The organism is Stenotrophomonas sp. NPDC077421 (assembly GCF_049545505.1).
GTDB lineage: Bacteria > Pseudomonadota > Gammaproteobacteria > Xanthomonadales > Xanthomonadaceae > Stenotrophomonas > Stenotrophomonas nematodicola.
Genome location: NZ_JBMWDP010000006.1, coordinates 57,672 through 115,342, shown reverse-complemented (window position 1 = coordinate 115,342; position 57,671 = coordinate 57,672). Strand labels below are relative to the sequence as shown.

The window sequence follows — 57,671 nt, the reverse complement described above, 5'->3', positions numbered from 1 at the left end:
GGACCAAGGGATCATCGCCAGTCTGCTGCAGCACCCGTTGGCCTCGGCACTGGTCATCCTCGACCGTGCCGGTCGCCCACTGGCGGCCAATCCGGCCGCGCGCGAGCACGGCCTGCCGGCAACCCTGGCCGCGTACGGCGAGGTACTGGAAGACCTGCGGCTGCTCGCTGCCGACGGTGGCCTGGTGCCGTGCCAGCTTCCCGGCGGGCCACGCGGCCGGTTCGACGGCTGGATGCGCGCGGTCCACGATGCCGACGGGCAGCTGCTGGCCTTCACCCTGAGCGTGCCCGAGCCGGTGGCCGCCTATGCGGGCAGTCGCTGGGAGCTGGCCCTGGAGCATGCCGGACATGGGCTGTGGGACTGGGACCTGCCCAGCGACACGGTGACCCGCTCGCGGCGGTGGGACGGCGGGCCGATGGATGACGAGCAGGGCCGCGGCGACGCCGCCGGCGCGCTGCTCGACCACGTGCACCCGGATGACCAGGCGCATGTCCGCACCGCGCTGGACGCGCATCTGCGTGGCGAGGGCGCCGTCTACAGCGCGCAGTTCCGCGTCCGCCACCTGGATGGCGACTGGCGCTGGATGCTCGACCGTGGCCGTGTGGTCAGCCGTACGGCCGACGGCCAGCCGCTGCGGATGGTGGGCACCCACACCGACATCCAGGCCCAGAAGCAGATGGAAACCCAGCTGCGCGAACAGCAGGTGCACCTGCGCGAAGCGCAGCGCATCGCCAGCATGGGCAGCTGGTCCTGGGACCCCGAGGCGCGCCAGTTCTGGTGGTCGCCGGAGTTCCGCGCGCTGGTGGGCGAGGGCGACGATCCCATGCCGGTTGGCCGCCACTGGCTGCGCCGGCTCGAGCCACGCTCGCGCGGCCAGCTGCGCAGCGCCTGGCGGCGCATGTGGCGTGACGGACGTGCCACCACGCTGGAACTGGAACTGCCCCGGCCGCGGGAGGGCGCGCTGCACCTGCGGGTCTGGATGCAGCCCCTGGTCGGGCCGGACGGGCGCATGCAGCGCCTGCTGGGCCAGGTCCAGAACATCACCGAGCAGCATCAGACCGACGCGCTGATCCGCTGGCGCACCGAACTGCTCAACCGCGTCTCGGCCCTGGGACGCATCGGTGGCTGCGAGATCGAGGTGGCCACGCGCAGCATGCAGTGGACCGAGGAGTGCTATCGCATCCACGGCCTGCGCAAGGAGCCGATCAGCCTCGACCAGGCCCTGGCGCTGTACACCCAGGATTCGCGCGACGCCTTCGAGGCGGCGCTGGAGCGCATCGCCGGTGGCGGCCTGCCCGAGCAGCTGGACCTGTGTTTCTACCGCCAGTCCGGACTGCGCATCTGGGTACAGGTGCTGATCGAGCTTGACCACCGCGACGGCCTGCCGACGCGCTTTGTCGTGTTGTTCCGTGACATCACCCGCGAGCGCGAGGCCAACGAGCGCATCGAGCTGCTGGCCCACTACGACCTGCTGACCGGCCTGCCCAACCGCATGCTGCTGCGCGAGCAGACAGCCGATGCGATCGAAGAGGCCCGCGATCGCGACGCGCCGCTGGCGATGCTGTTCATTGACCTGGACGGTTTCAAGACCATCAACGACACCTTCGGCCATGCCACCGGGGATGCGCTGCTCAAGGCGGCCGCCGCGCGCCTGCACCAGAACCTGCGCAACAGCGATCTGTTCGGGCGCTTCAGTGGCGACGAGTTCATCGTGGTGCTGCGCGACCTTGCCGACCCGGAAGATGCCGGCCATGTCGCACGCAAGCTGATCGCTTCGCTGGCCGAACCGCTGCACCGCGGCGAGACCACGTTGAAGGTGGGCGCCAGCGTGGGCATCGCGATGCTCGACGACGGACGCTGCGATTTCGATTCGCTGCTGCGCGCAGCCGACGCGGCGATGTATGCGGCCAAGGAGGCGGGGCGCAATACGTATCAGTACTACAGCCAGGACGCGCTGCTGCGGATCCAGCGCAAGCTGGAGATCGAACATGCCCTGCTGGGGGCGATCGAGCGGGAGGAGTTCAGCCTGGCCTATCAGCCGCTGCTGCACGCCGACCACGGCGCACCGCCGGCGATCGAAGCGCTGCTGCGCTGGCATCGGCCCGGTATTGGTTACTGCAGTCCGGCCGAGTTCATCCCCATCGCCGAGAAGTGCGGGGAAATCGTACGGATCGGCGATTGGGTCCTTGCCGAAGCCTGTCGTCAGGCAGCGGCGTGGGACCAGGCCGGGCTGCAATTTGATCGCGTGGCGGTGAACGTTTCGGCGGTGCAGCTGCGTGATCGCGGGTTTGCCGAGCGCGTGATCGACATCTGCCATGCCCACGGCTGGCCACCGCAGCGGCTGGAGCTGGAACTGACCGAATCGGCGCTGATCCGTGACACCGACCTGCTGCGCCATTGCTTCGACGTGCTGGAGCGCCACGGCGTACCGTTGGCCGTGGATGACTTCGGTACCGGCTTCTCCAACCTGCACTACCTAAACCGGTTCCCGGTCGGCCGCCTGAAGATCGACCGCAGCTTTGTGCAGGGCATGCTGCACGACGCCGGCACCGCCGAGGTCACCCAGGCCATCGTGCACCTGGGCCACGCGCTGGGCATGAAGGTCGTGGCCGAAGGCGTGGAAACCGAGCAGGAAGAAGCCATGCTGCGCCGCCAAGGGTGCGACGAAATCCAGGGGTACCTGTATTCCCGTCCGCTCACACCGCGCGACCTGGCCCAATGGCTCAAGCAGGGCGGAGCGCAGATCGCCCCGCGCGAGCGCCTGCAGCCAGCGGCGCACGCAGTAACCTGATCGCCGGCAACACGGCGCGCCGCAGGCGTCTGCCGTCCGTTTCGACGCCGCAGGCGCTGCGCTCTTCGCGGCGTTGCGCGTTGCAGTCGATGCGCGCCACCCGACCCTCGCCATACAGAACCGGCAGGCAGAAGCAGCCCAACCTGCGTCTGTTCGCCGGGGTATGCGCTCGATCCGGTAGTCGAAGCCGAACAGCGCGCTCAGACGTTCGCGATGGATGATCCGGTTGTCCAACCGCGGGAGGATCGTGACGCGCCCGGGGAGGGCCGGCGTGCGCTTTGCGGCAGCCGCGTCCACCTGGACGTCCAGATCGCCGGTCCCCTGCAGCCGCTGGACGATGCAGGCGTCCAGCCGCTCACGGACAACATCGCGCATGGCGCGCCGTGGCAGCGCGCAACGGTCGTCGCGCATGGGCGCAGCGTGGAACCGTACTCGACGATCATCCTGTCGCCGACCAGGCGGCTCGGACCGGACGGATCGTCCTCGGGCACCCGGTTCCTCAGCACATGGGGGTGTGCCCGCTGGACCACGGACAGCGTGTCGATCTGGACCTGGCCGAGATGGGCAATGGCCTGGTGGGTGCCGTCGACACCGGTGCCGAACCCCGCCTCCGCGCCCAGTCCCCGATATGCAGCGCCCGCCGCTTCAGGCGGGTAGTTGATGGCGTGAGCGGTCCTGGTACGGCACCAGGAGCATCCGCGCGTCGTGCACGAAACAGCCCCGCGCCCGGCGGTACGGTTCAGCGGGTGGCGTCGAGTGCGTCGCCGGTCAGGCCGAGGTCCCAGGCCAGGCTGGCATGTGCCGGGTCGAGGGCATGTGGCAGTGCGGCCGGTCCGGGCATGGAGCGGGTGGCCAGTTGGGCCAGCTCCCGCTGCGCCAGCTGTTCCAGACAGGCGATCAGGGCGCGGCCCTGCGGCGGCGAGGGCGCTGCCGGGGCAGGGCGCGGGTCGCCGCCCATGAGGGGCTGCGCCACCGGGCCGGGATCGGTGGTGGGGAGGGACGCGACGGCAGCTACGGAGGCGTTCAACAGCATCGGACGATCATCTGCAACGTGGGCGGGTGATGCAAGCGCAACGGCCCCGGGGATGCCGGGGCCGTTGCAGGTGCCGGTATGGGGGCCGGCACGCGACATGTCGATCAGAACAGTTCGACCGCGCCGGCGGCCATGCTCTGCTGGGCCACCGCCTTGTGCGGCGGGCGCTCCCACTCGCTGCGCATTTCGCGCAGGCGGCTGCCGGTGCGCTGCAGGGCAGTGACGACTTCCTCGTCGAACACGCCGCCGTTACGGTGCAGCAGTTCCTGCAGGGCCACCGCCTCCCGGTTGATCGCGGTCAGGCGGTCCAGGTGGGTGTGCACGCCGCCCAGCGCCTGGGTCGCGATGTCCTCGAACTGCAGGGCGCGGACAGCCTCGGCCACGCTGCTGTCGATGGCACGGCCGCACTCGGAGATCTCGCGCATGCCGTCGCCGAGCGAGGCATTGATCTGGGCCACGTTGTCCAGCATCTGCGCCGCTTCATGGCGGGCTTCGCGGGACCGGTCCATGTCGCGCGAGGCCATGTGCGAGACCGTCTCGCGCACCTTGGCGATGGCGTCCTTGGAGCTGTGCGCCAGCTTGCGGATCTGCTCGTTGAAGGTGGTGGACCGTTCGGAGAGGTTGCGCACCTCGTCGGCGACCACCGCGAAGCCGCGACCGGCTTCACCGGCACGGGCGGCTTCGATGGCGGCATTGAGTGCCAGCAGATTGGTCTGGTCGGCAATCGACTTGACGTCTTCCAGCAGGGCAAAGATGCCGTCCAGGTGCTGCGCCATCTGGTCGATGTGCTGCACGGTGTTGCTGCTCTGGCCGCTGACCTGCTCCAGCGCTTCCACCAGTTGTTCCATGCGGTGGCTGGCGTGCTGGGCGAAACGGGCCACGTCGACGCCGGCGCCACCGTCTTCACCGGCGCGGTCGACGATGCGGGCCAGTGCCTGGCTCTGCTGGCGGGACTTGCGGTTCATCGCATCGAAGCTGCCACCCAGGCCGCTGACCGCGTGGCGGATCAGATCGCGGGCGCGCTCGACTTCGCCGCGCGAGCCTTCGACCTCGTTGGCCACGAACGAGCGCAGCTCGGTCAGCAGTTGATCCTGCTCGCGCAGGATGCGGGCGTGTTCCGGCGACCGTTGGGTCTGCGCCCGCGCGGTCCACCAGGCAAAGCCAAGCCAGCTGAGCGTCATCGTGGTCAGGATCGCCCAACGCAGGGCGGCCGGCCACTCGAAGCCGATGGCGAAAGGAAGCAGAAGGGTCAGGACCAGGGGGGCGGCCAGACGAATGAAGATGCGTGAGTACATGGACGTTCTCGGGAAGTGCACGGAGAATGTATCGGCCGTACCCCCGTTTGCTTTAGCCGTCACACGCACATTCATCGATGTGACTGCGCTGTCCTCAGCGCAGCTGCCGGTCCACCGCCTCGATCATCGCCTTGCGCGAGAACAGGAAGTCCCAGTACTGGCCGCCGGTCTGGCGCCACAGGACCGCCGATCGCACGGCCGCCAGCAGCAGTGCGCGGATCTCCGCCACCACGCCGGCCTGGCCGAGGTAGTGCGGATTGCCCTGGACCATCACCCGTGGTTTCAGGTTGCTGATCGTGTCGGCATACACCCCGCCCAGCGTGGCCAGCACATCCGGGTGGGCGCTGTCGCCCAGCGACACGGCCTGGGCCTGGGCGCGTTCGATGCCGGCGCTGACCTTCTCGACCACCTCGTGCTCACGCACGAACCGGCGTTCCAGCTGCAGCACCGCCAGCGCCAGTCGGGGCAGCATCTCGTCCTGGCCCTGGCTGCGCAGGTAGTTGTGCAGCAGGCGCAGGCCGGGAGCGACGTTGGCCGCGCTCCCGTAGATCTCCTGGGGACTGTCGGCATCAATGCGGAACACGCTGTCCACCGCCGTGCGGACCACAGCCGCTTCGGAGTGGCCGGTTTCGGCGATGCGGCGCACCTGCTGCAGGGCCTGGGCAATGCCGGCCAGTGCGAGAACGCGGTCGTCGATGGAAAAACTCATGCAGCAGATACCTCGAAAGGAGAAGGGGTGGTGCGCAGGCGCTGCTCCAGCGGCGCGTCGGTGGCCGCAATCACCGCGCCACCCAGGCAGACCTCATCGTCATACAACACCAGTGATTGACCGGGGGTGACGGCGCGCTGCGGGCGCACGAAACGCACCTCCACGGTGCCGTCGTCGCGCACCTGCACCGTGCACGGCTCGTCCGGCTGGCGGTAGCGGGTCTGCGCGGTGCAGTCGAACCGGCGGGCGGGCGGGGCGCCGGCAATCCAGTGCGCCACCTCCGAGTGCAGGCGGGTGGACTGCTGCCACGGGCTGTCGCGGTCCTGGTCCACATACAGCACATTGCTGGCCACATCCTTGCCGACCACATACCACGGCGCGGCCGGGCGGCCGCGCACGCCGCCGATGTTCAGGCCTTCGCGCTGGCCCAGGGTGAAATAGAAGACGCCGGGATGCTCGGCGATGACCACGCCGTCCGGGTCGCGGATCTCGCCCGTGCGGGCGGGCAGATAGCGGCCCAGGAACTCGCGGAAGTCGCGCTCGCCGATGAAGCAGATCCCGGTGGAGTCCTTCTTGGCGTGCGTGGGCAGGCGCGCGTCGCGGGCGATCCGGCGCAGGTCGTTCTTCTGCAGGTCGCCGATCGGGAACAGCGTGGCGGCCAGCTGTTCCTGTCCCAGCTGGTGCAGGAAGTAGCTCTGGTCCTTGCTGCGGTCGGCGCCGCGCAGCAGCGCCCAGCGTCCGCCCTGCCGGGCAATCCGCGCGTAGTGCCCGGTGGCGATGCGCTCGGCGCCCAGTTCGCGTGCCGCGTCCAGGAAGTGCTTGAACTTCACCTCGCGGTTGCACAGCACGTCCGGGTTGGGGGTACGTCCGGCCGCGTACTCGGCGAGGAAGTGCTCGAACACGCCCTGCCAGTACTCGCTGGAGAAGTCGCGGAAGTGGAACGGGATGCCGAGCAGGCCGCAGACGGCCACCGCATCGCGGCGGTCGTCCTCGGCGCGGCAGTCGCCGCTGCCGTCGTCGGCCCAGTTCTGCATGAACAGGCCGGCCACCGGCTCGCCCTGCTGCACCAGCCGCCACGCGGCCACGGACGAATCCACGCCGCCGGAGACCCCGACCATGATCCGCGGTGCGCTCATGCGGTCACCTTCACGAGCGACAGCGGATGGCGCTGTCCGCCGAGGTAGTCGGCCACGACCTCCCACACCAGTGGGCTGCGCAGCCGCGCCGGGTCGGCGCGCAGCGCGTCCGGGGACAGCCACAGGGCACGCTCGATGCCGGTGTCCAGCGCACGGGCCGGGTCATGGGCGAGGGGCTCGGCGGCGAAGGCGAACCGCACGAACGGCGTGCCATCCGGCGCGGTCCACTGGTAGGCCCCGACGAAGTGGGTCAGGTGTACCTGCCAGCCGGTCTCCTCCAGGGTCTCGCGGACCGCCGCCTCGGCCAGCGACTCGCCGGGCTCCAGGTGGCCGGCGGGCTGGTTGAGCACGGCCCGCTCGTCGATCCGCTCTTCCACCAGCAGCAGGTGCCCGTCGCGGACCACGATCGTGGCCACGGTGACGTGGGGCGCCCAGCGGGGGACCGGCACGGCAGTCACCTCAGTAGTCGTCCTTCTTGGTGAGCTCTTTCTCCATCGCATCGGCGGTGCGGATCGCCGCGTCGATGGCGTCGCTCAAGGCATCGGACGAGGCGTTGGCGTCGACCTTGACCACGAACATGGCGAGCTCGCCCTGCTTGACCCAGCCGCCCAGCTTGGCGTCCTGGGAATCCTCGAGCAGGCGGTTGGCCACGGCGGCCGGGAACTGCTTGCCCGGAGAGGTGTAGCCCGGCGACCAGATCTCGCGGATCTTGTGGCTGCCGAACTCCTCGACCGCCGAGCGCACGTAGACCAGCTGGCTGCGGCCGTCCTCGACATCGAAGACCAGCTTGTAGTCGCCGTCCTCGTCAACCTCGTAGGTGTACTCCAGCGTATCCAGGGTGGCGCCGACAACCTTGTCGGGGTCGGCTGCGTGGGCACCGAAGGTGGCGGCGGTCAGCAACAGCGCGGCTGCAATCCTTTTCATGAAAGTCCTGTGAAAGCGGGTGTGGGAAGGTGCAGATTGTGAAGGGCCACGGGGGGCAACGTCCAATCCTGCAGGCAGGGCCCTATAATGGTCCGATGCCACGAGAGCCTTCCCACGACCCCCACCACGACCACGGCGTACTGCTGGAGCCTGCGCGCCCGGAAGTCGCACCGCCGCCGTTCTACCAGGTCATGCTGTTGAACGACGACTACACACCGATGGATTTCGTGGTGACGGTACTGCAGCATTTCTTCGCGATGGACCTGGACAAGGCCACCCAGGTGATGCTGCACGTCCATACCCGGGGTCGCGGGGTATGCGGGGTGTTCACCCGCGAGGTGGCCGAGTCCAAGGTCGCCCAGGTCAATGAATTCTCGCGCATGAACCAGCATCCGCTGCTGTGCACGATGGAAAAGACCGGCGCCTGAGCCACCGGCCCGTGCTCAGGCCTGCGCCAGCCGCTGCAGCGCCAGGTCCGCGACCGCCAGATCCACCGCCGCGTCGTCGCCATCGGCCAGGAACCATACCGCCGACAGGCCAGCGCTGGCAGCGATCCAGGCCAGCAGGCGGCGCCGCTCGATCCCGGCGAGGACGCAGACCTGGCTGACCCGGGCGTCGAATATCTCCGGCCGGGTGGCCACGTGGATGTCCGGCCCGCACAGGTCCGGGTTGCAGAACAGCACGGTGTAGTCGAAGGCGCGATCGCCCAGCAGCCGTTTGGGGTCGATCGCCAGCCAGCCGCGCGCACCGCCATCCAGCACATTGTCATGGTGCAGATCGCCATGCAGGGGCCGTTGCTCGATCTGGCTGGCCAGCAGATGGGCCGCGAGTGATCTGCACTGTTCCAGCAATGGCGACAGTGGCAGGGTCGGCGCCAGCAGATCGGCGAACCAGTCCTGCAGTGTCACCAGCCCGGGTGGCGGTGCGCCGCGCGGGCGATGCAGCCGGGCCAGCACGTCGCACAGGCGCGCCGTTGCCGCCGCGTCCTGCCCGTGCCGGGCCATCTCCCTCAGCGAGGTGCCGGGCACGGCGCGCTCCATCAGCAGCGCCTCGTCCTGCCATGCCAGTACCCGTACCGCACCGTCGCCGTCCCACCAGCGCAGCAGCCGGTGGCCGTTCTGTTCCTCTGGACACGTGCTCATTTTCAACATTGCCGGCATTCCGTCGGGGAGGCGGACCGGCCACACGCGGGCATGCGGGGTGGTGATGACGTCGCCATCACGTGCAAGCTGCCATTTCGTGAGCTGAAGTTCGGGCATCATGGGTCTCGCAGGCAGAGAAGGGCGATCGGTGGAGTGCTAACGCCGTCTGAACGCACCGATCCGCTAGGGTGATGGAAATCGTGAAGGTTGGCCGCATATTGTTCCCAACTGCCGCCGGAGTTGATCATGTTCAGTAAAGACCTCGAACACACCATCGGACAGTGCTACAAGCGCGCCCGTGAGGCCCGGCATGAGTTCATGACGGTGGAACACCTGCTTTTGGCACTGCTCGACAATCCTTCCGCCCAGGCCGTGCTCAAGGCCTGCGGCGCCGATGCCGAGCGCCTGCGCCAGGAGCTTGAGCAGGCCATCGAGGCCTCTGTCTCGCGCCTGGCCGAAGACGATGGGCGCGATACCCAGCCTACCCTTGGCTTCCAGCGCGTGCTGCAACGCGCGGTGTACCACGTGCAGTCCTCGGGCAAGAAGGAGGTCACCGGCGCCAACGTGCTGGTCGCCATCTTCGGCGAGAAGGACTCCCACGCGGTCTACTACCTCAACCAGCAGGACGTCACCCGGCTGGATATCGTCAACTACCTCTCCCACGGCATCGCCAAGCTGGGCGAGGAGGGCGAGGTGCCGCCGTCGGCCGATGGCGAGGGCCGGGCTGAAGGGGGCGAGGGCGAAAGCAAGGGCGATGCCCTGGCCGAGTTCGCCAGCAACCTCAACGAGCAGGCCCGCAGTGGCAAGATCGACCCGCTGGTCGGCCGTGCCGACGAGATCGAGCGCACCATCCAGGTCCTGTGCCGCCGCCGCAAGAACAACCCGCTCTACGTGGGCGAGGCCGGCGTGGGCAAGACCGCGATCGCTGAAGGCCTGGCCAAGCGCATCGTGGAAGGCTCGGTGCCCGACGTGCTGGCCGATGCCGTCATCTACTCGCTCGACCTGGGCGCGCTGGTGGCCGGCACCAAGTACCGCGGCGATTTCGAGAAGCGCCTGAAGGGCGTGCTGACCGCGATGAAGAAGCTGCCCAACGCGGTGCTGTTCATCGACGAGATCCACACCATCATCGGTGCCGGTTCGGCGTCGGGCGGCACGATGGATGCCTCCAACCTGATCAAGCCGGCGCTGGCGTCGGGCGAGCTGCGCTGCATCGGCTCGACCACCTTCCAGGAGTACCGCGGCATCTTCGAGAAGGATCGCGCCCTGGCGCGCCGCTTCCAGAAGATCGATATCGTCGAGCCCACCGTCGGTGAAACCTACGAGATCCTGCAGGGCCTCAAGCCCAAGTACGAGGCGCACCACGGCGTGACCTACGCCGACGATGCACTTCAGGCGGCGGTGGACCTGTCGGTCAAGCACATCGGCGACCGGCTGCTGCCGGACAAGGCCATCGACGTGATCGACGAAGCCGGCGCCCGCCAGCGCCTGATGCCCGAGGGGCAGCGCAAGGAGCTGATCGACATCGAGGAGATCGAGACGATCATCGCCAAGATGGCGCGCATCCCGGCCAAGCAGGTCAGTGCTACCGACAAGGATGTGCTGCAGCACCTGGAGCGCAACCTGAAGATGGTGATTTTCGGGCAGGACCCGGCCATCGAGTCGCTGGCCTCGGCCATCAAGCTGGCCCGTTCGGGCCTGGGCAATCCGGAAAAGCCGATCGGCAACTTCCTGTTTGCCGGCCCGACCGGCGTCGGCAAGACCGAGGTGACCAAGCAGCTGGCGCTGCAGCTGGGCATCGAGCTGGTGCGCTTTGACATGAGCGAGTACATGGAGCCGCATTCGATCAGCCGCCTGATCGGCGCTCCTCCGGGCTATGTCGGCTTCGACCAGGGCGGCCTGCTCACCGAAAAAATCGTCAAGACTCCCCACTGCGTGCTGCTGCTGGACGAGGTGGAGAAGGCTCACCCGGACATCTTCAACATCCTGCTGCAGGTCATGGATCGCGGCGTGCTCACCGATACCAACGGACGCGAAGCCAACTTCAAGAACGTGGTGCTGGTGATGACCACCAACGCGGGCGCGGCCCAGGCCGCCCGGCGCTCGATCGGCTTCACCCGCCAGGATCACGCCACCGACGCGATGGAGGTCATCCGCAAGAGCTTCACGCCGGAGTTCCGCAACCGCCTGGATGCGGTCGTGCAGTTCCAGCCGCTGGGCTTCGAGCACATCCTGCGTGTGGTGGACAAGTTCCTGATCGAGCTGGAGATGCTGCTGCAGGAGAAGCACGTCAGCCTGTCGGCCACGCCGACCGCGCGCGACTGGCTGGCCCACCACGGCTTCGATCCGCTGATGGGTGCCCGCCCGATGGCACGCGTGATCCAGGACAAGATCAAGCGTCCGCTCGCCGACGAGCTGCTGTTTGGCAAGCTGATCAACGGCGGCAAGGTGAGCATCGACGTGCGCGACGACGAGCTGTTCATCGAAACCCAGGCCGAACCGGAGCGGCGCCTGCCGGCCACGGTGGAGTAAGAGTGGCATGACGACGGCCGTTGGCTGTCGGTGAGGACAGCGAAGCCCCCGCTCTGCGGGGGCTTCTGCTTTTTCGCCAGCCCGCGTCAGCGGCGGTTGCGGGCCTTGCGGGCGTAGCTCTCGGCCGAGATCGGCTCAAGCGAGGCGATCTCGCAGCTCTGGGTGCGGGTCTTGAGCACGCTGCCCGCAGCGCTGCACAGTTGGCCTTCCTGGCCGGGCGTCTCGAAGACAAGCGTGGGGGAGATGGCGGCACTGTCGCAGCTGTTGCGGAAGTGCACCACGAAATGCTGGTCAGCATTGCGCAGCAGGATGCTGCGGCTGGCGCCGGCGCGCACCAGTTGCTGGTCGGCCGACAGGGTGATGCAGTCCGCGGGCGCGGCGGCGGGTTCGGCGGCCTGCGCCGGGGCGATGGCGGCAAGGGCGAGCAGGCAGGTGGCGATCAGGGTCTTCATGGCAGGGGCAGGGGTGGCGGTCCGGACTGGACCGGCTGCCAGCTTCGGCCGTTTCCTGCCAGGGCGAATCTGCAGCAAGGCAGGCTGACCGATGTCAGGGTGCGTACGGTCAGGGTGCCGCATGGCAGGGGTGACGGCCTGAATTGCGCCCACGCAAAAAGGCCAGCTCCTGGCTGGCCTTCTGGCGGGGCTTCTTTAGTGAAGCCGCCCCGAACCGCTTACTTCATGCGGTACGTGATGCGACCCTTGGTCAGGTCGTAGGGCGTCATTTCGACCTTGACACGGTCGCCCGTCAGGATGCGGATGTAGTTCTTGCGCATGCGGCCGGAGATGTGGGCGATGATTTCATGCCCATTTTCCAGGCGGACGCGGAAAGTGGTGTTCGGCAGCGTCTCGCTGACGGTGCCTTCGAACTCGATGGAGTCGTCTTTCGACATGTAGTCCTGTGCAGTTCTGTAAACGGCCGAGCTGGCCTTAAGAGCGGGCATTTTACGCGCTCTTCCCCCTGGATGCAAAGTTTGTGTTAATCGCGCCGCCCCGGCAGTGCCGGCGCCTCGCCGGCTCCTGGCAAATGCCAAGCACCCTGGCGACAGCGTTACACCAGTGAAGACGCTGCCAGCGCCCCAAAGCGTTCGGTCCAGCACCCGGGGGGCTCTGGAACAGCCACCTGTCTGCGCACCACCTCCAGGAACCGCGCGCGCGGCCAATGCTCGGCGCCCATGCGCAGCAGGTGATCGTTCTCCACCTGCGCGTCGATCAGTGGCCAGCCCCACAGGGCCAGTTGCCGGGCGAGTGCGGCCAAGGCCACCTTGGAGCCGCCGCTGGCTGCACTGAACATGCTTTCGCCAAAGAACATCCGGCCGATCGCAACCCCGTAGATGCCACCGACCAGGCGGTCGCCGGCGAACACCTCGACCGAATGCGCATGGCCCAGCCGGTGCAGGGCCACGTAGGCCTCCTGCATGGATGGCGTGATCCAGGTGCCGTCCTGCCCCGGGCGTGGGCTGGCTGCGCAGGCCGCGATCACGTCGGCAAAGCAGGTGTCGGCGCGCACCACCCAGCCGCTGCCGCGCGCGCTGCGGCGGAACCGGCTGGACAGGTGCACGCCATCGGTGCGGAACACCATGCGCGGGTCCGGCGACCACCACAACAGGGGCTGCCCGTCGGAGAACCACGGAAACACACCGCTGGCATAGGCATTGAGCAGGCGCACCGGGTGCAGGTCGCCGCCGATGGCCAGCAGGCCATCCGGCTCATGCAGCGCGGTCTCGGCCGGCGGGAAAGGGGCATCAGGGCGCGGGTCCAGCTGCCAGGGCAGGCGTCGGCTCATGCGTCCGGCGCCTTGAATGGGCTGTGTGCGGCCAGCGTGCGTGCATAACGATCGACCTCGGCGCGCTCGTGCGCGCACCAGTCGGCCAACGCAGCGGCGAAGGCCGGCTCGGCGATCCAGTGGTGGCTGTAGACGCGCCGGGGCAGAAAGCCGCGCGCGAGCTTGTGCTCGCCCTGCGCGCCGGGCTCGAACCGGGCCACGCCTTCGCGCAGGCAGTACTCGATGCCCTGGTAGTAGCAGGTTTCAAAATGCAGGCCGGGCAGGGTGGCACCGCCCCAGTAGCGGCCATACAGCGTGTCCGCGCCGCGCAGGCACAGGGCGCCGGCAATGGGCGTCCCGTCGTGCAGGGCCAGGAAGATGACCAGGTGGCGTGGCATCGTCCGGGCCAGGTGACGCAGGAACGGCAGCGTCAGCGCCGGGGAGTTGCCGTACTCGGCGAAGGTCTGCAGATAGAAGCCATGCATGGCCTGCAGGTCGTCTTCGCTCGCCTCGTCGCCGTGCACGATCCGATACGTGACGCCACGGCGGGCCAGCCTGGCGCGCTCCTGGCGGATGTTCTTGCGGTGTTTGTGGTCCATTGCCGCGAGGAACTCCTCGAAGCAGTGCCAGTGGCCAGGGTTGTGCCACTGGAACTGGATGTCCTCACGGCGCATCCAGTCAGCGTCGAACACGGCGTTTTCCGCATCGGGATGGAAATTGAGATGCGCCGAGGACCAGCCCCTGCGCCCCACCTCGACGGTCAGCGCCGCCAGCAGGGCGGCGCGATGTGCATCGTCATGCGCCAGCAGGCGCGGCCCGGTCACCGGCGAGTACGGCACCGCACCAAGCCACTTGGGGAAGTAATCGCGGCCGTACTGCGCGTAGGCATGCGCCCAGGCATGGTCGAACACGAACTCGCCGTGCGAATTGTCCTTGAGGTAGCCGGGGATGGCCGCCACCAGGGAGTCGCCCTCCCACAAGGTGAAATGGCGTGGACGCCAGCCCCATTCCGGGCGCAGGCAGCCGTGCGCCTCCAGGCCGTGCAGGAACGCGTGGGACACGAACGGGTTCCGCCCATCGTGCAGTGCGTCCCAGGCGGCCGGGGAGACATCGGACAGGCGGTGCAGGAAGCGGGGGGCGGGCATGGTCAGAGGATAGGGTACAAAAAAGGCCGACGGAGGTTCCGTCGGCCTCGTGGGGTGGCCCGGGATGCGGCGTTGCCGATCAGGCCAGGTCGCCCTTCGCATCCAGGTAGCGCTCTGCGTCCAGCGCGGCCATGCAGCCGAACCCGGCCGAGGTGATCGCCTGGCGGTAGTGCTGGTCGGCAACGTCGCCTGCGGCGAACACGCCTTCCACCGAGGTCTGCGTGGCGTTGCCACCCAGGCCCGACCGGATGTCGAGGTAGCCGTTGTTCATGCTCAGCTGGCCCTCGAACAGGCTCGTGTTGGGATGGTGGCCGATCGCCACGAAGAAGCCGTGCGCCTCGATGTCGCGGGTGCTGCCGTCCAGCGTGGACTTCACGCGCACGCCGGTGACGCCGGCATCATTGCCCAGCACTTCGTCGACCTGGTGGTGCCACACGGTCTCGATCTTGCCGGCGGCAACCTTGGCAAACAGCTTGTCCTGCATGATCTTCTCCGCCTTGAGGGTGTCGCGGCGGTGGACCAGGTAGACCTTGCGGGCGATGTTGGACAGGTACAGCGCCTCTTCGACGGCTGTGTTGCCGCCGCCGACCACGACCACATCCTGGTCACGGTAGAAGAAGCCGTCGCAGGTGGCGCAGGCCGACACGCCGCGGCCCTTGAACGCCTCTTCGCTGGGAATGCCCAGGTACTTGGCGGTGGCGCCGGTGGCGATGATCAGCGCATCGCAGGTGTACTCGGCGCTGTCGCCGATCAGCCTGAACGGACGCTGGGACAGGTCGGCGGTATGGATGTGGTCGAAGATCACCTCGGTTTCGAAGCGCTCGGCATGTGCCTGCATGCGCGCCATCAGGTCCGGACCCATCAGGCCATGCGCGTCGCCCGGCCAGTTGTCCACTTCCGTGGTGGTCATCAGCTGGCCACCCTGCTGCAGGCCGGTGATGACCACCGGCTTGAGGTTGGCGCGGGCAGCGTAGACGGCGGCCGTCCAGCCGGCGGGGCCGGAGCCGAGGATGACGAGCTTCTGGTGGCGGGAGGGCGTGGAATTGCTCATGTAGACTCGCGTTGAGGTGATGGGACGGTACGCGGGCGATGATTGCCTGGCGTCCGTGGCACGCCATAGAGTGGCGGCAGGGGCGGGGCGATTCAAGGCGGCCGATGGAACGGCGCGGGCCAGGGGAGGTGTCCTCCTTGCCCTGCGCCGGGGATTTGACGGTCTGGAGGCCGCTCTACGGTGCCGACCCTGGATCTGCACCTATCGACAGGGCGGTGAGTCGTTTATTATCAAGCACTAACAGTGCATTCCCAAGGTCTGGTCTAAGGTGGCGAAACAGGTCCCGGAACGATCCAAGTCTCCCGACAACAAGGCGCCGTCGCGCAAGGCCGCGAGCGCGGACAATCCGCGCCGGCAGCGGTTGTGGCGGGATCTTGGCGTGATCGCCGTGGCGCCGGCGCTGCTGTATCTGGTGGCCAGTCTGTTCACCTATTCGGCCACCGATCCCGGCTGGTCGCATACCGGCAGCGTGGTCGCGCCGGTGCACAACATGGGCGGCCGGGTGGGCGCCTGGGTGGCCGATGTGCTGCTGCAGCTGTTCGGTTACATCGCGTTCGTGCTGCCGGTGGTGCTGGGCGCGCTGGCGTGGATCGCCATGTTCGGGCTCAAGCGCGAAGGCAAGGGCGAGCACGACCTGGACCCGGCGCTGCGCCTGATCGGTCTGGTCGGTTTCCTGATCGCCGGCACCGGTTTCATGCACCTCCGGCTGTACAACCAGGTGGATGTGGCCAGCGCCGGCGGCATTCTCGGCAAGCTGGTCGGCACCTCGCTGACCGTTGGGTTCGGCGAACTGGGCGCGAACCTGTTCGTGCTGGTGCTGCTGCTGGCCTCGATCACCCTGGCCACCGGCCTGTCGTGGTTCACGGTGATGGAGAAGATCGGCCGGGCCGTGCTGGCGCTGCCGCCGCTGCTCAACCGCAAAAAAGAGCAGGCCAGCGAATGGCAGCAGACCCGTGCGCTGCGCGAGGAGCGCCAGGAAGTGCGCAAGGTCGATGCCGAGGTGCGCGCCAAGCGTGAGCCGGTCAAGATCGAGCCGCGTCCCGAGCCGGTGCTGGAGAAGAGCGACCGCGCCAAACGCGAAACCCAGATCCCGATGTTCCGCGGCGTCAACGGCGATGGGTCGGACGTGCCCCCGCTGGCGCTGCTGGACGATCCCAAGCCGCAGCCCAAGGGCTATGACGAGGAAACGCTGGAAACCCTGTCGCGCCAGATCGAGTTCAAGCTCAAGGACTTCCGCATCGAGGCCCAGGTGGTCGGCGCCTATCCGGGCCCGGTGATCACGCGCTTCGAGATCGAGCCCGCGCCGGGCATCAAGGTCAGCCAGATCAGCTCGCTGGACAAGGACATCGCGCGCGGCCTGTCGGTGAAGTCGGTGCGTGTGGTCGATGTGATTCCGGGCAAGTCGGTGGTGGGGCTGGAAATCCCCAATGTCACCCGCGAAATGATCTATCTGTCCGAGTTGCTGCGCTCCAAGGAGTACGACAAGTCGGCCAGCGTGCTGACCCTGGCGCTCGGCAAGGATATCGCCGGCCGCCCGACCGTGGCCGATCTGGCGCGCATGCCCCACCTGCTGGTCGCCGGTACCACCGGCTCGGGCAAGTCGGTGGCGGTGAACGCGATGGTACTGAGCCTGCTGTACAAGGCGTCGCCGAAAGACCTGCGGATGCTGATGATCGACCCGAAGATGCTCGAACTGAGCGTCTACCAGGGCATTCCGCACCTGCTGGCGCCGGTGGTGACCGACATGAAGGAGGCCGCCAACGGCCTGCGCTGGTGCGTGGCCGAGATGGAGCGCCGCTACAAGCTGATGAGCGCGGTGGGCGTGCGCAACCTGGCCGGCTTCAACAAGAAGGTCAAGGATGCGCAGGACGCCGGGCAGCCGCTGATGGACCCGCTGTTCAAGCCCAACCCGGAGCTGGGCGAAGCGCCGCGCCCGCTGGAGACGCTGCCGTTCATCGTGATCTTCATCGACGAATTCGCCGACATGATGATGATTGTCGGCAAGAAGGTCGAAGAGCTGATCGCGCGCCTGGCGCAGAAGGCCCGTGCGGCCGGCATCCACCTGATCCTGGCGACCCAGCGCCCGTCGGTGGACGTCATCACCGGCCTGATCAAGGCCAACATCCCGACCCGCATCGGTTTCCAGGTCAGCTCGAAGATCGATTCGCGCACCATCCTGGACCAGTCCGGCGCCGAAACCCTGCTCGGCCACGGCGACATGCTGTACCTGCCGCCGGGCACGGCATTGCCGGACCGTGTCCACGGCGCCTTCGTCTCCGACGAGGAAGTGCATCGCGTGGTGGAGCACCTCAAGGCCAGCGGTCCGGCCGACTACATCAGCGGCGTGCTCGACGAAGTGCAGATGATGGGCGATGGCGTGGTGGTGGGCCCCGGCGGCCTGCCCGAGGCCAGTGGCGGTGCCGGCGACGAGTCCGACCCGCTGTACGACGAGGCCCTGCGGATCGTGACCGAAACGCGCCGCGCCTCGATCTCCGGCGTGCAGCGGCGACTGAAGATCGGCTACAACCGGGCCGCACGCCTGATCGAGGCGATGGAAGCGGCTGGTGTGGTCAGCCCGCCCGAACACAATGGCGATCGCAGCGTGCTGGCGCCGCCCCCTCCGAAGTAACCGCAGCACGGCGGCGGCCCGGTGGCCGCGAAAGGATGTCGTCATGACGAGCATGTCGTGGGCAGCGCTGGGCCTGCTGGTGACGCTGTCGTTCCCGGCAGCGGCCGACGCGACGCCGGCCGCCGGGGCGCCCGTTGCCGGCCAGGATGCCGAGGCAACCACCAGCTTCAGCTTCGTGCGGTACCGCGCCGATTACGAGGTGCGTGCCGACGCCGGCAGCACCCAGACCGAGGCGTACGAGATCCTGCTCAAGACCAAGGCCGCGGTCGAGCAGTTCAGCCAGGTGCGCCTGAGCTACAGCGAAAAGATGGAAACGCTGGACGTGCTGGAGGCCTATACGCTCACCGCTGACGGCCAGCGCCGCGATGTGCCCGCCGACCGCATCTACACCCAGGAAAGCTATTCCAGCGCCGCCGCGGCGATGTACGCCGACCGCAAAGTGCGGGTGGTGGTGTTCCCCAACCTGGCGCCCGGCACGCGCGTGGTCTACCGCACCCGGCGCGTGCAGAATACGCCGTACTTCCCGGGTTATTTCGGCCTGTGGGAGACGTTCAGCGTGTTTGCCCAGTACGACGATGCCCGGGTCACGCTCACGGCACCGGCCGCCCTGCCGATGCAGGTGCGCCAGCGGGGCGTGCAGGGCAGCCAGGCGCCGGTCGTCCGCGATGGCGTCGCGCGCTGGGAGTGGCGTTACCAGCGTGCCGAGGCGCTGCAGGCGCAGAACTGGTCGGCGGCCGCGTGGGAGTTCAGTCCCACCATCATGGCCAGCACCTACCAGGAGTGGGCGCAGGTGGGGCGGGCCTACCAGATGAAAAGTGGTGAGGCGGCGGCGGTCACCCCGGGCATCCAAGCGCTGGCCGACCAGCTCACCGCCGGCATCGACGACCGGCGTGAGCAGGCGGCCACCCTCTACCGCTGGGTGGCGCAGAACATCCGCTACGTCGCCGTGTACCTGGGCAACGGCGGGCTGGAGCCGAACCCGGCGCAGAGCATCCTCGACAACCATTACGGCGACTGCAAGGACCACGTGGTGATCCTGGAGGCGCTGCTGGCCGCGCGCGGCATCGACAGCACGCCGGTGCTGATCGGCGCCGGCGGAGGGCCCAGCCTGCCGGAGATTCCGTTGCTCGGCCGCTTCAACCACGCCATCACTTACGTGCCCGAATTCGACCTGTACCTCGACTCGACCACGCCCTACGCGCGTTTCGGCCAGTTGCCGGAGGGGGACCTGGGGGCGCCGGTGCTGCACACCCGCCAAGCGGTACTGGCGCGCACGCCGGACAACGACGCGCGCCGCAATGGCCTGGCGATGTCGGTGGCGTTCCAGTTCGACCGCCACGGAAACCTGGTCGGGCAGACGCAGCAGGTGCCCGGCGAGGTGGCCGAAATTGCCATGCGCGGCTCGTTCGCGCGGCTCAACGCGCAGAACCGCACGCGGGTGGAGGAATCGATCATGGCGGCATCCGGCTTCGACGGCAGCGGGTCGCTGACCCTGCTGGGCGATCCGCAGGACCTGGCCCGGCCGTTCAACTACCGCTACGACTTCAAGGCCGAGGACTACGTGGACTTCAGTGTGGTCGGCGGCATGAAACTCCCCGATGCCCCGGGTGGCGAATCGTTCCGCGACCTGTATGCCAATACCTCTGCGGCGCAGAATGCAACGCCGTTCTACTGCAACGACAGCCTGCGCGAGGAGACCTACCGGCTGGTGTTCCCGGACGGCGTGCCGATCGTGGCGATCCCGCGCAGCCAGCAGTTCGGCAATGCGGCGGGGGAGTACCAGGTGGACTGGTCGCGCGAGGGCCAGGTCATCCGTGTGCACCACCGCCTGCACCAGCGCGCGGTGCGCGGTGCCGACGCGCTCTGCCAGCCGGCGGACTATCCGGCGTTCCGCGCGCTGTACCAGCAGGTGCGGCGCGGCTTCCGCGGCCAGGTGGTGTATGGCGACCTGGGGACGGTGCAGGCCTCGCCCTGAGAGCCGGCTCAGGCGTCGGTGCCGGTCATGCGCTGCAGCGTGGCGACATTGAGCTGATCGGCGATGCGGGCCATGCACTGGTCCAGCGCATGGCGGTAGAGCGCGGGTTCGGCGGGATCGGCGCGCGCCAGCATCTCGATCGCGATCTCCTCCCACGCCGCGCGGATGATGTGAATGTCGGGGCAGCCGGCCAGCAGCAGGCGCAACGCGTGGTCCAGGCCGGCGATGTGTCCCCGGAGGGCGTGGAGCATCTGCTCCTGGGCGTCAAGTCGATCGAGGATGCTCTGCACTGCGTGGGGGGCTGGCGTCTGTGGGCGTGCGGCTGCGCGGGGTAAAGCGCGGCGGGGAGAGCAGGGTGCCGCGACATCACGCGGTGGGCCATGCAATATGTTGCGTTGCAGCAACGCGCGTCAGGGCGGTGGCGCGCGGAGACGAGACGTCACTGCCGGCGCAGCGCATAATGACCGCCTGATCGCCCATTCAGGATGGAATGGGCACACTGGCCCCAACCCATTCACACGTCCGGATACCCGCATGCATACCACGCTCCGTCGCTACCTCGTCGCCGCCACCCTGGTCTGCGCCAGCGTAGGCTCGGCCACTGCATGGGCAGGTGCCCGCGACGACCTCAACCGGTTCACCCAGGGCCTGAAGGGGCTGGATGGCCAGTTCAGCCAGCAGGTGTTCGACAGCAGGGGCAAGGTCAAGGAAACCACCAGTGGCCGCGTGGCGCTGTCGGCTCCGCGCCTGTTCCGCTGGGAGTACATCAAGCCGCACGAGCAGCTGATCGTGGCCGATGGCAAGAAGGTGTGGGTCTACGAGCCGGACCTGGAACAGGCGACGGTGCGTGCGCAGGGCCAGGAAGAGCAGAACAGCCCGCTGACCGCGCTGATCAATCCGGCGCTGCTGGACCGCCAGTACGACGTCAGCGAGGAAGCGGTCGCACGCGATGGCCTTCAGTGGCTGTCGCTGACCCCCAAGCGTGAAACCGACACCGCCTTCCAGTACGCCGCGCTCGGCTTCAACACCCAGGGCCTGGCACGGATGGAAGTGGTCGACGCGGTGGGCCAGCGGACGGTGATCACCTTCAGCGGCTGGAAGCGCAACCCGGGCTTTGCCGCCGGCACCTTCAGCTTCACGCCAGCCAAGGGTACCGACGTCATCGGCGAGTGAGGGTCTCTGGCCTGCCACGGTAGAATGGGGCGTGGCCAGAAACCGAACGACATTCAATGGACCCGATCTGCTGACCGTGGATCGGGACACGCTGCGTCCGCTCGCCGAGCGGATGCGCCCCCAGACACTGGACGAAATGGTCGGGCAGAAGCGGCTGCTCGCGCCTGGCAGTGCGCTGCGCCGGGCTGTCGAGTCCGGTCACGTGCACTCGATGATTCTGTGGGGGCCGCCGGGATGCGGCAAAACCACGCTGGCGCTGCTGCTGGCGCACTATGCCGACGCCGAGTTCCGGGCGATCTCAGCGGTGCTGTCCGGGCTGCCGGAGGTACGTCAGGTGCTGGCGGAGGCCGCGCAGCGGTTCGCCGACGGCCGTCGCACCGTGCTCTTCGTCGACGAGGTGCACCGCTTCAACAAGGCCCAGCAGGACGCGTTCCTGCCGCACATCGAACGCGGCACCATCGTGTTCGTGGGCGCCACCACTGAAAACCCCTCGTTCGAACTGAACTCGGCGCTGCTCTCGCGGTGCCGCGTGCATGTGCTTGAGGCGGTGTCGCCGGGCGACATCGTCGACGCGCTCGAGCGCGCCCTGCGCGACGATCGGCGCGGCCTCGGTAGCGAGGCCGTGGACGTATCGCTCGACGCCCTGCTGGAGATTGCCAGGGCCGCCGACGGCGATGTCCGCCGCGCACTCACTCTGCTGGAAATCGCGGCCGAACTGGCGGTTGGCGACGACGGGCGGATCACGCCGGAGATGCTGCTGCAGGTGCTGGCCGACCGCACGCGGCGCTTTGACAAAGGCGGTGAGCAGTTCTACGACCAGATCTCGGCACTCCACAAGTCCGTGCGCAGCTCCAACCCGGATGCGGCCCTGTACTGGCTGACGCGCATGCTTGACGGTGGCTGCGATCCGTCCTACCTGGCGCGCCGCCTGACCCGCATGGCGATCGAGGACATCGGCCTGGCCGATCCACGTGCGCAGTCGATGGCGCTGGAGGCCTGGGATATCTACGAGCGCCTGGGCAGTCCGGAAGGGGAGCTGGCCTTCGCGCAGCTGGTGCTGTACCTGGCCAGCACCGCCAAGTCGAACGCCGGCTACGCCGCCTTCAACCGTGCCCGGCAGGACGTCCGGGAATCCGGCACCCAGGAAGTACCCCTGCACCTGCGCAACGCGCCGACCAAGCTGATGAAGGAACTGGGCTACGGCAAGACCTACCAGTACGACCACGACGCCGAGGGCGGTATCGCGCTGGACCAGACCGGGTTCCCCGACGCGATGGGCGAACGGGTGTACTACGAGCCGGTACCGCGCGGGCTGGAGATCAAACTCAAGGATAAGCTCGACCGCCTGCGCGCCGCGCGTGCCGAGGCGCGCGCCGCCAGGGAGGCGGGGCAATGAGTGGCATGTCCGTGTGGTGGCAGCAGCTTGGGCTGGTGATGGCGGGCGGCGCTCTCGGCGCCGCACTGCGCTTCATGCTCGGCGATGCGCTGCTGAGGCAGTTTGGTGCCGGCTTTCCGTGGGGCACGCTGACGGTCAACCTGGTGGGTGCATTCGTGGCCGGCTACGTCATGATCTGGCTGCAGAGCCGCGGCAGTGCGGCGCTGTACTGGCGCGCGTTCCTGATCGTGGGCATGGTCGGCGGGCTGACCACGTTTTCCTCGATGATGCTGGAAAGTCTGGTTTTCGTCCGCGCCGACCGCAGTCCGATGGTGCCGCTGTACCTCGGCATCAGCTTGGCCGGCGGCATGCTGCTGGTGTGGGCGGGCGCGCGCGTGGCCGAGACATGGCGTTGACGGCGGCGGGATGAAAAAAAGCGCGCGAAACGCTGGATTAAAGTGATGTCTCACGATATCGTGCGCGCCCCCGTTCGCATCCTCGTCCGTCATGCGCGATGAACAAGACCCCGGCACCCTGGAGCTGATGCTGCCGCGCAAGCGCGGCCGTCCGCCCACGTTCGGCTACGCCATGACCGATGCCCAGCGTGCGGCACGCTACCGCGCGCGCCGCGCCGGCCAGGCCGATCACGCGGATGTGCGCAGCTGCAGCGACATGGTTCTGCTCGACAAGATCCGCGCAGCGATCAGCAGCAAGGACCCGGAACTCACGGGGTTTCTGGTACATGTGCTGTGGCAGCGGTACCCGCTGCAGCTGAAGTGATCGCGCCGTCCGCGAGCGCGGCGATGCGCGGCTGCAGATAGCTGCACAGGCGCGCCGACTCGGCCCACAACGCCGGGTCGTCCGCATCCAGCTCATGCAGGTCGTTGGCGACATCGGCCAGATCGGGATGCCCCAGAATGCGCAGCACGCCCGCCAGCCGGTGGGCGCGGTAGCGAAGAAGCGGCAGCGTACCTGTTTCCACCGCCTGGGCCAGTGACGCCGCATCCTCCTCCATCGACGCGGCATAACGCGCCAGCAGCTGGGTCTGCGGGTGCAGGCATGCGGCCGCGGGATTGTCGCTGTCGGCCAACTGCAGCGCCGCCAGCAGGTCGGCGGTATGCAGTGGCTTGCACAGCACGGCGTCCATCCCGGCATCCTCGCAGCGTGTGGTGTGGCGGGAGGAGCGCGCAGCCGAGAAGGCCACGATCCGGCATGGCGCACGATCCAGGCGACGCTCGATCTCGCGCATGGTGGTGGCGACGTGGTACCCGCTGAGGTCGGCCAGGCCACAATCGAGCAGGACCGCAGCGAACGGGGTGACCGCGAACGCGGCCAACGCAGCCGTGCCTTCGCCCACCGAGGTGACGCGGGCGCCGAGCGCCGCCAGCTGCTCGGCTACGACCGCGCGGTTGATGGCGTGGTCTTCCACCAGCAGCAGTGTGCGCATCGAAAGCGGCAGCGACAGGTCCGGGCCCGGGGTGGCTTCGAGGGCGTCGCTGGCCAGCGACACCGGCAGGACGACATCGAAGCGACTGCCCTGGCCTGGCTCGCTGTGGGCGAGGATTTCGCCGCCGAGCGCGCGGGCGAGGTCGCGGCAGATCGACAGGCCCAGGCCGGAGCCGCCGCTGGTCAGTGCATCCGAATCGTGCGCCTGGGTGAATGCCTCGAATACGCGGGGCAACCGGTCCGGCGCGATGCCGATGCCGGTGTCGCTCACACTCAGCCGCAGTTGCATGCCGGTGGTGGGCGACTGCAGTGCCAGGCTCACCACGATCCGGCCCTGATGGGTGAACTTGAGGGCATTGCCGAGGAGGTTGTTCAGGAGCTGGCGAAGGCTGTCGGCGTCCAGCTTCAGCGTGGGCAGGGGATCGGGCGTCACATTCAATGTGAGGATCAACCCCTTCTTCTCGGCGAGCGGGCGCACCGACATCACGCACTGCCGGGCCAGCGCATGCGCGTCATGATTGCCGAGGGACGGCTGGAATCGCCCGCTGCGCATGCGCGAATAGTCCAGGGCATGCCCCAGCAGGCTGCGCAGGCCGGCGCCTGCGGCGTGGGCGGCATCCACCAGTTGCCGCTGCGTCTGGTCCAGCCGCGACTGCCCCAGCAGGTCGATCGTGCTGACCAGTGCCTGGCTGGCGTTGCGCACTTCGTGGCTCATCACGCCGATGAAGCGTGCCTGGCGGCGTTGCGAGCGCAGCGCGGCACGCTGGGTGACATGCAGCCACAGGGTAGCCGCAGCGAGGAGCAGGACCGCGCAGACGATGCTGATCAGCGCCCAACGGAAATGATGCAGTACCGCCGTCGAGGTCGGCGGCATCATGTGCGTGGCCTGCGACCAGTGATGCAGCAGTCCGGTGTGCTGTTCGAGGGTGATGGCGGCCATTGCCACCTCGATGCGTCGCTTGATGTCCCTGTTGCGGTCGTGCATCAGCAGGTACAGGCTCGCCGGCACCGTATCGGGCAGAAGCTCCAGCGTCATGCTGCCGGCGTAGTCGCGGCGCACGATCGGATGGGTGGTTGCGTCCAGGCCCATGCTCGCATCCACGGCGCCGGCCTCCACCGCCGCCAGCGTTGCGCGCAGGTCGGGTAGCGGAACCCGTTGGACAGCGGGGTGGTGCCGTCGCAGCCATGCTTCGTGCCGGCCGCCTTTGACCACGCTGATCCGCTGTGTGGTCATCGCTTCCAGCGTCGCCGGCACGGTGGTTCCGCGCCGGACGGCCAGCACCGCGCGTCCGCGGTAGTACGGGGTGGACAACAGCAGGCCGCTGCACGGGTGCTCGTCGAGCGGGCCCACCAGGAGCATCACATCGGTCGTCCCGTCGCAGATGGACTGCACGGCGCTGTTGAAATCCGGTTGAGGTCGTTCGATGAAGCGAAGGCCGGTATGGGCTGCCACCAGTTGTGCATAGCCGTCAGCGAGGTTGGCGTGCCTGGCCGGCGCATCCGGCGCGGACAGGAGGTTGCGCTGCGCCGGGTCCACTGCCACGTTCACCTCGCGCCGGCCGGCGGTGGTGGTCTCGGTCGCATCGCGCGAGCATCCTGCCGCCAGCAGCAGGAGCCAGCAGGTCAATGCCTGTTTCACAGGTTGCCCAGCTGATGCCGCAGGGTGTAAAGGTCGCCATCGCTGCGCAGCCCCAGCTTGCGGAACGCGGCGTGCTTCTGGGTGCTGATGGTCTTGATGCTGCGGTGGCGTTTGAGTGCGATCTCCGACACTGTCATGCCGGTCATGCACAGTTGCAGCACCTCGCGCTCGGCGTTGGACAGGTGGCTCTCGTCGGGGTCGCAGCCATACTCGGGCGGCAGGTAGCTCTCGCCCTGGGTGATCTGCACGATCGCGCGGGCAAGCTCGTCCAGGCGGTCGTTCTTGGTCACTACGCCATTGGCGCCGGCGTGCAGTGCGCTGGTGATGATCACCCGGTTGACGTGCGCCGAGAACACCAGGATGCCGACCCGGGGATGGCGTTGACGGATCTGCCGGACCAGCGCGAGCCCCTCGACATCAGTGGCCGACAGCGCGTAATCCACGATGGCGACATCCACGGGGCGGCTTGCCAGTGTCGTCAGCAGTGCGTTGCTGTGTCCGTGGCTGCCGACGACGTCGAAGCGCCAGTCGTTGGACAGATGGATGCGGGTGCCGTGGCGGACGACGTCGTGATCGTCCAGCAGGGCGATCTTGAGTGTGGCGTCGGCAGGGTGTCCGTTCATGCGATCAGGATGTCGTTGGACAAGGGGGTCGCGCGATCTGGGAGGTGACACATTCTCCCTTTTCCGCCCGATCCCCGAGACGCCCGATAGCGACTTTAGGACGATTCCTATGTGCTAAAGGAGGTGTCCGTCACTGTCCAAGTGCTTGCGCCTTGTGCAGGAAGCACTTCGCATCCGCACCCATCGGGACGATGCAGATGCGTGATCGCATCAGCGTGACGGGCGTTCCAGCAGGCGGGCGAGCCGGTCGGCCAGCGCCAGCACCAGCGGGTCGGCGTTGGTCCGGTGCAGCATCGCGATTTCGATGCTGTCCACCGTGCGCAGCCCCTGCCGGGCGCCAAGCGGAGTGTGCTCACGGGTGACCGCGCGGGCCGGCAGCAGGCTGATGCCCATGCCGTCGGCAACCGCGCCCTGGATGCCGCCAAGGCTGGAACTGGTGAAGGCGATGCGCCACCGGCGTCCCAGCGCTTCGATCGCATCGATCAGTTCGTCACGGTACAGGCCGCGCGGCGGAAAGGTCACCAGCGGCACAGGATCCTGCTGGAAGCAGGGGCTGCGCGCACTGTCCACCCAGCGCATCGTCTCGGGCCAGCAGGCGTTCGCGGCGCGGGCGTGCCGGCGCTGCTTGACCAGCACCAGGTCCAGTTCGCCGTGGTCGTAGCCGTTGGCCAGATCCCGGCTCAGGCCGCTGGTCACCTCCAGCTTCACCTGCGGGTGCCGGCGGTTGAAGGCCCCCAGCAGTTGTGTGACGCGGGCGCTGACGAAGTCCTCGGGCACGCCGAGGCGGACGGTGACCGCCACGGTGGCGCCGGCCAGCGCTTCGCGCAGCTGATCGTTGAGGGCCAGCATCTGGCGGGCATGTGCGAGCAGGGTCTGGCCGGCGTCGGTGGGATGAACGTCGCGATTGGCCCGGATCAACAGGGCATGCCCGGCCATGTCTTCCAGGCGACGGATCTTCTGGCTGACCGTTGACTGGGTCGAGTGCAGGCGCGCGGCGGCGGTGGTGAAGCTGCCGCAGTCGGCGACCGTGACCATCGCCCGCAGCAGATCCAGGTCGAACAGCGTTCGATTCGGTTTCGCACTGGCGGACATGGTGGCATCCAACTTCGGCATGGGCCTGCGTTCTAGCATGGGCACCGGCTGGCGGCAAATGGCGGCGCAGCTAGCGGTTGGCGTCCGTTGCGGCGTCCGCGAGACTGCGCGCCACGCGGTCACCCGCCTCGCGCAGACGCTCGCGCAGCGCCGGTGGGCCCACCACCTCGAACTCCAGCTCCAGGGCGAGCAGCCAATACACCACTTCGCCCATCGGATAGGCCGTGCAGCGCAGCCGGCAGCGCTGCGCATCCACGGCGTCGAGCACGCCGGCCGATGCGGGAATGCGCTGGCGCATCTCCGCCAGCGGTGCATGCAGGATCACCTCGGCACCGTCGCTGCGGCCGCCGAGCGTCAGCGCACGATCGACAAATCCGCGCAGGTCGCCATCGTCGGGCGGGGGGCGGGGCCGGAAGTGTGCGCCGACCGATGGGGCCGCGGTGATGCGGTCGATGCGGAAGGTGCGCCAGTCGGTGCGGGCGGTATCCCAGGCCACCAGATACCAGCGGCGTTCGGCGTTGACCACGCCGTGCGGTTCGACGCAGCGATGGCTGGCGTGGCCCTTTTTGTCGGCGTAGTCGAAGTGCAGGTGCAGCTGGTCGCGGCAGGCGCCGGCCAGGGTGGCCAGCAGCGCGGCATCCACCACGGGGCCGCGCTGGCCCAGCGGCAGGATCGTCGATCGCAGCGCGTCCAGCCGCCGGCGCAGCCGCGGCGGCATCACCTGTTCCAGCTTGACCAGCGCGGTGATCGCGGTCTGCTCGATGCCACTGATGGTGCCGGTGACGGCGGTGCGCAGTGCCAGTGCTGCCGCCAGCGCCTCTTCGTCATCCAGCAGCACCGGCGGAAGCGCGCGACCGGCACGGAAAGCGTAGCCGCCCGCCACTCCGCTGCTGGCCTGGATCGGGTAGCCGAGTGCGCGCAGGCGGTCGATATCGCGGCGCAGGGTACGCGGGTGCACTGTCATGACCTCGGCGAGGCCGGCGCCGGTCCAATGCGGACGGGATTGCAGCAGCGCGAGCAGGCGCAGGAGGCGGGCGGAGGTGGTGAGCATGGTGGCAGGGTGCCGTCTATCGAGGACAGAAGCTGTCCGCAATGGTCGCTAGCCTGTGCTGGCGGTGCAAGCCCATCGGCGGCGCACCTTTCCTACGTTCCTGACCCAGGAGTTCTGCATGTCCCTCGTCTTCTATTGGCACCCCATGTCCAGCGCCACCCCGGTGGCCTGCGCGCTGGCCGAACTGGATGTGCCGCATGACCGTGTGCGCATCGACATCCGCAACGGCGAACAGCGCACCCCGGAGTATCTGGCGATCAATCCCAACGGCAAGGTGCCTTGCCTGGTGGTGAATGGCACCCCGATCTTCGAAGGCCTGGCCATCCATCTGTGGCTCGGCGCGCGATTCGGCGTGGCCAAGGGATTGTGGCCGGCCGAGGACACGCCGGAGCGGCTGCAGGCGATGTCCTGGTGTGCATGGGCCTATGTGACCTACATGGCCGCCATCCACGCGCTGCGGCTGGCGACGATGGACGGCCCCTTGCGCAGTGCCGACCACGCGTCCGTAGCGCTGCATGACGCACGGCAACTGCTCGACATCCTCGACGCGCGCCTGGCAGACAGGCCGTGGATGCTCGGGCCGGCCTATTCGCTGGCGGATCTGGTGGTTGCGCAGGTGGTCGGCTATGGCACGTATGTGGGGGCGGGCGTGGAGGGGCATGCGCATGTGCAGGCCTGGCTGGCGCAGGTTCAGGCGCGCCCGGCGATGCAGGGCGAAGCGTAAGCGCAGTGGCTGGCTGAATATGCAGCAGTGCAAAATTTAACTGGTGAATGGCCTCCCCGGCGCTTTAAGGTGCCGGGGAGTCTTCTTTCCCGGTAGCCATGAACGCCACATTCCGCCTTGCCCTGCCTGTCCTGCTCACGCTGTCCGCCTCGGCCGCCGCGGCCGAACATGCCGACCTGATGATCCAGCACGCCACGATCGTGGACGTCGAACACGGCCGCACGATCCCCGGCCAGAGCGTGGTGGTGCGGGGGGAGGACATCGTGGCGGTCGGTGAAGACCGTGCCATCGCCAGGGAGTGGACGGCGTCGCGCCGCGTCGAGGGCAGGGAGCGCTACCTGATTCCCGGCTTGTGGGACATGCACGTGCACTTTGGTGGCGGTCCTGCGCTGATCGAAGAGAACAAGGCGTTGCTGCCGCTGTACATCGCGCACGGCATCACCACCGTGCGCGATGCCTCCGGCGATCTGCCCGGGCAGGTGCTGGCGTGGCGCGGGCAGATCCGTCGCGGGGAGCTGGCGGGACCGCAGTTGTTCACCTCCGGCGCCAAGATCGAGGGCATCAAGCCGGTCTGGAAGGGCACGATCGAGGTAGGCAGCCCGGCCGATCTCGATGCGGCATTCGTGCGGCTCAAGCGCGACCAGGTGGATTTCGTGAAGATCACCGACAGCACGCTCACCCCGGACCTGTTCCTGGCCGCCGTCCGGGGCGCGCGCGCCAACGGACTGCGTGCATCGGGCCATATCCCGATGGCGCTGACCGTGCAGCAGGCGGTGGATGCCGGGATCAGCTCGATAGAGCACCTCGACTATGCGTACAAGGCGGGCGTGAAGGATGAGGCGGCCATCGCGGCCGACGTTGCCGCCAAGCGCATCGACCGTGCGGAAGCCAACCGCCGGCTCGCGGCCGGATTTGATCGTGACACCGCAATGGCGGCCTATCGCGCTTTCGCCGCCAAGGGCGTGTATGTCACCCCGACACTCAACGGCGGGCGCATTCTCGACTTCCTGGATGAGGACGACCACGCGCACGATCCGTATCTGGCCTACATCGGCCCGAAGCTGCAGGCCACCTATGCCTGGCGCGTGGAGCGTGCGGCCAAGGCGACGCCGGCGCAGATCGAGGCGCGCCATCGGGAGTACCACCAGGTGGCCGCCGTGCTGCCGCTGCTGCAGGAGGCCGGCGTGACGCTCATGGCTGGCACCGATGCCGGCTTCCTCAACTCCTTCAATTATCCGGGCATCGGACTGCACGAGGAACTGGCGCTGTTCGTCAAGGAAGGATTGACGCCGACACAGGCACTCTCTGCCGCCACCCGCGCCGGCCCGGCGTGGTTTGGCAGGCTGGACCGCTACGGCAGCGTGGCCGCAGGCAAGGCCGCCGACCTGGTGCTGCTGGAGCGCAATCCGCTGCAGGACATTTCCGCCACGCGTGCCATCGATTCGGTGGTCCTGCGCGGCCGGATGTACGACCGCGAGGCACTGGATGCGCTGCTCGCCGCAGTGCGTGCCGACGTTGCAGCATGGAAGAAGGACGCCACGCAATAGCCGACGACCGCCACAGCCGCTGGAACGCGCCAACGCCCCGCATTGCGGGGCGTTTCTTTTTCTGGCTGCCTGACGTGAACGCCTTCGCCGGACTTGCAAGTAGTTGCAGTGCGCGTTGAAACAAATTGCATACGCACCCGCCGGGGCGGGGCGTACCGTGGCGCTCCTTGGCAAGGCTGCCGCCGTGCGCCGGCCTGCATCGACTTCTTTCACTTTCGTGGAGTTTCCACCCATGAAGCGCCTCCTTCTGCTCGCGGCCTCGGCCGTGCTGGCTGCGCCGTCGCTTGCCGGCACGCCGTCGATCAATGTCGGTGCGATGTACGAGTACGCCGCTCCCGGACAGGGCGCGCTGCTCAAGCGCGTACGCAACACCGGCAATGCCACCGCGTTCGTGCGGGTGGAGATTGCTGAGGTGCGCTACGGACCCGATGGCAAGGCGACCGAAGTCCCGGTCGATACCGCGCGCGTGGACGGGCAGGGCAACGCTCTGATTGCCAGCCCGTCGCGTCTGATCGTCCCTGCGCAGGGGCAGCAGGCTACCCGCCTGCTGTTCCAGGGTGATCGCTCCGCCGAACGCTACTACCGGGTGCGCTTCGTTCCGGTGATGCCAAAGCGCGAGGACGAGTTCGCGCTGACCGACGCCGAGGCCGACGACTACCGCAAGGGGTTGCTGGCCGGGGTCAATGTGCTTACCGGATACGGGGTATTCGTGATTGTGCATCCCGATGGCACGACCTACGACACGCGCGTTGATGCCAGCGACGCTCAGACAGTCGTCCGCAATGCCGGCAACACCACCGTGGTGCTTGACGACGTGCGTCAGTGCGGCATTGACGGCAAAGCCGAGCCCTGCTCACCGCCGCGCAGGATCCACCTGCTGCCGCAGCGCGTGGAGACCTTCGCGCACGGTCCCGGTCAGACGCATCGCTTCGAGATCGTCGAGGGGGACGCCCGCAAGCGCGTCCTGCTCAACCCGTAGGTTCCGGGAGGAACCATCATCCGCCGTCCGGACGCACCGGCGGCACATTCCACCGTTGGAGAACACCGCAATGCGTATCAACACCAACACCCTGTCTCTCGTGGCTGCCATGATCATGGCCCCGTCCGCTGCAATGGCCGCACCGGAGCAGTTCCCGCTGCAGGTCACCGTCGAAGCCATCGTTCCTTCCGCCACCGGCCTGCAGATTTCGCCGGTCGGCGACTGGGCGGGCCAGGTCCAGGCCATGCGTTGGGATATCGCCGCGCAGCGACTGGACCCGATCCAGCAGCAGCTCGACATGAAGAGCGGCCTTGGGGCGATCAATGCCTACCTCAGCACCGACGCGATGCTGGTCAGTGCCGGTGACAGCATCGACATGACCGTGACCGTGGCCGGTCAGGCGCTGGAGGTCGGCGCGGCCAACGCAGTCGAGGTCGCCAGTGCGATCGAAGCATCGGCCAGCAAGCGCGCCGCCGTGGTCATCGCCGCCGCAGCACCCGCTGGTGCCGAGTACGCGCAGGGCAACTACCAGGGCAACGTTTTCATGATGTTCGAAAGCGGCACCCCGTAAGGCACGCCGCGTCACCCGGGCCGCTTCGGCTGCCCGTCTGGAGGGGCGCATGCGCCCCTCCCTCCATTCAGAGGAACTCCAATGCTGCTGCGTCTTCGTCCCCTTGCCACCGCTGCGATCCTGTATTGCGGCTGTGCGGCGGCACAGGCGGCGCCGGCTGCATTGGAGAGCATCAGCGTGATGGACCAGGCCGGCACGCTCCCCGACGACTTCCGCGATCACTTTTTCGACGTCCCTCTGGTGGTGCGTGTGGAGAAGGATGGCCGCCATCTCGGTGATGCGCGGGCACTGGTCTCGCGCGACAACACCCTGTCGCTGATCGACTTCGCCGCGAGCCACGACAGCCCCTTGCCGGAGCCGGAACGCGCCCGCTGGCTGGCCGTCCTGCGCGATCCACGACCGCTCGGTCCGTGCCATCGGGACTGCCGGGAAGGCCTGGAGCGGCTTCACTACAGCCTGGAAAGCTCGCTGGTGTCCATCGCGACCCGTGAGGGTGGCGCATCGGAGCGGCCGCGGCACCATGCCTTGCCGGACGGCGGGAGTCGCGGCCTTATCCTGCGGCACCAGCTGAATGTCCACGCTGGCGAGGGTGCCGATGCCGCAGGCCGCTATGCCCTGGATCTGCAGGGCAGTCTCGGCGCATGGACCACGGTGGGTGCCTACCAGGCGGACCGTGGCAGTGAAGCGCGCAACGGCATGCGCCATGCAGTGCAAAGCCTCTACGCCCAGCGCGAGCTGGGCGATGCGTTCGTGCGCGCGGGTTACTTTCTGCCGACCTACCAAGGGGTCACCCGGCAGCCGCGGGGGCCTGGCAGCAGCCGCCATACCGCCATCGGTGTCATGGCCGGCTCCTCGGACAGCCTCGTGGTGGATACCCGGGCGCCCAGCCTGTATCCGGTGTATGTCACCGCCAGTCGTGAAGGCGCGCTCGAGGTGTACCGCGACGGTGCCCTGATCCTGTCCCAGGCCTTGCAACCAGGCCTCCAGCAGGTCGACACCCGCCGGTTGCCGGGGGGCATCTACGACGTCGAGCTGCGGATCATCGAAGACGGGCGCGAAACCTCCCGCGAAACCGCGCTGATTCACAAGCCGAGCCATTGGGGCGATCCGAGCCGGCGTTGGCGCTACAGCGCGTTCGTTGGACAGCAGCGGAGCCTGTTCGACAGTGCGGGAGACCCGGACAGGGGGCGTCTGGCGGCAGGTGCCATCGTCAACTATCTGGCCCATGCGCGGGCAGTGCTCGGGTTGTCCGCCCACCAGGTGGGCGATCACGCGGCAGTGGCCGCGTCGGTGGATTGGCACGCCAACGACTGGGCCAACCTGTACACCAATGCCTACGCCACGCGACACGAAGGGCGGGGGCTGGATATCCACGGGCTGCTGCGCTACCGGCGTGGCACCGTGACGGCATCACACAATCGCAGCTGGCAGGCGCGCCGGTCCTCAGACGATCCATCCCCGGCGGCGCTGCCCGTGCAGGAGCGCGGAGCGGGTTGGCTGCAGACCAGTGCAGTGGGTGTGAGCCATCGCGTTGATGACCGCAGTCATCTCTCCGGCCGCGTATCGCGTCATCAGGGTGTGAGCAGGGGCGTGGGGATGGACCTGTCCTTCAGCCGGCGTCAGCAGCTGTTCGGCACGGACGCGACGTGGCGGACATCGATCTTCGAGCGCCCGGCCAACCTCGGCACCGGCGCGCGACGGGATCGCGGCGTTGACTTCACCCTCAGTCTGGCGCTGGGCGAGCATGGGCGCCGCTACAGCGGCAGCCTTGGCAGCCGCACCGGTACCGCCGGTGGCCGGGACCTGTACGCCGCTGCCGGTGTCCAGCAGACCTTCGAGGCGCATACGCTGCGCAGTCTCGCCGGGCAGGCCACGGTGGACCGCGAGGGCCTTGGGCTCAGCGGCAACGCGCGGTTTGAACACCCGCTCGTGCACGGCGATGCGTACGCGCAGAGGACGTCGCAGGAAGGGCATGTCGGGGGTGGGCTCAATCTGGAGAGCACCATCGCCCTCGGTGCCGGGCGGCTGGCGGTCATCGGCGCGGCACCGGGCGGAAGCGCCGACACGGGCATGATCGTGGACGTCAGCTCCGACCTTCCCGACGTAGCGCTTCGCGCGGACGACAGTCGGGGTGGCTCGCATGTTCTGCGGCCGGGACGCAATTTCGTGCCGGTCGCCGCCTACGGCAGTGGCGCGCTGCAGATCGACTTCGAGGGGCGCGCCGCGCCGGCCGCCGCTATCCAGCCCGGCCGTCTGTCCTACCATCTCAACAAGGGTGGGGTGGCCTATGGGAAGGTCGATATCGTCTCGACCGTCACTGTCATGGGACGGCTGCAGGATGCTGACGGTCAGCCGCTCGCCGGCGCGCACATCCACAACCACGCCGGGCGCAGCGTCGCCGAAGCCGATGGCTTCTTCACACTGGAGTTGAGTGTGCGTTCTCCTGCTCTGCAGGTGCGCCACCCGCGCGTGCAGGACTGTACGTTCGTGCTGGATGGAACGGCCACGCGACCGCCTCACGATACCTGGATGGCCGGCATTCTCCAGTGTCCGGACAACCGCCTCACCGCGACCACCGTCGCATCCGATGCTTCCCGAGGAGACGCGCTGCCATGAACCGGCCCCAACCATCCCGCACGCTGATGCGCTGCCTGGCGCGCGTGCTGGTCGCCCTGCCGATCTGCTTGTTCCTGACTGCCGCACAGGCGGCCGATATTTACATCAGCGCCGAGTTCAAGCCGGACATCGGCAATCCCGACCAGCGTCAGTTCGTCAACACGACCCCCTGGTCGGGGGTATGCGCGGGCACGCATCTTCCCTCCTGCATCGCCAGCAACTGGTGGAGCATCGACACCAAGATCCGCGGTACCAAGCAGGGGGATGGGCGCAGTGGCTATGGTCGAGGGTCGTTCTACATCGGCATGCCCCCGCCGCGCATCGTACGCGTCACGTCGGAGGATGGTGCCCACAGCTTCGATCTTACCTTCCGGATCATCGGTGCAGCGATGCGACTTCGGGACACGGACGGCGATGGCCCGACGGAGCCGGCATCGACCGGTGGGGCACGCAACTGCACGTTCGGGCTGAGAAATACCAATTCGCACAACCGCACGATCATGCGGATGCTGCTTCGTCGCGACGGTGGCGAAGGGAGCGTGGCCTGTGGGCTGGACTGGATCACGGCGAACAACTACGACATGAACCAGTTCGACATCACCTACAGCCTGACCACGCCTGCTCCGTTGTCGATGCGTAGCGGTCTCTATACGGGACAGACGACGTTCCGGGTCGGCGGCACAGGGGAGGGCGCGGACTTCGATCTCGGCGACGGGGTGGTGCTCGATGATTCCGTCGTCAACATCCACTTTTCATTGGAGGTCCGCCACGCCTTCCAGCTCGACCTTGCGCCGGGCAGCGACCGCGCCATTCTGATGCCGCGAGGAGGGTGGACCCAGTGGAGCGACCACGGCATCGCGCCCAAGGCACTGGAAAAAGAGCTTCCATTCCAGATCAGCAGCTCGGGCCGGTTCAGTGTTTCGCTGACATGCGAACACGTGTTCCCTGACGGGCGATGCGCGCTGCGGAACCAGACGGTCGCCGCTGACGATGTCCCGCTCGATATCCGGCTGACAATGCCAGGCTTCCATCGCCTCGGCGCAGGTGAGGAAGCTGTGCTTGTACCCCTGACGAGCATCATGACCGCACCGGTGTTTGCCGCCGATTCGTTCGTCATCCGTCGGCCCTCGCGCCTGGATTTTGCTGTCAACGGGGCGCCTGTACTGCGGATGCTGGATCATCCCGGAAGCCACTATCGGGGTGATGTCACCGTGATCTTCGATGCGGATCCATAAGGGCGTCCGGATTGCGCAATGATGTTGGCCGGAGCGCGCACGCTCCGGCCGTTCACGTCACCATGCCGCCCGCAGGCCGATCTGCGCGGCGGCATCGCGATAGCCGTTGTTGCCGCGCTGAACCCGCAGGTCACCCCACGCCAGCCAGCGCTGACCCAGCTGCAGCTGGGCGCCGGCCTGGGCCTCATAGCGGCTGTCAGGCAGATCCGCATCGAGACGTTCGGCATTGAAACGCAGCACTTCAGCGCGGGCGCTGTGCAGCCAGTTGATCGCCAGGAACGGTTGGACCCGGTTGCCCGCACCGATGCGATTGCCGAACAGGCGCAGGCCCACGCGGCTCTGCAGGCCGCCAGCGGTGTCGTCTTCGACGAGGGTGCCGTTGGCCTCCTGCACGCGATCGCTGGTGATGTCGGTATAGACCAGCTGCACCTGCGGCTGCAGATACAGTTCGCCCTCATCCGAGGCGTGCAGCCGCCAGGCGTAGCCTGCTTCCAGCGATGCGCTGCGGCTGCGGGCGTCGTAGGTTTCCTTCGTCAGGCTGTCGCCCTGCACCTCGTTGTCAAAGCGCGCGTACTGGGCCCAGGCATCCACATACGCGCCACGACGGCTGTCGCTGTCCTGCACCCAGCCCGCGTACAGGCCGACCGCGTCGCCGCGGACCTTGCCGCGGGTGCGGTAACCGGAGAGCTGCGAGCGCGCCTCGGTCCGTGCCTGGCCGGTGGCCAGCATCAGTCCGATCTGGCCGCGTCCGCGCTGGCCCCACCGCCAGAGATCGGTACCCAGATGCACTGCGTCGGTGTGGGTGGTGGTCTCCACCTGGCCGGCGATGGTGGCCTGCAGCTGATCGCGCCTGCCCAGGATCCAGGTGCCGTTGCTTTCGCCATCCAGCCCCGGCGCGCCGCGGTCGTGGCGGCGCAGCTGGAACATCTGCACAGCGGCCGCCTGATTGGCCAGGTACGCCCCCGGTTCGGGGCGGAGCACCGGAACGGGGTCGGCAGGGTCGGGGTCAATGGGGTCGACCGGATCAACGGGGTCGACGGGATCCACCGGGATGACCGGATCCGACGGATCTACTGGATCGACGGGGTCCACGGGGTCCACGGGGTCCACGGGGTCCACGGGGTCCACCGGATCCACCGGATCGACGGGATCCACCGGATCCACCGGATCGACGGGATCCACCGGATCAACAGGTATCACCGGCACGCAACCCGGCGCATCCGGATTGATATCGCAGGGGTTGCCGGTATAGGTCGAGCGCAGATACCAGTTGCCATTGGCCGGCGCGGCATCGGTGCCTTTGTGCAGGAAGTACTCGTACATGCCACCGATGGCACGTCCCTGCAGCACGAATCGACCGTTGGAGGCTCCTTCGACCCGGACCAGGCGGATGCCGTTGACGGTCTGTGCGCCGGCACCGTTGATGTTGGTCACGGCGACCTGCGTGGTGCCGCCCGTCGCACCGGTCACGCGCAACGTGGACGTGTCGCCCGCATCGTCGGCAAGCACGGTATTGAAATGCAGCGTGCCGCCCTGGCCGATGTAGTTGCCGACAACGGTGAGCTGTGCGAACTGGCCCGTGTCGCCCAGCAGGATGTCGCTGCCTGCCCCCAGGGTCAGGTTGCCGGTGTTGCTGTTCCCGCTGAGCAGCCAGCGGCCGCCCTGGTCGACGATGACGTCTGCGCCACCCCGCACGCGGCCCGTCAGCCGCAGACCGTCCAGAAACCGCAGCGTGGTGTCGCCGGCGGCGGCATCCATGATGAAATCGCCCGCGAGTGTGCTGGTGCGTGCCGTGAAGTCGAGCGCTGCATTGGCGGCCACCTCGACCAGGTTGCCGTTCCCGCCCAGCAGTGTTGCGTCGTTCTGCACCGTGATGCGCGCCAGTTCCGGCGTGAGGTTCGGGTTGACCCGGATGGCGCTGCCCGTCTGTCCCTGCAGGGTGCTGCCATCGACGAGCACGTACCAGTCGTCGGGCGTGGAATTGATGGGCTGGTTTCTGGCCGTGACCGTCATCAGCAGGCCGTTGGTGCCGCCGATGACCCTGGAGCCCGCGCGGAACTCGGCGGAGCCTGCAATGGCACGGGCGCCGTTGACGCCGCCGGTCAGCGTGCTGCCCGCCACGTTGACGATTCCGCCGGCGGCGAACTGCAGCCCGCCGGTGCCGCCGGTGATCTGGCTGTTGACCAGCGTGAGGACGCTTCTGGGCGCGTCGGCGCCGCCGCTTGCCAGGCCGTGGGTGATGGTGGCATAGCCGTTGATCCCGGGGCTGGTGTCGGTGGTGGTGATGACCGAATCCCGAACGGTCACCGTGGCCTGATAGGACGCTACCCTGCCACTGGCAGTGGCTCCATCGAGGGTCACAACCGCGCCGCTGCCGTTGATGGTTTCGATCGCACCGACGCGTGCGCCACGAACGGTGAGGGTGCCGAGCACGTTGAAGTCGCGCCCTTCATTCGCGCTGCCCGGTACCAGTGTGACCGTCTGGCCGGGTTGCACCACCACTGCCTGGGCGGCTGCCTTGTGTGCGAAGAGGAGGCTCAGGGCAATGGCCGAGGCAAGCGCGGTGCATCCGCGCATGGGGCGAAGGTCCCGGGTGATTGAGCGTGTGGGGGAATGGGGGTGCGCTGGTACCATGACGACGGGCTCCTGATGACAAGAACGACCGGTGCACAGTGATGTCGGCGACGCGATGCTGTGCCGCGTCGCTCGAAGATGAGCGAGGTGTGGCACGCCTCCCCCCGGCAGGCGCGAAGACTAATGCGCGCGTCGTCGTGATGAACGGGTGAACACGGCATGACGCCGCCACCGTGATTACATCGATGCCAGTGATACCCATTCTCATTTGGGTTACACTGGCGTCATGAATTCCGCTCGCGCGTCACGGCGGGCGGTGCGATCCGCGCCCCTGAACGAGTGTCCTGTCGTGTCCAGAATCCTGATTGCCCCGTTGGCCGCATGGCACTGCTTTGCCGTGCTGGCGTGCGCCATCGGCCTGTCGGTTTCGACCCCCGCTGCGGCCCAGCAGCGCAATCCGCTGCAGAAGGTCGGCCACACCGTATTGGACGAGCCGGCGCAGAGCTATCGTTTCGAGCGTTTAGTGATCGACAACGCCGACCACACCCGTCGCTGGCGTATCCATCTGGGGGTGCCGACGGCATCGTCGACCGCACCCGCGCCGGTGCTGTACATGCTAGACGGCAACGCTGCAGCGATGGTGTTCGACCAGGGCATTCTCAGCGAGCTGGCCGCGGGCAAGGCGCCCGTACTGGTGTTCATCGGCTACGACAACGACCTGCGCATCGATTCACAGGCGCGCACGCTCGATTACACGGCCTGGGTCGATACGGCCGACGACGGGAACGGCAGCGTGCAATCCGTTGGGGGAGGCGCGGCCGCGTTCTACGACGTGATCGCGCAGCGCATCAAGCCCGAGGTGCAGCGCCGCACGCCGATCGATACGCAGCAGCAGTCGCTTTGGGGCCATTCGCTGGGCGGCCTGTTCGTGCTCAGCACGCTGTACACGCACCCGACCGCATTCCAGCACTACATCAGTGCCAGCCCCTCGCTGTGGTGGAGCCAGGGTGCACCGCAGGGTGCGATGGAGCAGCAGTTCCTGGGGAGCTATCGCGGCACGCCGGCGCAGCTCACGCTGATGCTTGGCGGTGATGAGCGCCGCGGGAACCGCGGTGTGCGCGATCTCACCAACCCCCGCGTGGTGGCGCACCTGCGCCGCATCGGGGGGGCCGCGCCGGACGCGGCCTACCAGTTGAGCCGACGCCTGGAAGAGGTGCCTGGCCTTCACGTCACGTATCGCGAGTTCGCCGGTCTCGGCCACGGCCCGATGTTGCCGGCATCCCTGAAGGCCGCGCTCACCGCGCTGTACGGCATCGCCGACCGCAGCGCGATGCCTGCGGCGACGCCGGCGACGCACACCGACGATTGAGTCTTTCCTACCCAGGCAGACCCGTGGCCCCGTGCCACCGCCGCAATGGATCGCGGCCACGCCGAGGCAATCCCTGTGACAACGCGCCGGATGCGCGCCCCCAACAGAAGGTTACTGCCATGTACAAATTCAACTCCCTGCCGCGCCTGGCCACCCTGGCGCTCGCGCTGTCGATGGCTACCAGCAGCGCATTCGCGCAGCCGGTGTTCGACACGCCTGCCAATGGCTTCCGCGGCCAGGTCAGCAGCCGCGGCGAGAATGTGGTGCCTGGCACCCAGGCCGATGTGACCGGTCGCCAGTTCGTGCCGGGCCAGCGGGTGACCCTGCTGCGCGGCGACACCGTGCTCAACGCAACCCCGTACGTGGTCGATGAGCAGGGCAACTTCAAGGCCACCATCGCCATCCCGGCCGACGCAGTGCCGGGCCAGCACCCGGTGGTGGTGCGCGCCAGCCAGCCCGATGCGGCGGCCGTGCTGTCGCTGCGGGTGTCGCCGAACCTGCCGTTGAGTGGCCAGCAGGCATTCAACCAGTCGTCGGCGAAGCTCGTGCAGGGGCTGTATCAGAGCGCATACAGCCCGGCCAGCAACGCCGTGTTCGTCACGTCGGCAGTCGGCCGCCCGCCGGTCACCCAGTCGCAGCTGCTCAAGGTGGACCCGACGCGTCTGAACGTGATCAAGGCGATCACCCCGGCGCAGGTGCCCGACGCCAAGGGCGGCAGCGTGTTCGCCGTGTACGGCGTGGGCGTGGACGATGCCAATGGACATGTCTGGGTGACCAATACCCGCCAGGATACCGTGGCGGTGTACCGGCAGTCGGATCTGGGCCTGGTGCACCAGTTCCCGGTCGGCACCGTGCCGCACGCCCGCGACGTGGTCGTGGACACCAAACGCGGCAAGGTGATCGCCTCGGCTACCGGCGAAGACCATCTGTCGGTGTTCGATGCGAAAACCTTCAAGGCGCTGGAGCCGATCACGCTGGCCTCTGGCGTGGACGACGGGAAGTTCGTGCCGATGAGTCTGGTGCTCGACGAGGCCAGCGGCAAGCTGTTCACCGTGAGCATCGGCACGCCGGAAGCGGCGGTCATCGATGTGGCCAGCGGCAAGGTCGACAAGGTCATCGCGCTCGGCAATTCGATCAGCGCCTCCGGTGTCGCCTATGACGCCAGGCTCGATCGCCTGTTCGTGGCCTCGCAGGGCAGCGACAACCTGCTGATCGTGGATGTCGCCAGTGGCAAGGTGCTGCATGACGTGCCGGTGGGTGCAGGCGCGCTCAATGTGGCCTTCGAGCCGGTTTCCGGCCTGGCCTATGTGACCAATCGTGGTGCCGGCACGGTGACCGTGGTCAATGGCGAGGGCAGGATCGTCGGCAACCTCGACGGTGGCACCTTCCCCAACCATGTGCGTGCCGATGGCAAGGGCAACGTGTTCGCTGTGAACAAGTCGCGTGGCGCCGAAGACCCCAAGGGCGACCGCATCACGCGCCTTGCTCTGCGCAGCCAGTAACTACCGTGCAGGGCGGCCGCCGGCCGCCCTGCCGAAGGAGCAATGATGAAAACGATGGGTTCCATGCGGCTGGTGCCGCTTGCGCTGGCAGTCGCATTGACGGCCTGTGGTGGAACGGCGACGCCGCCGGCGGCCGACACGGCTGCCGCCACGCCCCAGGCGACGACGGCCGAGGATGCCGGCGCCTTGCCGGCGGGCTGGACGCGTGTGGACGGCGGGGCGCTGCCGACCCTGGCAGGGCAGGCCGCCGTATTGCCGGCCACGGTGCAGTCCGACGACGGTGCCACGGTCACGGTCGACGACACCAGCAGGATCATTGTGGGCGGCGACGACGTGATCGCGGTGCTCGATGCGCTGGGACTGGGCAAGCAGGTGTTTGCCGCACCGAAGAACACCACCACGGAAAGCGGTCGCGCCGCGCCGCATCAGTTCCTGTTCAACCGCACCACGGGTGTGGAGGGCGTGCTGAGCCTGCAGGGCTCGCTGTTCCTGGGCAACAGTCTGCGCCGCCATACCGAACTGGCGCAGAAGCTGCGTGCGGTCGGTGAGCCGGCGGTGGTGGTGGACGATCTGCAGGCCGCGCCGGACAAGGTGCGCAAGATTGCCGCCGCCGTCGGTCTGGCCGACGCGGGTGTGCAGTTGGCCCGTCAGGTGCAGCAGCAGCTGGACGAGGCCGCCGCCATCGGCACGGCCAGCGGCCGCGCCGCGCGGGTCATCCATGTATCGGCGACCGGTGCCGGTGGCGCACCGACCGTCGCCGGTGCGGACAGCGCGTCGGCCAGACTGATCGCGCTGGCCGGTGGGGTCAACATCGGCACCGAGGCCGGGGTGGCGAATTACTCGGCATTGAGCAATGAAGGCGTGCTCGCGGCGGCACCGGAGGTGATTCTGGTGACCGGGCACGATCTGGCCCTGTTCGGCGGCGCCGAGGGCCTGTGGAAGGCGTATCCCACGCTCAGGCAGACGCCGGCCGGGCAGGCCAATCGCGTCTGGGTGATGCCGGACGTGCAGCTCAAGTACGCGAGCGTCGGGTCCGGCGTCGGGGCGCTTGCGCTGGCCAAGGCGTTGGCGGCGCTGCCGCCGGCATGAGTCCTGCCGACCGCCGTCGTCGCCGGGGCCGCGGCATGCTGCTGCTGGCTGCCGCGGCGCTGCTGGTGGCCGTGCTGGCCTCGTTCGCGGTGGGGCCGTTGCGCTTGCCGCTGCTGGAGGTGCTGCAGGCGATCGGCGTGAAGCTGGGGCTGGCGGACCCGCAATCGGTCAGCGCCCGGGATCTCGCGGTGGTCTGGCAACTGCGCATACCGCGCGCGTTGCTCGGCGCGATGGTCGGCGCGGCACTGGCGATGGCCGGCGCGAGCCTGCAGGGCCTGTTCGGCAACCCGCTGGCTGATCCGGGCATCGTGGGTGTCAGCCAGGGCGCGGCGCTGGGCGCGGTGGCCGCCATCGTGCTGGGCGCGGCCGGGGCGGCGGGGTGGATCGTGCCGGTAGCCGCCTTTGTCGGTGGCGCGCTGGCCATCGGTCTGACCTACGCGCTGGCGCGGCCGGGCAAGGGCAGTGGCAATGCCACGCTGTTGCTGGTGGGCATCGCGATGGCGGCGTTCTGCTCGGCACTGATCGGATTCCTTACGTACATCGCCAGCGAAAGCGAGCTGCAGTCGCTGGTGTTCTGGCAGATGGGTTCACTGGCGCGCGCAAGCTGGCCTGATGTGGTGGCGGTGGTGCCGTTCTTCGCGATCGGTGCGCTGGCCCTGCAACGTCTGGCGACGCCGCTGGACATGCTGGCTCTCGGTGAGCGCCAGGCGCAGCACCTGGGGCTGGACGTGGCACGCACGCGGCGGCGCCTGGTGGCCTTCAGCGCACTGCTGGTTGGCGCGGCGGTCGCCTTCGCGGGCTCGGTGAGCTTCGTTGGACTGGTGGTGCCCCACGTGGCGCGGATGCTGGTGGGTCCGGGGCATCGCTGGCTGTTGCCGGTATCGGGCATCCTCGGCGCGGTGCTGATCGTGATTGCCGATACCGCCGCGCGCACCCTGGATCCGCCGGCGGAGATTCCGCTTGGACTGTTCTCGGCCGCGCTGGGCGCGCCGTTCTTCCTGTGGCTGGTGCTGCAGCAGCGCCGCAAGGACACCCCATGAGCGCGCTGCTGCGGATGCGCGGAGTGATCGTGCGCCGCCAGCAGCGGGAGATTCTGCACGGCATCGCGCTGGATTTCGTGCCAGGCACGGTGACCGCCCTGGTGGGTCCGAACGGCGCCGGCAAATCGACATTGCTGGCGGTGGCGGCAGGCGACCTGCGGCCCGACGCGGGGGAGGTGCTGCTGCAGGGTCGGCCGTTGGCCGGCTATACGGCGGGCGCATTGGCCCGCGAGCGCGCAGTGATGCCGCAGGAGCACGGCGTGCGGTTCGCCTTCAGCGTCGAGGAGGTGGTGGCGATGGGGCGCTTGCCGCATCCGCCGGATCCCGTGGTGGATGATGCGCAGGTGGAGCAGGCCATCGACGCCGCCGAACTGCAGGCCCTCCGCCTGCGCGAGGTGCAGCAGTTGTCGGGCGGCGAATCGGCACGCACCACCTTCGCGCGCGTCCTGGCCCAGCAGACGCCGTTGCTGCTTTTGGACGAACCTACCGCGGCACTGGATCTGCGCCACCAGGAGCGCACGCTGCGCAGCGTGCGCGCCCTGGCCGACGCCGGTGCGTGCGTGATCGTGGTGTTGCACGACCTGAATCTTGCGGCGGGCCATGCCGACCGCATCGTGCTGCTGGAGCAGGGCAGGGTGGCGGCCGATGGCGCCCCGGCCGACGTACTGACCGAGGCGACGCTGGGTCGCGTCTACCAGCAACCGGTGATCGTGCTGCAGCATCCGCAGCGCGGCGTACCCCTGGTAGTAGTAGCAGACCCCACGTAGCGCCGGGCTCTGCCCGGCTGGGGCCACCGACGCGCGATCACCGTCCAAAGCAGCCGACCAGAGGGCGGCTCTACACCAGCGCGATGCGCCGCCACCCTCGTAGAGCCGGGCTCTGCCCGGCTCCGGCCACCGACACACGATCACCGTCCACAGCAGCCGACCAGAGGGCGGCTCTACACCAGCGCGACGCGCCGCCAACCCCGTAGAGCCGGGCTCTGCCCGGCTGGGGCCACCGACACACGATCCCCGTCCACAGCAGCCGACCAGAGGGCGGCTCTACACCAGCGCAACGCACCGTCACCCCGTAGAGCCGGGCTCTGCCCGGCTGGGGCCTTCAACGCGCAATCACCGTCCAAAGCAGCCGACCAGAGGGCGGCTCTACACCAGCACGACGCACCGCCACCCCGTAGAGCCGGGCTCTGCCCGGCTGGGGCCACCGACGCACAATCACCGTCCACAGCAGCCGACCAGAGGGCGGCTCTACACCAGCGCGACGCGCCGCCAACCCCGTAGCGCCGGGCTCTGCCCGGCTGGGGCCTTCAACGCGCAATCACCGTCCAAAGCAGCCGACCAGAGGGCGGCTCTACACCAGCGCGACGCGCCGCCACCCTCGTAGAGCCGGGCTCTGCCCGGCTGCGGCCACCGACGCACGATCACCGTCCAGAGCAGCCGGCCAGAGGGCGGCTCTACACCAGCGCGACGCACCGTCACCCCGTAGAGCCGGGCTCTGCCCGGCTGGGGCTACCGACGCGCGATCACCGTCCACAGCAGCCGACCAGAGGGCGGCGCTACGGCGCGACGCACCGTCACCCCGTAGAGCCGGGCTCTGCCCGGCTGGGGCCACCGACGCACGATCACCGTCCAGAGCAGCCGACCAGAGGGCGGCGCTACCGGAAGCGCGGCGGTTACCAGCCGAACGTGGCTGTGGCCATCACGCTGCGTCCGCTGCCGTAGTAGCACGAGGACACTCCGGTGCACGTGGACACGAAGCGCTTGTCGGCCAGATTGCTCGCATTGAGCGCGAGCAGCACGCGGGTGCTGCCAACCTGGCCCAGGTCGTAACGGATCGCCGCATCGAACAGGGTGTACGACGGAATCCGGTACAGGTTGGCGCTGTCGCCGTAGCTGGCTCCGTTGTAGCGCGCGCCCGCCGCCAGACTCAGCCCGGCGAGCGCGCCGCCCTGGACGGTGTAGTCGGCCCAGAACGAGGCGGTGTAGTCCGGCACCATCGCCAGCTGCCTGCCCTTGTAGGGCGCCGAACGGATCATCTCCGAATCCATGCGCGATGCCGCGCCGATCAGACTGAAGCCCTCGATCGGCGTGATACGGCCCTCCAGCTCGATGCCGCGCACACGTCCTTCATCGCCCTGGATGGAGCAGGTCGCGGTGCCGGTTGCACCGCAGTTGCGATGGCTGGCAATCGGATCGTCAACGATCATGTTCTGCTGGCGCAGGTCATACACCGACAGGGTCACCAGGCCATCCACGGCTGCCGGCTGGTACTTCACGCCCGCTTCCCACTGCGAACCGGTCACCGGCTCGAAGGCGGTGTGTGTGAAGCTGTCCAGCGGCGACTTGGTCGAGGGCTGGAAGGACTCGGCATAGCTGATGTACGGCGTCAGGCCGTTCTCAAACACATACAGCACGCCGGCACGGCCGGTGAACGCCTCGCTTTTGATCACGTTGCGCCCGCCGGGCTGGGAGATGCCGGTGGCGATGTTGCGATTGGCGCTGGTGGCGTCGTCCTTGGTCCAGTCGTAGCGGCCGCCCAGCGTGAGGCGCCAGTGGCCCAGTGACATCTGGTCCTGCAGGTATACACCGCTCTGGCGGTTGACGCCGGCCGTCGGCGTTTCCGTGGTGGCAGTGGGCCGGTAGGGGGAATGGACCGGGTTGAAGATGTCGATCGGGCGCGGGCTGGACATGGCCGTACGCACGCCTTCCCAGTCCGCACGCTGCCAGTCCCAGCCGAACAGCAGGGTGTGGTCCACGCCGCCCGTGGCGAAGCGGGCCTGCAGGCGGGTGTCGAACGTATCGCCGTCGGAATCGCCGGTGCCCTGCACACCACGGCGGTTCTGCGTGCGGCCATCGGCATTGAGCGCGCCGAAGGTGACCACGCCGCGGTACAGCGAATCAACATGGGTCCGGCGCGCGCTCTGGCTCAGCGTGATGTGGTCGTTGAACCGGTGCTCGACCATCCATCCAGCCGTCCACAGCGTGCGGTTGAAGGTGTTCCAGTCGGGCTCGCCGATGAAGGTGCTGTTCTTCATGTGGCCGTAGCGCGTGGCGTCGAGGGTGCCCGCCATCGGCAGGAACTGGTACGTCGAGCCGCCGTTGTCCTTCTGATACAGCCCGAGCAGGGTCAGGCGGGTGTGCTCGGCGATCTGCCAGGTGTAGCTCGGTGCCAGGAACCAGTGCTCCTGTGCGGTGTGCTTGATCTGCGTATCGCCGTCGCGGTACAGGCCCACCAGGCGTACCAGGTGATCGTTGCCGGTGCTGCCGGTGCCGACGTCGAACGCGGCGCTGTACTGGCCGTGGGCATCCAGCCCGAGACGCAGCTGCTGCACCTGGTCGGGAGTGGGCGTCTTGCTCACCTGGTTGACCATGCCGCCTGGGGCCACCTGGCCGTACATCACGGCCGAAGGACCCTTGAGCACTTCAACACGCTCCAGGTTCCAGCTGTCGAACATGCTGCGGTTCCACTGGCTGCCCTGTGGCGCGCGCATCCCGTCGAGGGTGACGTTGTTGGCCCAGCTGCCGGCGTCGAAACCGCGGATGCGGAAATCGTCGACACGATTGTCGATGCCGCTGCTTTCCAGGCTGACACCGGCCACATAGCGCATTGCATCGTTGAGCGACTGCACGCCGCGCGCATCCAGCTCGGCGCGCTCGATCACCGACACCGACTGGGGTGTCTCGGCAAGGGAGGTGCTGGTCTTGGTGGCGCCGCTGGTGCTGTTGGCGGCACGGTAGGCATTGACGCGGACGGCATCGAGCTCAGTGGCGCTCTGCGCCAACGCGGAGGCGACGGGCAGGCAGGCAAAGACGCAGGCCAGGGCGAGCAGATCGGGACGCAGTCTGCGGGGCGAGACGGGGGTGGGGGACATGGACGGAACTCGGGACACGGAAGGAGAGGGCGCAGACGCTGGCCATACGCACACGGCCAGCGGCCGCCACCAGCATCGATGCCGTCGTCGGATGACGCGGTCACCCTGCCATTTTAAGTTGTTGGGAAAGATATGCAATTGCGACCCATTCGCATATGCGGACCGGAACGGGTCGCATTTGTTCCACCTGGATCAATGTATGAGTTGAGCTGCACTCATTGTTCCAGTGGTGCGCGCAAAACTCACTTGCGTGTCGCGGGCAGAGGCCTACAATGCGCACACACCCCACCCGCCGCTGCCATGACCTCGATGCCGCTCCTGACGTTTTTTACCCAGACCCGCGAACACGCGGGACGGGCGCGTCTGCCCTGCGGCTCATCAGGCGGCTGACCGGTTTCCGGTCACCTGGAGACCCCCAGAGAGAGCGCCCATCGGGCGCTCTTTTCGTTTCCGCGTTACACAACCGATGCAAAGGAGAACGTGTCATGCACCAGACCGCCGAGCCCCAAACCTGGCCGCACGCCCGTTAGCCAACGGCGGCGTGCGGCTCCTTGATGTTGGCGACGAGAGCACACCCCATGAACACCCATTCTCTTTCCCACTGGCGCAACCTGGGCATCATCGCCCACATCGACGCCGGCAAAACCACACTCACCGAACGCCTGCTGTGGAAAACCGGCGAGATCCGCCGCGTCGGCGAAGTCCATGACGGCGCTGCCACCACCGACTTCTCGGCGATCGAACGCGAGCGTGGCATCACCATCGGTGCGGCCGCCGTGCAGGCGCACTGGTCTCCCCGCGGCGAGGGCGACCATCGCCTGACCCTGATCGACACGCCCGGCCATATCGATTTCGCCATCGAAGTGGAGCGTTCGCTGCGCGTCCTCGACGGCGCCGTGGCCGTGTTTTCTGCCGTGGACGGCGTGCAGCCGCAGTCCGAGACTGTCTGGCACCAGGCGCGCCGTCATGGCGTGCCGCTGATTGCGTTCGTCAACAAGATGGATCGCATCGGTGCGTCCTTCGAGCGCGTGCTGGCGCAGCTGCAGGACAAGCTGCAGGCGCGTCCGTGGGCGATCGGCTGGCCGCTGGGCGTGGAAAGCCGGTTCCACGGCTGGGTGGACCTGATTGCCCGCGAGATCGTCGAATGGGACGACACCGGCACGCCGGTGCGGACTGCCTGGACGGCCGAGCAGGCCGTGCAGTGGCAGCCCCGTCGGCTGGACCTGATCGAAGCGGTCGCCGACCACGATGACGCGCTCGGTGAAGCCTGGCTGGAAGGACGCGAGATAGACGATGCGCAGCTGCGCGCGGCCCTGCGCCGGGCCACGCTGGCCGGTGCCGGCGTGCCGGTGCTGGCCGGTGCGGCATTCAAAAGCAAAGGCATCGACACGCTGCTGGATGCGGTCGTCGATTTCCTGCCGTCGCCCTTGGATCGCCCGCCGGTCGTGGCCATGCGTGACGGCAGCGAGGTGCTGCTGCCGCCGGATCCGAAGGGTCCGCTGGCCGCGCTGCTGTTCAAGATCACGCACCAGAGCCACGGGGCGTTGAGCTTCATCCGGCTGTACTCGGGCACGGTAAAGGTGGGTGACAGCGTGGCCAGTTCGCAGCATGCGCAGGGGCGTCGGATCGGCCGGCTGGTGCGTGTGCAGGCCGACCAGACCCATGACATCAAGGAAGCCGTGGCCGGCGACATCGTGGCGGTGATCGGGTGGAAGGATGCGGTGAGCGGCGAAACGCTCAGCGCCCCGTCCGCGCCGTTGCTGCTTGATGCCATCCAGGCCCAGCACGCAGTACTGGCCTGGCGGTTGAATGCGGACAAGGCGTCGGACCTGATCCGGATGAGCCAGGGCCTGTCGAGCCTGGCGCAGGAAGACCCCTCGTTCCACGTCTCCACCGACGCGGTGACCGGGGAAACCCTGATCTGGGGCATGGGCGAGCTGCACCTGGAGGTGATGGTCGAACGACTGCGCAGCGAGTGGAATGTGCCGGTACGCACCGGGGCGCCACGGGTGGCCTACCAGGAAACCCCTGCACAGGCAGTGCAGGGCGTGGAAGGCAAGGTCGCCAAGCAGACCGGCGGCCAGGGTCAGTTCGCGAGGGTGCTGATCGACGTGGTGCCCATCGACGGCGGCGAGATCCGTTTCATCGACCGGACGGTCGGTGGCGTGATCCCGAAGACGTTCGTGGCAGCGGTGGAGAAGGGTGTGCGTGCGGCGCTTGAAGAGGGCCCGCGTGGACATCCGGTGGTGGGGCTCGAGGTGACCCTGACCGACGGCCAGACCCATGCCAAAGATTCCTCGGACATGGCGTTCCATCGCGCCGGCAGCGAGGCGATCAAGGCCGCGCTGGCGAGGGCGGGCACACGTCTGCTGGAGCCGGTGATGGAAGTGGCCATCCATGCCCCGTCGGCCAACGTCGGCGACGTGGTGGGCGATCTCAATCGCCGTAATGGCCGGGTCGCGTCCATCGAAGACCGCGGCGCCCAGGTCGAGGTGCTCGGGTATGCACCGCTGGCCAAGCTGTCCGGCTACACCACGGCCCTGCGCTCGTTGACCCAGGGGCGCGCTTCCAGCGACATGCGCTTCAATGGCTATGAGGAAGTGCAGGTCGCGTAGGGTGCCATTGCGCGGTACAGAACAGGAGGCCGGACCACCGGCCTCCTTTTTTTTGTGGCGGCCCGCCTTTGCCGCGTCGGGCGGCGTTGGTCACGGCCACGCCCTGGATCGTGGTGCGCGGATACAATGCGCGTCCAACGTACGGGAGTCTTCGATGAGCAGCGCGCATTTCTATCCGATCGGGACTCCCGGCCAGCCGTGGGGTGACGTCGAGCGCGCCGCCTGGCGTGCACGCCAGCAGCGCCAGCGCAGCTATCACGACGATGTCGTGGCGGCACTGGAGCGGCTTGGCGATCGTATTGAGATCGTCCAGTACGGGCAGCTCGACTACCCGCCGGACCATTACCCGCTGTTCGCCGCCATCAGCAGTGACTGGGACCCCGCGTTGCCGTCGGCGCTGATCACCGGTGGCGTGCACGGCTATGAAACCAGTGGCGTGCATGGCGCCCTGTTGTTCCTGGAGCAGAAGGCGGCCGACTATGCCGGGCGCATCAACCTGCTGGTGGCGCCCTGCGTCAGCCCGTGGGGCTACGAACGCATCCAGCGCTGGAATCCCGATGCACTGGATACCAACCGGGCCTTCCGCCCCGGCGAGACCGCCGAGGAGACCGGTGCGCTGATGCGCTGGATCGCCGCGCGTGGCGACACGCTGCTGGTCCACGTGGATCTGCACGAAACCACCGACAGCGACGCCAACGAATTCGACCCGGCGCTGGCGGCGCGCGACGGCAGGCTGCTGGTGCCGGAGACCATTCCCGATGGCTTCTATGTGATCGGCAACAGCGAGAATCCCGAGCCGGCGTTCCAGCGGGCGCTGATCGCAGCGGTGGAGAAGATCACCCATATCGCCCAGGCCGATGCCGATGGCAATCTCGTCGGCATGCCGCTGCAGTCCCCGGGCGTGGTGTGGGGGGCGTCGCGGTCGATCGGTGCCTGCGCCGGCTTCACCGATGCGCGCTTTGCCACCACCACCGAGGTCTACCCGGACAGCCCGCTCACCACCCCGGCGCAGTGCAATGACGCGCAGGTTGCCGCAGTGTGCGCGGCATTGGATTTCGCACTGGCCCACCGCTGAGGGGGCCGGCAACTCTGGCGGGCGATTCTGTCGCTGGGCCTGCTGGTCATCATCCGCACCTTCCTGAGCTGGTCGGTGGTGCTGGATGTCGAAGGATTCTGGCCGTGGAACGGGCCGAAGGCGCCGCGGGAACCGTGGCGGTTGCACGCACGTGCCGGCGCAAGCGGCGCCACCGACGATCGGCTATCGTAAGCGCCCCTGCCACCTCTTCCTTCGAGCGCCACGCATGAAACCCACTTCGAAGCGTGTTCGGCGGCGGTACTGCATCGTACTGTCCGCCGCGCTGCTGGTCGCGGGATGCACGGGCACGACGACCCCGGCGAAGGACCTCGGCGCGGACATCGACGAGGTCGCCGCGACGCTGATCGAGCAGCCGCTGCTCCACTCGACCTCGATCGCCGTGGTGTACAGGGGCAAGGCATTCATTCGACATCGCGGCGACATGGAGGCGGGGACGCCGGGTCCGCCAACCGATGCGACGCTCTACGAGATCGGCTCGTTGAGCAAGACACTGGCAGGCACCCTGATGGCCAATGCCGTTCTGGAGGGCAAGGTGCGTCTGGACGATGATATCCGGATGTATCTCGACGACGCCTATCCGAACCTGGCGTACAAGGGCGACCCCATCCGCATCCGTCACCTGCTGTCGCATACGAGCGGCTTGCCGAACATGCTGCCGGCGGAGGCGAACACAGTGCTCACGGACTTCACGAACCAGCGCACGCCCGGCGAGCTCAATGCCATCTACGCGCACTACGGCAAGGCCGACTTTTTCAGGGACCTGCATGGCGCCCGGATTCCCCGCATGCCCGGGAAGGAGTACGCATACTCCAGTACCGGCACGGAACTGGCCGCGCATGTTCTGGAGACGGTCTACAAGACGGATTATGAGTCCTTGTTGCGCGGCTACCTGGCCGAGTCCGCAGGGATGACGGACGTCAGGATCCGGCTGAGCGACGAGGAGGCCCGCCGGCTTGCGATCGGCTATCACAGTGACAACCCGGTGCCCACCACGCCGATGCCGCAACTGCCTTGGGGCGCATCCGGGAACGCGAAGGTGACCGTGCCGGAAATGGTGAAGTACCTTCGGTTCCAGCTGTCTGGCGGGTCTGTCGTGACGGAGTCGCGTCGCGCGCTCGTCGAATTCGATCCCGGGTTCAGCATCGGTTATTTCTGGAACATCGTCAGCGGCGACCGGTTGAAGGGCACCTACTTCGCGCATCATGGCGGCGTGCCCCGATCGCAGTGCTACGTGTACATCCTGCCAAAGTACGACCTTGGCATATTCGTCATCACCAACCAGAGCGGCGACCAGACGGCGCGCGCGATGGAGGCGGCCATCACTACGCTGGTCGAACGGATTGCCGCGCGGGAGAGGGTGGCCGGGTTGTCCCGCCAAGGCGCGTAGCGCGCTGAGGGGGCAGGGGCCATCAGGGCTGTTTGCGTGACGCGTCACGGTCGCGCGAGGGCGCGATGGCCGGGACTGGACGCGGTCGCGCTACGGACGCGCGCGTGATCAACCGGTGCGCGAGCACATGGTTCACCGTGCGGTGCCCCGAAGACGCGGGGCGCCGGATCTCACGCAACAGGATGTCGATGGCGGTGTCCGCCATGTCCGCCACCGGTTGATGCACCGTGGTGAGTTCCGGCCACACCATCGTCGACGCGGAGGTGTCGTCGAACCCCACCACCGAAAGGTCACCCGGTACCACCAGGCCGCGGCGATGCGCCACCGACACCACGGCCGATGCCATGTCATCGTTGCTGGCGAAGATCGCAGTGGGCGGCGCGTCCACGCTCAACAACCGTTCTGCGGCGTCCAGCCCGGAGCGGTACGTGAAATAGCCGGCATGGACGAGTGCGTCGTCGTAGCCGATGCCGGCGTCGGCCAGCGCATCCCGATACCCCTGCCATCGGTGGGCGCTGGCGGTCTGATTTGGATCGCCCTTGATATAGCCGATGCGGGTATGTCCGTGGGCGATCAGATGCGACACCACGTCGTGGCTTGCCTGCCGATCATCGATGCGCACGCAGGACATCCTGTCGCTGAAATGGCTGGACGCGATGGACACGACGGCCACGCCTGCGGCAAGGAACTCGTCAACGATGGCCTGCGACTCGCACAGGGGCGGCGGCAGTATCACGCCTGCCACGCTGCCTGAAAGTTGCCGTGCCGCGTGGCGACGTGCCTGGGCGCCCAGGTCATCCCAGGTGGCGATCACCAGCTGCGCCGCTGCACGGGTGGATCCGCGCAACGCACCGACCAGGAGCTCGCGCAGGTAGCTGGAGCTTGGATTGGTATAGATCAACGCGATGCAGGTGTGCTGCGCCGCAGCCAAGGCGCTCGCCGCCAGGTTGGGCCGGTAGTCAAGTTCACGCACGCTGCGCATGACGCGCTCGCGGTTGTCGTCGCGCACGCCGGCATGGCCGTTGATGACGCGTGACACCGTCATGGCGGAAAGCCCGGCGTGCGCCGCGACGTCATCGATGGTGACCGCGCCTGCCTTTCGACGGACCGCTCTGTGGCTGTTTTTCACGGCATGGGTTCCTTTGCTGCGCTGCATGATGACAAGCGCAACCCTGGATGATTAGGCTGCGCCCGTGACGTGATGGTAGCGCTACCACTCGGCCGGAGTAAGGCCGCCAGGTACCCCCCCTTTACCACGCGGCTGTTCTGGCAAGTCTGAAAGCGAGTTGGCCTCGCAGTGAGCGCAACGCGCACTGCGATGTTCGGTGTGGAAGACGGGCATCGCCCGTACGTGCCCCCAGGAGGGGCGGTACATCCATTCGATCGTATGTCAGAGGGGAGAGTCATGAGCGCTGCTGCTTTCCGTCGTACCCCAGGCCGGAGGGCTCGTTCATGAGCCGGACGCTGGCGAAGTTCACATCCAGGGCCATGTTTACGTTTGTAGGCGGCGTTCTGGTCATCAATCCCGCATTCGCGCAGGACGCACCGACGCCGGCGTCCAGCGCCCAGTCGCAGACCCAGCCAAGTCCGACGCAGCTGGATACCGTCCAGGTCACCGGCATCCGCAACAGCCTCAGCCAGGCGATGGACATCAAGCGCGACTCGGCCGGTGTGGTGGATGCAATCAGTGCCGAGGACATCGGCAAGTTCCCCGACACCAACCTGGCCGAGTCGCTTCAGCGCATCACCGGCATCTCCATCGAGCGCCGCGACGGCGAGGGTGCCCAGGTGACGGCGCGCGGCTTTGGCCCGCAGTTCAACATGGTGACGCTCAACGGTCGCCAGATGCCCGGTGCCGATGCCTTCGGTGCAGCGGGGCAGGTCGCCATCGGCGGTGTCGACGGCGGTACCCGCGCGTTCAACTTCGCCCAGCTTGCCGCAGAAGCGATCAACGGCATCGAGGTCTACAAGACCAGCCAGGCGAACGTGCCCAGCGGTGGTATCGGCGCCACCATCAACATCCTGACGTCGCGTCCGTTCGACCACGAGGGCGTGGTTGCCAGTGCCGGGGCCAAAGTCGTCTCCGACAGGAGCCAGCCGTTCGACAACGACCTGACCCCGGAACTGTCGGGTATCTTCAGCTACACCAACCCCGACAGGACCCTCGGCGTCGGCGTGAGTGCGAGCTACCAGAAGCGCAAGGGCGGCTCGGTCCAGGCCACCGACAACTACTGGAACATCCAGCCGTGGACCGGCACGATGCCCGGCAACCCGACGGTGGTCAACGCCCCGGCGATCGGCGCGCTGTACGCACGGCCGAACGACCTGCGCTACGCGTTCTCCGAGTTCGAACGTGAGCGCATCAACGGCCAGGCCGTGCTGCAGTTCGCGCCGACAGACGCGATCACGCTGACCCTTGACTACACGTACTCGACCAACGAAATCACCGAGAATCGTGGCGAACAGGGCATGTGGCTGCAGAACAGCAACTACACCGACGTCACGTTCGATACCAGCGGAGCGGTTGCCACGCCGATCTACATCCGTGAGATCGCGGGCACCAAGGATTTCGGCCTCGAGCAGCAGCGCAGCATGCAGAAGTACAAGCTGGGCTCGCTGGGTCTGAACGCGGTGTGGAATGTCACCGACCGGTTCAAGCTCAGCTTCGATGCGCACGACTCGAAGAACGAGAGCCGCCCGAACGATCCGCTGACCGGCGGCGGCTCCATCTTCAGCAGTATCGCCGGCACCAACAACTGCACCACCGGACCGCATTGCGGCGGGTCCTGGGTACAGGAGATGGTCTTCAACAACGGCCTGCCGGTAGGCACGCAGGTCTGGTACCCCAGCACGGCCGACGCCATCGCCAAGACCAACGGCGTGGTCAACCCGGGCTTCGTGCCAGGCGAAATCGGCTCGCAGGTGCTGCGCATCAATTCGCAGACCCAGGTCAGCGAGATCAAGCAGGGGCGCGTCGACGGCGAGTGGAGCTTCGACAAGGGCCGCTTCCAGTTTGGTGTGGACTCGAGCAAGCAGACCACCCACCGCATCCAGGCCGCAGAGAATTACAACACCCTGGGCGACTGGGGCGTGGCCAACGTTGACGGGGACGTCGCGAACGGGTTGATGGACCTGCTGCAGCCGGTCAACATCGTCGGGCTGTTCAAGGACTACAGTGCCAACAGCTTCACTGCCTGGCGCGGCGATGCCGGCCGGATCGCGCAATGGGCGGCCGACAACTACGGCGCCAGCCTGGGGGTGAGCCCGCAGCTCGCCGCCGACAACCGGGTGGAGGAGAAGACCCGGTCGGCGTACTTCCAGGTCGAGCTGGACGGCGACCTGGGCGGCCTGCGCACCAGCACGCGGCTGGGCGTCCGCTATGAGACCACCGATGTGGTGTCGACCTCGATCATCGCCATTCCGGAAGCCATCGAGTGGCAGTCGAACAACGACTTCCGCGTGCTGTTGTCCGATGAGCAGCAACCCTTCACCGAGAAGACCACGTACAGCTACGTCCTGCCCAACCTGGACTTCAGCATCGACCTGATGGACGACCTCAAGGGGCGCGTGTCGTTCGGCAAGAGCATCGCCCGCGCGCCGATCGGCAATCTCTACGCCGGTCCAACGGCACAGCAGCCGTTCGGTTCGGTACTGATCGACCCGTCGTCGAGGGCCAGCGGCACCGCGCAGAACCCGGCGCTGAAGCCTCTGGAATCGGACAACCTGGACCTGGCGCTGGAATGGTACTTCGCTGACGCCAGCTACGTGTCGGTCACCTTCTGGAACAAGCAGGTCGACAACTTCGTGGGCAACACCGTCGTGCAGGAGAACCTGTACGGCCTGCGCGACCCGAGTTCCGGACCGGATGCGCAGGCGGCACTGGCGTTCCTGACCAGCGGAGCCTGCATCACCCAGGTTGGGGCGGCCAATGCGGCAGCCTGCTCGGCCAACGACACCTCGCTGTTCACCGCGCTGGCCCTGCTGCGCAACAACCCGGCCGGGCTGGGCGCCTACAACGGCACGGATGCTCAGGTGCTGGCCACCGAGGCCGCGTACGATCTGTACGGCACCGCGGCCGATCCGCTGTACCTGTTCAACGTCAACCGCCCCATCAACCAGAACAAATCCAAGCTGCATGGCTGGGAGCTGGGTGGGCAGTACTTCTTCGGCGACACGGGGTTTGGCATCCTCGCCAACTACACCATTGTCAACGGCGACGTGGGGTTCAACAACGGCGGCGATCCGGGCATCGACCAGTTCTCGCTGACTGGACTCAGCGACACGGCCAATGCGATGCTGATGTACGAGAAGTACGGCTGGTCTGTCCGCCTGGCCTGGAACTGGCGTGACCAGTACCTGATCCTGGCCAACCAGGGAGCAAGCCGTAATCCGTACTACGTGGAAGCGTACGAGCAGTGGGATCTCAGCGTGAATTACACCCTGGATGATCACTGGTCGTTCGGCCTGGAGGCGATCAATCTGACCGGTGAGGACGTTCGCTGGCGTTCGCGCACCTCGCAGATGATCGTGAAGCTGGCCGATCAGAGTCCGCGTTACATGCTTGGCGTGCGTTACAGGTTCTGAACCGTGAGGGTGCCGCTGCTTGGCCAGCGGCACCCGTTCCAGGCTCCTGATGGGATTGGACACCACCATGCCGCGTTACGAAATGCTCAACAACATCGCCCACCGCGACCTGCGCGTGGCCACCGGTTTCGGGCCCGAGTTCGGCGACGCGGTGGGCATGGTGCCGGCCTACCCGAGCGAGTTCGCCGAGCTGCAGCGCGAGTACCCCATTTTTCTGCGCAGGGACCCGGCGACGGGGGACTGGCAGTCCGTTGCGCTGCTCGGATTCGAGCAGCACGAGAATCTGTTTCTGCACGATGGGCGCTGGAATGCCACCTATCTGCCGGGGGCCGCGGCCAAGGGGCCGTTCCTCA

Annotated in this window: 45 protein-coding genes (2 of these 45 cut by a window edge); 25 read left to right on the top strand and 20 right to left on the bottom strand. The window is 67.7% G+C overall.

Going from position 1 to position 57,671, the window contains the following annotated elements; genetic code table 11:
* Window positions 1-2,791, top strand: partial view of a bifunctional diguanylate cyclase/phosphodiesterase gene (locus ACPEH1_RS05150; protein WP_423715379.1) — the 3' portion only. 2 nt of this gene lie to the left of the window's left edge; 2,791 of the gene's 2,793 nt are visible here — the last part of the coding sequence; its start codon straddles the left edge of the window (only 1 of its three bases is visible, at window position 1); it ends in the stop codon at window positions 2,789-2,791.
* A gap of 739 nt (window positions 2,792-3,530) precedes the next feature.
* Here the strand turns inward: ACPEH1_RS05150 and ACPEH1_RS05145 are convergent.
* The 6 genes from ACPEH1_RS05145 to ACPEH1_RS05120 all read right to left on the bottom strand — a co-directional run bounded on the left by ACPEH1_RS05145 (window position 3,531) and on the right by ACPEH1_RS05120 (window position 7,888).
* Complete coding sequence (locus ACPEH1_RS05145; RefSeq protein WP_017354426.1) at window positions 3,531-3,824, bottom strand: hypothetical protein; 294 nt, start codon at window positions 3,822-3,824, stop codon at window positions 3,531-3,533.
* 104 nt (window positions 3,825-3,928) lie between these two features.
* Window positions 3,929-5,119, bottom strand: a complete 1,191-nt coding sequence (locus ACPEH1_RS05140) for a methyl-accepting chemotaxis protein (protein WP_423715378.1) — start codon at window positions 5,117-5,119, stop codon at window positions 3,929-3,931.
* Window positions 5,120-5,213: 94 nt separating this feature from the next.
* The gene (hflD, locus tag ACPEH1_RS05135) at window positions 5,214-5,828 is read right to left on the bottom strand and encodes a high frequency lysogenization protein HflD (protein ID WP_017354424.1); all 615 of its coding nucleotides are present in this window, start codon (window positions 5,826-5,828) and stop codon (window positions 5,214-5,216) included.
* Window positions 5,825-6,964, bottom strand: a complete 1,140-nt coding sequence (mnmA, locus tag ACPEH1_RS05130) for a tRNA 2-thiouridine(34) synthase MnmA (RefSeq protein ID WP_017354423.1) — start codon at window positions 6,962-6,964, stop codon at window positions 5,825-5,827. The genes hflD and mnmA overlap by 4 nt, the downstream gene beginning before the upstream one ends.
* The gene (locus tag ACPEH1_RS05125) at window positions 6,961-7,422 is read right to left on the bottom strand and encodes an NUDIX hydrolase (RefSeq protein WP_423715377.1); all 462 of its coding nucleotides are present in this window, start codon (window positions 7,420-7,422) and stop codon (window positions 6,961-6,963) included. The genes mnmA and ACPEH1_RS05125 overlap by 4 nt, the downstream gene beginning before the upstream one ends.
* Before the next feature lies 1 nt (window position 7,423).
* Complete coding sequence (locus tag ACPEH1_RS05120; RefSeq protein ID WP_017354421.1) at window positions 7,424-7,888, bottom strand: hypothetical protein; 465 nt, start codon at window positions 7,886-7,888, stop codon at window positions 7,424-7,426.
* A 95-nt stretch (window positions 7,889-7,983) separates the two neighbouring features.
* On the opposite strand from ACPEH1_RS05120, the gene clpS reads away from it, so the two are divergent.
* Window positions 7,984-8,316 (top strand): ATP-dependent Clp protease adapter ClpS, encoded by a 333-nt coding sequence (gene clpS / locus ACPEH1_RS05115; protein ID WP_017354420.1) that lies wholly within the window; start codon window positions 7,984-7,986, stop codon window positions 8,314-8,316.
* A 15-nt stretch (window positions 8,317-8,331) separates the two neighbouring features.
* Here clpS and ACPEH1_RS05110 read toward each other — a convergent pair whose 3' ends face one another.
* Window positions 8,332-9,147 carry an APH(6)-I family aminoglycoside O-phosphotransferase gene (locus ACPEH1_RS05110; RefSeq protein ID WP_312710367.1) on the bottom strand — a complete coding sequence of 272 codons (816 nt, stop codon included), beginning with the start codon at window positions 9,145-9,147 and terminating at the stop codon, window positions 8,332-8,334.
* A 129-nt stretch (window positions 9,148-9,276) separates the two neighbouring features.
* Between ACPEH1_RS05110 and clpA the strand changes: the two genes are divergently transcribed.
* The gene (gene clpA / locus ACPEH1_RS05105) at window positions 9,277-11,559 is read left to right on the top strand and encodes an ATP-dependent Clp protease ATP-binding subunit ClpA (protein ID WP_017354418.1); all 2,283 of its coding nucleotides are present in this window, start codon (window positions 9,277-9,279) and stop codon (window positions 11,557-11,559) included.
* Between the two features lie 86 nt (window positions 11,560-11,645).
* On the opposite strand, the gene ACPEH1_RS05100 is transcribed toward clpA, so the two are convergent.
* The 5 genes from ACPEH1_RS05100 to trxB all read right to left on the bottom strand — a co-directional run bounded on the left by ACPEH1_RS05100 (window position 11,646) and on the right by trxB (window position 15,516).
* Window positions 11,646-12,011, bottom strand: coding sequence for a hypothetical protein (locus ACPEH1_RS05100; RefSeq protein WP_017354417.1), 366 nt, complete (start codon window positions 12,009-12,011; stop codon window positions 11,646-11,648).
* Between the two features lie 218 nt (window positions 12,012-12,229).
* The gene (gene infA, locus ACPEH1_RS05095; RefSeq protein WP_005409596.1) at window positions 12,230-12,448 is read right to left on the bottom strand and encodes a translation initiation factor IF-1; all 219 of its coding nucleotides are present in this window, start codon (window positions 12,446-12,448) and stop codon (window positions 12,230-12,232) included.
* A gap of 158 nt (window positions 12,449-12,606) precedes the next feature.
* Window positions 12,607-13,341 (bottom strand): leucyl/phenylalanyl-tRNA--protein transferase, encoded by a 735-nt coding sequence (aat, locus tag ACPEH1_RS05090; protein ID WP_423715376.1) that lies wholly within the window; start codon window positions 13,339-13,341, stop codon window positions 12,607-12,609.
* Window positions 13,338-14,465 carry a GNAT family N-acetyltransferase gene (locus ACPEH1_RS05085; RefSeq protein ID WP_017354415.1) on the bottom strand — a complete coding sequence of 376 codons (1,128 nt, stop codon included), beginning with the start codon at window positions 14,463-14,465 and terminating at the stop codon, window positions 13,338-13,340. Before ACPEH1_RS05085 ends, aat begins: the two co-directional genes overlap by 4 nt.
* A gap of 79 nt (window positions 14,466-14,544) precedes the next feature.
* Window positions 14,545-15,516 carry a thioredoxin-disulfide reductase gene (gene trxB / locus ACPEH1_RS05080; RefSeq protein WP_166472974.1) on the bottom strand — a complete coding sequence of 324 codons (972 nt, stop codon included), beginning with the start codon at window positions 15,514-15,516 and terminating at the stop codon, window positions 14,545-14,547.
* Window positions 15,517-15,784: 268 nt separating this feature from the next.
* On the opposite strand from trxB, the gene ACPEH1_RS05075 reads away from it, so the two are divergent.
* Together ACPEH1_RS05075 and ACPEH1_RS05070 are read left to right on the top strand one after the other, a co-directional pair.
* Window positions 15,785-18,145 (top strand): DNA translocase FtsK, encoded by a 2,361-nt coding sequence (locus tag ACPEH1_RS05075; RefSeq protein ID WP_136004111.1) that lies wholly within the window; start codon window positions 15,785-15,787, stop codon window positions 18,143-18,145.
* A 43-nt stretch (window positions 18,146-18,188) separates the two neighbouring features.
* Window positions 18,189-20,120, top strand: coding sequence for a DUF3857 domain-containing protein (locus ACPEH1_RS05070; RefSeq protein ID WP_287252848.1), 1,932 nt, complete (start codon window positions 18,189-18,191; stop codon window positions 20,118-20,120).
* Window positions 20,121-20,128: 8 nt separating this feature from the next.
* Here the strand turns inward: ACPEH1_RS05070 and ACPEH1_RS05065 are convergent, their stop codons facing one another.
* Window positions 20,129-20,371, bottom strand: a complete 243-nt coding sequence (locus ACPEH1_RS05065; protein WP_423715374.1) for a hypothetical protein — start codon at window positions 20,369-20,371, stop codon at window positions 20,129-20,131.
* Window positions 20,372-20,654: 283 nt separating this feature from the next.
* Between ACPEH1_RS05065 and lolA the strand changes: the two genes are divergently transcribed.
* The 4 genes from lolA to ACPEH1_RS05045 all read left to right on the top strand — a co-directional run bounded on the left by lolA (window position 20,655) and on the right by ACPEH1_RS05045 (window position 23,448).
* A complete protein-coding gene (lolA, locus tag ACPEH1_RS05060) occupies window positions 20,655-21,293 on the top strand; it encodes an outer membrane lipoprotein chaperone LolA (RefSeq protein WP_153164140.1) in 639 nt (212 codons plus the stop codon).
* Window positions 21,294-21,405: 112 nt separating this feature from the next.
* Window positions 21,406-22,689, top strand: coding sequence for a replication-associated recombination protein A (locus ACPEH1_RS05055; protein WP_423715383.1), 1,284 nt, complete (start codon window positions 21,406-21,408; stop codon window positions 22,687-22,689).
* Window positions 22,686-23,084, top strand: coding sequence for a fluoride efflux transporter CrcB (gene crcB / locus ACPEH1_RS05050; protein WP_153164137.1), 399 nt, complete (start codon window positions 22,686-22,688; stop codon window positions 23,082-23,084). The genes ACPEH1_RS05055 and crcB overlap by 4 nt, the downstream gene beginning before the upstream one ends.
* A 91-nt stretch (window positions 23,085-23,175) precedes the next feature.
* Window positions 23,176-23,448 (top strand): hypothetical protein, encoded by a 273-nt coding sequence (locus ACPEH1_RS05045; protein WP_038688374.1) that lies wholly within the window; start codon window positions 23,176-23,178, stop codon window positions 23,446-23,448.
* Here the strand turns inward: ACPEH1_RS05045 and ACPEH1_RS05040 are convergent.
* The 4 genes from ACPEH1_RS05040 to ACPEH1_RS05025 form a co-directional block, all read right to left on the bottom strand.
* The gene (locus ACPEH1_RS05040; protein ID WP_423715372.1) at window positions 23,393-25,741 is read right to left on the bottom strand and encodes an ATP-binding protein; all 2,349 of its coding nucleotides are present in this window, start codon (window positions 25,739-25,741) and stop codon (window positions 23,393-23,395) included. The genes ACPEH1_RS05045 and ACPEH1_RS05040 overlap by 56 nt on opposite strands.
* Window positions 25,742-25,749: 8 nt before the next feature.
* A complete protein-coding gene (locus tag ACPEH1_RS05035) occupies window positions 25,750-26,376 on the bottom strand; it encodes a response regulator transcription factor (protein ID WP_153164133.1) in 627 nt (208 codons plus the stop codon).
* Between the two features lie 210 nt (window positions 26,377-26,586).
* Window positions 26,587-27,468 carry a LysR family transcriptional regulator gene (locus ACPEH1_RS05030; protein WP_423715370.1) on the bottom strand — a complete coding sequence of 294 codons (882 nt, stop codon included), beginning with the start codon at window positions 27,466-27,468 and terminating at the stop codon, window positions 26,587-26,589.
* A 70-nt stretch (window positions 27,469-27,538) separates the two neighbouring features.
* Window positions 27,539-28,519: a helix-turn-helix transcriptional regulator gene (locus tag ACPEH1_RS05025; protein ID WP_287252825.1), complete on the bottom strand. Its 981-nt coding sequence runs from the start codon at window positions 28,517-28,519 to the stop codon at window positions 27,539-27,541.
* Between the two features lie 118 nt (window positions 28,520-28,637).
* Here ACPEH1_RS05025 and ACPEH1_RS05020 point away from each other — a divergent pair, with 118 nt between their 5' ends.
* The 6 genes from ACPEH1_RS05020 (at window position 28,638) to ACPEH1_RS04995 (ending at window position 36,191) form a co-directional block, all read left to right on the top strand.
* Window positions 28,638-29,243, top strand: coding sequence for a glutathione S-transferase family protein (locus tag ACPEH1_RS05020; protein WP_423715368.1), 606 nt, complete (start codon window positions 28,638-28,640; stop codon window positions 29,241-29,243).
* A gap of 98 nt (window positions 29,244-29,341) precedes the next feature.
* Window positions 29,342-30,790: an amidohydrolase family protein gene (locus tag ACPEH1_RS05015; protein WP_423715367.1), complete on the top strand. Its 1,449-nt coding sequence runs from the start codon at window positions 29,342-29,344 to the stop codon at window positions 30,788-30,790.
* Between the two features lie 232 nt (window positions 30,791-31,022).
* The gene (locus tag ACPEH1_RS05010) at window positions 31,023-31,769 is read left to right on the top strand and encodes a CS1 fimbrial subunit B flags: Precursor (RefSeq protein ID WP_208020028.1); all 747 of its coding nucleotides are present in this window, start codon (window positions 31,023-31,025) and stop codon (window positions 31,767-31,769) included.
* A 70-nt stretch (window positions 31,770-31,839) separates the two neighbouring features.
* A complete protein-coding gene (locus ACPEH1_RS05005) occupies window positions 31,840-32,340 on the top strand; it encodes a CS1 type fimbrial major subunit (RefSeq protein WP_423715365.1) in 501 nt (166 codons plus the stop codon).
* Between the two features lie 81 nt (window positions 32,341-32,421).
* The gene (locus ACPEH1_RS05000) at window positions 32,422-34,956 is read left to right on the top strand and encodes a TcfC E-set like domain-containing protein (RefSeq protein ID WP_423715364.1); all 2,535 of its coding nucleotides are present in this window, start codon (window positions 32,422-32,424) and stop codon (window positions 34,954-34,956) included.
* A complete protein-coding gene (locus ACPEH1_RS04995) occupies window positions 34,953-36,191 on the top strand; it encodes a hypothetical protein (protein WP_423715363.1) in 1,239 nt (412 codons plus the stop codon). The genes ACPEH1_RS05000 and ACPEH1_RS04995 overlap by 4 nt, the downstream gene beginning before the upstream one ends.
* A gap of 57 nt (window positions 36,192-36,248) precedes the next feature.
* Here ACPEH1_RS04995 and ACPEH1_RS04990 read toward each other — a convergent pair whose 3' ends face one another.
* Complete coding sequence (locus tag ACPEH1_RS04990; RefSeq protein WP_423715362.1) at window positions 36,249-38,768, bottom strand: autotransporter outer membrane beta-barrel domain-containing protein; 2,520 nt, start codon at window positions 38,766-38,768, stop codon at window positions 36,249-36,251.
* 346 nt (window positions 38,769-39,114) lie between these two features.
* Between ACPEH1_RS04990 and ACPEH1_RS04985 the strand changes: the two genes are divergently transcribed.
* From ACPEH1_RS04985 to ACPEH1_RS04965, 5 genes are all read left to right on the top strand, one after another.
* Window positions 39,115-40,134: an alpha/beta hydrolase gene (locus ACPEH1_RS04985; protein ID WP_423715360.1), complete on the top strand. Its 1,020-nt coding sequence runs from the start codon at window positions 39,115-39,117 to the stop codon at window positions 40,132-40,134.
* A 119-nt stretch (window positions 40,135-40,253) separates the two neighbouring features.
* Window positions 40,254-41,636, top strand: a complete 1,383-nt coding sequence (locus tag ACPEH1_RS04980) for an ATP-binding protein (protein WP_423715359.1) — start codon at window positions 40,254-40,256, stop codon at window positions 41,634-41,636.
* A gap of 45 nt (window positions 41,637-41,681) precedes the next feature.
* Window positions 41,682-42,725: a heme/hemin ABC transporter substrate-binding protein gene (locus tag ACPEH1_RS04975; protein WP_423715358.1), complete on the top strand. Its 1,044-nt coding sequence runs from the start codon at window positions 41,682-41,684 to the stop codon at window positions 42,723-42,725.
* The gene (locus ACPEH1_RS04970) at window positions 42,722-43,765 is read left to right on the top strand and encodes a FecCD family ABC transporter permease (protein ID WP_423715357.1); all 1,044 of its coding nucleotides are present in this window, start codon (window positions 42,722-42,724) and stop codon (window positions 43,763-43,765) included. The genes ACPEH1_RS04975 and ACPEH1_RS04970 overlap by 4 nt, the downstream gene beginning before the upstream one ends.
* Entirely contained in the window at window positions 43,762-44,532 is a 771-nt protein-coding gene (locus tag ACPEH1_RS04965; protein ID WP_136004143.1) for a heme ABC transporter ATP-binding protein, read from the top strand. The genes ACPEH1_RS04970 and ACPEH1_RS04965 overlap by 4 nt, the downstream gene beginning before the upstream one ends.
* Window positions 44,533-45,437: 905 nt before the next feature.
* Here ACPEH1_RS04965 and ACPEH1_RS04960 read toward each other — a convergent pair.
* Window positions 45,438-47,636, bottom strand: coding sequence for a TonB-dependent siderophore receptor (locus ACPEH1_RS04960; RefSeq protein ID WP_154081151.1), 2,199 nt, complete (start codon window positions 47,634-47,636; stop codon window positions 45,438-45,440).
* Between the two features lie 578 nt (window positions 47,637-48,214).
* On the opposite strand from ACPEH1_RS04960, the gene fusA reads away from it, so the two are divergent.
* The 3 genes from fusA (at window position 48,215) to ACPEH1_RS04945 (ending at window position 52,734) form a co-directional block, all read left to right on the top strand.
* Complete coding sequence (gene fusA / locus ACPEH1_RS04955; RefSeq protein ID WP_313242429.1) at window positions 48,215-50,251, top strand: elongation factor G; 2,037 nt, start codon at window positions 48,215-48,217, stop codon at window positions 50,249-50,251.
* Window positions 50,252-50,405: 154 nt separating this feature from the next.
* Window positions 50,406-51,326, top strand: a complete 921-nt coding sequence (locus tag ACPEH1_RS04950) for a M14 family metallopeptidase (RefSeq protein ID WP_423715356.1) — start codon at window positions 50,406-50,408, stop codon at window positions 51,324-51,326.
* Between the two features lie 226 nt (window positions 51,327-51,552).
* A complete protein-coding gene (locus ACPEH1_RS04945; RefSeq protein ID WP_423715355.1) occupies window positions 51,553-52,734 on the top strand; it encodes a serine hydrolase domain-containing protein in 1,182 nt (393 codons plus the stop codon).
* A 22-nt stretch (window positions 52,735-52,756) separates the two neighbouring features.
* Here the strand turns inward: ACPEH1_RS04945 and ACPEH1_RS04940 are convergent, their stop codons facing one another.
* A complete protein-coding gene (locus tag ACPEH1_RS04940; RefSeq protein WP_423715354.1) occupies window positions 52,757-53,890 on the bottom strand; it encodes a LacI family DNA-binding transcriptional regulator in 1,134 nt (377 codons plus the stop codon).
* Window positions 53,891-54,186: 296 nt separating this feature from the next.
* On the opposite strand from ACPEH1_RS04940, the gene ACPEH1_RS04935 reads away from it, so the two are divergent.
* Together ACPEH1_RS04935 and ACPEH1_RS04930 are read left to right on the top strand one after the other, a co-directional pair.
* Window positions 54,187-57,318 (top strand): TonB-dependent receptor, encoded by a 3,132-nt coding sequence (locus tag ACPEH1_RS04935; protein WP_136007031.1) that lies wholly within the window; start codon window positions 54,187-54,189, stop codon window positions 57,316-57,318.
* Window positions 57,319-57,385: 67 nt separating this feature from the next.
* Window positions 57,386-57,671, top strand: partial view of a SapC family protein gene (locus ACPEH1_RS04930; RefSeq protein WP_208020029.1) — the start only. 473 nt of this gene lie beyond the right edge of the window; the window shows 286 of its 759 coding nt (coding positions 1-286); the start codon lies at window positions 57,386-57,388; the stop codon falls past the right edge of the window.

Bases quoted from the DNA above. Each gene is read 5' to 3' on its own strand.
- ACPEH1_RS05145 (WP_017354426.1), bottom strand. From the start codon at position 3,824: ATGCTGTTGAACGCCTCCGTAGCTGCCGTCGCGTCCCTCCCCACCACC.
- ACPEH1_RS05140 (WP_423715378.1), bottom strand. From the start codon at position 5,119: ATGTACTCACGCATCTTCATTCGTCTGGCCGCCCCCCTGGTCCTGACC.
- hflD (WP_017354424.1), bottom strand. From the start codon at position 5,828: ATGAGTTTTTCCATCGACGACCGCGTTCTCGCACTGGCCGGCATTGCC.
- mnmA (WP_017354423.1), bottom strand. From the start codon at position 6,964: ATGAGCGCACCGCGGATCATGGTCGGGGTCTCCGGCGGCGTGGATTCG.
- ACPEH1_RS05120 (WP_017354421.1), bottom strand. From the start codon at position 7,888: ATGAAAAGGATTGCAGCCGCGCTGTTGCTGACCGCCGCCACCTTCGGT.
- clpS (WP_017354420.1), top strand. From the start codon at position 7,984: ATGCCACGAGAGCCTTCCCACGACCCCCACCACGACCACGGCGTACTG.
- ACPEH1_RS05110 (WP_312710367.1), bottom strand. From the start codon at position 9,147: ATGCCCGAACTTCAGCTCACGAAATGGCAGCTTGCACGTGATGGCGAC.
- clpA (WP_017354418.1), top strand. From the start codon at position 9,277: ATGTTCAGTAAAGACCTCGAACACACCATCGGACAGTGCTACAAGCGC.
- ACPEH1_RS05100 (WP_017354417.1), bottom strand. From the start codon at position 12,011: ATGAAGACCCTGATCGCCACCTGCCTGCTCGCCCTTGCCGCCATCGCC.
- infA (WP_005409596.1), bottom strand. From the start codon at position 12,448: ATGTCGAAAGACGACTCCATCGAGTTCGAAGGCACCGTCAGCGAGACG.
- aat (WP_423715376.1), bottom strand. From the start codon at position 13,341: ATGAGCCGACGCCTGCCCTGGCAGCTGGACCCGCGCCCTGATGCCCCT.
- ACPEH1_RS05085 (WP_017354415.1), bottom strand. From the start codon at position 14,465: ATGCCCGCCCCCCGCTTCCTGCACCGCCTGTCCGATGTCTCCCCGGCC.
- trxB (WP_166472974.1), bottom strand. From the start codon at position 15,516: ATGAGCAATTCCACGCCCTCCCGCCACCAGAAGCTCGTCATCCTCGGC.
- ACPEH1_RS05070 (WP_287252848.1), top strand. From the start codon at position 18,189: ATGACGAGCATGTCGTGGGCAGCGCTGGGCCTGCTGGTGACGCTGTCG.
- ACPEH1_RS05065 (WP_423715374.1), bottom strand. From the start codon at position 20,371: ATGCTCCACGCCCTCCGGGGACACATCGCCGGCCTGGACCACGCGTTG.
- lolA (WP_153164140.1), top strand. From the start codon at position 20,655: ATGCATACCACGCTCCGTCGCTACCTCGTCGCCGCCACCCTGGTCTGC.
- ACPEH1_RS05055 (WP_423715383.1), top strand. From the start codon at position 21,406: ATGCGCCCCCAGACACTGGACGAAATGGTCGGGCAGAAGCGGCTGCTC.
- crcB (WP_153164137.1), top strand. From the start codon at position 22,686: ATGAGTGGCATGTCCGTGTGGTGGCAGCAGCTTGGGCTGGTGATGGCG.
- ACPEH1_RS05045 (WP_038688374.1), top strand. From the start codon at position 23,176: ATGCGCGATGAACAAGACCCCGGCACCCTGGAGCTGATGCTGCCGCGC.
- ACPEH1_RS05035 (WP_153164133.1), bottom strand. From the start codon at position 26,376: ATGAACGGACACCCTGCCGACGCCACACTCAAGATCGCCCTGCTGGAC.
- ACPEH1_RS05030 (WP_423715370.1), bottom strand. From the start codon at position 27,468: ATGTCCGCCAGTGCGAAACCGAATCGAACGCTGTTCGACCTGGATCTG.
- ACPEH1_RS05025 (WP_287252825.1), bottom strand. From the start codon at position 28,519: ATGCTCACCACCTCCGCCCGCCTCCTGCGCCTGCTCGCGCTGCTGCAA.
- ACPEH1_RS05020 (WP_423715368.1), top strand. From the start codon at position 28,638: ATGTCCCTCGTCTTCTATTGGCACCCCATGTCCAGCGCCACCCCGGTG.
- ACPEH1_RS05015 (WP_423715367.1), top strand. From the start codon at position 29,342: ATGAACGCCACATTCCGCCTTGCCCTGCCTGTCCTGCTCACGCTGTCC.
- ACPEH1_RS05010 (WP_208020028.1), top strand. From the start codon at position 31,023: ATGAAGCGCCTCCTTCTGCTCGCGGCCTCGGCCGTGCTGGCTGCGCCG.
- ACPEH1_RS05005 (WP_423715365.1), top strand. From the start codon at position 31,840: ATGCGTATCAACACCAACACCCTGTCTCTCGTGGCTGCCATGATCATG.
- ACPEH1_RS05000 (WP_423715364.1), top strand. From the start codon at position 32,422: ATGCTGCTGCGTCTTCGTCCCCTTGCCACCGCTGCGATCCTGTATTGC.
- ACPEH1_RS04995 (WP_423715363.1), top strand. From the start codon at position 34,953: ATGAACCGGCCCCAACCATCCCGCACGCTGATGCGCTGCCTGGCGCGC.
- ACPEH1_RS04990 (WP_423715362.1), bottom strand. From the start codon at position 38,768: ATGCGCGGATGCACCGCGCTTGCCTCGGCCATTGCCCTGAGCCTCCTC.
- ACPEH1_RS04980 (WP_423715359.1), top strand. From the start codon at position 40,254: ATGTACAAATTCAACTCCCTGCCGCGCCTGGCCACCCTGGCGCTCGCG.
- ACPEH1_RS04975 (WP_423715358.1), top strand. From the start codon at position 41,682: ATGAAAACGATGGGTTCCATGCGGCTGGTGCCGCTTGCGCTGGCAGTC.
- ACPEH1_RS04970 (WP_423715357.1), top strand. From the start codon at position 42,722: ATGAGTCCTGCCGACCGCCGTCGTCGCCGGGGCCGCGGCATGCTGCTG.
- ACPEH1_RS04965 (WP_136004143.1), top strand. From the start codon at position 43,762: ATGAGCGCGCTGCTGCGGATGCGCGGAGTGATCGTGCGCCGCCAGCAG.
- ACPEH1_RS04960 (WP_154081151.1), bottom strand. From the start codon at position 47,636: ATGTCCCCCACCCCCGTCTCGCCCCGCAGACTGCGTCCCGATCTGCTC.
- fusA (WP_313242429.1), top strand. From the start codon at position 48,215: ATGAACACCCATTCTCTTTCCCACTGGCGCAACCTGGGCATCATCGCC.
- ACPEH1_RS04950 (WP_423715356.1), top strand. From the start codon at position 50,406: ATGAGCAGCGCGCATTTCTATCCGATCGGGACTCCCGGCCAGCCGTGG.
- ACPEH1_RS04945 (WP_423715355.1), top strand. From the start codon at position 51,553: ATGAAACCCACTTCGAAGCGTGTTCGGCGGCGGTACTGCATCGTACTG.
- ACPEH1_RS04940 (WP_423715354.1), bottom strand. From the start codon at position 53,890: ATGCAGCGCAGCAAAGGAACCCATGCCGTGAAAAACAGCCACAGAGCG.
- ACPEH1_RS04935 (WP_136007031.1), top strand. From the start codon at position 54,187: ATGAGCCGGACGCTGGCGAAGTTCACATCCAGGGCCATGTTTACGTTT.